The sequence below is a fragment of the Arthrobacter sp. P4_F11 genome (assembly GCF_056401395.1).
In genome coordinates this window covers 1-56,011 of record NZ_JBFUJK010000016.1, presented here as the reverse complement: position 1 = coordinate 56,011, position 56,011 = coordinate 1, and the positions used below count along the sequence as shown (strand labels likewise).

The window sequence follows — 56,011 nt, the reverse complement described above, 5'->3', positions numbered from 1 at the left end:
CAGTTGCCACGTGGTCCCTCCTGTACCCGTGCTCCCCGCCGCGGTCGTTCACAGCATGACAGGTCCGGTTCGCCTGGAGATTTCAGCCGCGGGCCACGCCGGCCACGTCTTCGCCTCGCGCGAAATGGCCGGCGGGTCCGCGCCCGCCGTCGTGCTCATCCACGGAATCGGCGCGTCACACCGCTACCTGCGCCGGCTGCACCGGCTCCTGGCCGGGTCGATGGAGACCTACTCCATCGATCTGCCGGGATTCGGTGCCACACCCAAGCCTGCGTACCAGCTGTCCATTGCCGACCACGCCCGTTACATCCTCGGCGCCATGGAGCAGCTTGGCGTCGCGCAAATAGTGCTGGTGGGGCACTCAATGGGAACACAGATGGCCCTGGAGGCGGCCCTTCAGCAGCCGGAACAGATCTCGAATGTGGTGCTGATGGGTCCCGTGGTGGACCCCAGGCACGGATCCGTGGCACAGATGGCCCTGGCGCTGGGCCGTGACTGCCTGTTCTACGAGAGCCCCTCCTCGAATGCCTTGGTCTTTACCGACTACCTGCGTTGCGGCCCTTCCTGGTACTTCAAGACCCTGCAGGTCATGATGGAGTACCCGATGGAACAGAAGATCGCCGGCGTCAGCGCACCGGTCCTCGTGGTGCGCGGCGCCAACGACCCCATCGCGGATGCAGGCTGGTGCCGCCGGCTGGCCGGGCTCGCCAGCCGCGGGCGGCTGCTGGAGGTGCAGGGAACCGGGCACGTCGTCCAGCACAACCGGGCCCTCGAGGTGCGGGACGGCATTCTGGCGTTCACGGGCCTTGGCGCGGCGGCGGGCGAGCCGCTGCCCGGAAGCCCGGCCTGACCGCACTGCCTGACCGGGGCAGGGTTAGACGTCGAAGTGGGTCCGGGTGGGGCCCTGCCCGAGTGAATCGACCACCCCGGCCGCGACGGCGTGGAGTTTGATGTTCCGGGCGCTGGAGGCCGACTTCAGGAGCTCGAACGCCTCGTCCTGACTGCAGCGGTTCTGCGCCATGATGATGCCGACGGCGACGTCGATCACGGTCCGCGTCTCCAGGGTGGCCTTGAGGTTGGCGGCTGTATCGCTGCTGTGCGCGAACCGGACGGCAAGGCGCAGGGCCATGGAGGTCTGGTGGACGAAGTCACGGGCCAGCTCCGTGGCGCGGTCATCGAACCGGCAAGGACGGTGCGAATAGAGGTTCAGGGCGGCCCGGGTCTCGCCTTCCAGGAGGAACGGCAGCGCCAGGATCGACCGGAAGCCGTGCCCCCGCACCGCCGCGGCGTACTGCGGCCAACGGCCATCGAGTTCAAGGTCCTCAACGTGGACGGTTTCCTGTTCCCGGGAAGCCGTCATGCAAGGGCCGTCACCGAAGGTGTACTGGATTTCGTCCATGGCCTGCGCGGCGGGGCTGCTGCTCGCGACGGTGGCCGCCTTCTTTTCCCGAAGGAGCGTGATGCCGCACAGGATCTCATCCCCGGGCTCGGACAGGCTGCGCGCGGATACACGGGCCAGCTCCCAGAGGAAGTCCTCGACGTCGGAGCTGCTGAGCACCAGTTCATGCAGCTGCTGGTTTATTGAATTTGCGGTTGACTCGCTGACCACTTGTCTGTTGTGCCGTTTCACTCAGGTCAAGACGACCCGGCTGTGCTTCCCACCGCGGCAAGGGGCGGATACGGCAGCGGCCGGATCGAAGAACAATCCAACGGCTCGCTGCAAAACCGTACCGGGAGAGTATATACATCCGGGAAACGCAGGTTCCACACCGGCTCCGGGCCCGACGGCTCCTGAACCGTTCGTCCCGGGCATAAGCTGTGCCTTAGGCGAAATGTCGCGAACGGATTCCCCATGCCAGACCTGGACGTCAAGGACTCACCCTCCGCCCCGCTGGCGATCGCCCGCGCCGCGGGCCGGCCCGTTGCCGCCGTGTTGGACGAGCTGGGCTCGGGCGGGAACGGACTGACGGGTGCCGAAGCGGGCAGGCGCCTGACGGAAATCGGGCCTAACGCCGTGCGGACCCACATGGCGAGCGGGTGGTCGGTGCTGGGCCGGCAGCTGGCCAGCCCCATCCTGCTCCTCCTGCTCATCACCGCCGGGCTTTCACTGTTTCTCGGGGACGCCACGAACGCGATCGTCATCGGCGTGATCCTGCTGGTCAGCGTCGGGCTGGGGTTCAGCAACGAATACCGGGCCGAACGCGCTGCGGAGGCCTTGCATTCCCGCGTCACGCACCGCGCCGTCGTCGTCCGCGACGGAAGTCCGGGCGAAATCGACGTCACCGCGCTGGTGCCTGGCGACGTCGTCCACCTGGGGATCGGCGCGATCATTCCGGCGGACATGCGGGTGCTGACGGCCAAGGACCTCCTGTGTGACGAAAGCATCCTGACCGGGGAATCGCTGCCGGTCGCCAAGGATCCTGCGCCAGTGCCGCAGGATGCCCCGCTGGCGGACCTGACCAGCTGCCTCTTCATGGGGACCGTGCTCCAGTCCGGCAGCTGCACGGCAGTGGTGGTCGCCACCGGGGGCCGGGCGGAATTCGGCCGGATTGCACTGGGCCTGGGCGAACGGCAGCCGCAGACCGAGTTCCAACTGGGCCTCAAACGGTTCTCCTTCCTGCTGCTGCAGGTGGCCATCGGACTGAGCTCGCTCATCTTCGTCGCAAACCTGATGCTGCACCGGCCCGTGATCGAATCCCTGCTGTTCTCCCTGGCGATCGCGGTCGGCATCACTCCGCAGCTGCTGCCCGCGGTGGTCAGCACCAGCCTGGCCACGGGCACCCGGCAGCTGGCCCGGCGCAAGGTCCTGGTGAAGCGCCTGGTCTGCATCGAGGACCTGGGCGACATGGACATCCTGGTCACGGACAAGACCGGGACGCTGACCGAGGGCCGGATCAGTTTCACCGCCGCGCTGCCCGTCGGCGCGGGCATCGAGCCCGCTGAGTTACTCACGCTCGGATTGTTGGCGACAGAGGCCGAATACGCCGAGGCGAGGCTCTCTACGGTCGGCCTGAACCCCTTGGATGCCGCCCTCTGGGAATCACCCGACGCGGCGGGCTTCCGGCCGGAGCTCTACGAACGCCTGGACGTCATAGACTTCGACCACCAGCGCCGCCGGACCAGCGTGCTGGTGCGCGAAGCGAACGGACCTGCCCGCATCATCACAAAAGGCTCGCCGGAAGATGTCCTGGCGCTCTGCGTGGGCACGCCGGCGGACGTGCAGGCGATGCTGGACAAGCAGTTCGACGCCGGGTCCCGGGTGGTGGCTGTCGGAACGCGACCTGCAGGCGGCCTGGAGGACCTGACGCCGCCCGAGGAGAAGGATCTGGTCCTTGCCGGGTTCCTCATCTTCCTCGACCGCCCCAAAGCCAATGCACGGGCCTCCCTTGACCAGCTCGAGGCGCTCGGCATTACGGTCAAGATCGCCACCGGCGACAACGCCAGGGTCGCCGAAAAGGTCTGTGACGAACTCGGCGTGCTCTCCGGCGGGACGCTCAGCGGCGCTGCCGTCGAGGCCATGTCCGATCCGGAGCTGGCCGCCGCCGCGCGGGAGGCGAGCATCTTCGCCCGCGTGTCGCCGGAGCAGAAGGCTCGGATCATCCGGCTGCTGCGGCTAAGTGGCGGCGCCGTCGGGTTCATGGGCGACGGCGTCAACGACGCCCTTGCACTGCATGCCGCGGACATCGGCATTTCGGTCGACAGCGCCACCGACGTCGCCAAGGACGCCGCCGACGTCGTGCTGCTCGACAAGGACCTGGGGGTGTTGGCCGAGGGTGTCATGGAAGGCCGGCGGATCTTCGCCAACACCATCAAATATGTTCTCATGGGCACGTCCAGTAACTTCGGCAACATGTTCAGCGCGGCAACGGCCTCCGTGGTGTTGAGTTTCCTGCCCATGCTGCCGGGCCAGATTCTGCTCAACAACCTGCTCTACGATGCCGGCCAGCTGGCCATTCCGGGCGACCGGGTGGACAAGGAACAGCTGGTGGCCCCATCGCACTGGGACATCGGCTTCATCCGGCGTTTCATGTTCCTGTTTGGCCCCATCAGCTCCATCTTCGACTTCGCGACTTTCGCCCTCATGCTTTTCGTCTTCGACGCGGTTCCGGGCGAATTCCGGGCCGGCTGGTTCATCGAGTCCATCGTGACGCAGACGCTGATCATCTTCGTCATCCGGACCCGGCGCGTGCCCTTCTTCCGGAGCAGGCCGTCGCTGGGCCTGGTCGGTGCCTCCCTGGGCGTGGTGGCCCTCGGGGTGTACCTGCCGTTCTCGCCCCTGGCCGGCGTGCTGGGCTTCGATCCGCTGCCCGTGCCGTTCTTCCTCGCCTTGCTCGGGATGGCAGTGGTGTATTTGGTGCTGGTGGAAGTGGCGAAAGTCTGGTTCTACGCCCGGGCCGCCCAGCAGCCTGTTTCACGCGGACCGGCGGTGCTCCGGCACCGCGGCGAGACCCACCGCATTGCCCGCCGGGCCGCCCGTTTCAGCATCCCGGCGGCCAGGCCGCTGCTCGTCCACCGGGGCCCGGGCTGGCGCCGTCGACGCAAACTCGGGCATAAAGGCCCTCACAGGGTTTCGGGCGCGGGCGGATAGTTGGAGGCAGCGGCCACCTGGTCCTGTTCGGGTTTGGGGAACCCGTAGGAGCGCACCAGTTTCAGCAGCACACGACTGATGGCCGATGGCCCACGCTTCGACTTGAAAGCCATAGCCCATGAGCATCTTTGAAGACAGGGTCGACGCCGGCAGGCAGCTCGGCAGGCGTCTGGCGGAATTGCGTGGCCAGGACATTGTGGTCTTGGGCCTGCCGCGAGGCGGCGTGCCCGTGGCCTTCGAAGTCGCCGCCGCCCTGGATGCTCCCCTGGATGTGATTGTGGTGCGGAAGCTTGGGCTTCCCTACCAGCCCGAGCTCGCTATGGGGGCAATCGGTGAAGGCGGCGCCAAAGTCCTGGACGAGGAGGTCCTGGCCCATGCGCGGGTCAGCGGTGCGGAACTCCAGTCTGTTGAAGAACGCGAACGCGGCGTGCTGGAAAACCGGGTGGTCCTGTTCCGGAAGGGCCGGACCCGGCACGACCTGACCGGACGCATCGCGGTGATCGTCGACGACGGGATCGCCACCGGCTCCACTGCCCGGGTGGCCTGCCGGGTCGCCCGTAAACAGGGTGCGGCCCGCGTGATCCTGGCGGTTCCGGTTGCCCCAGCCGAAACCCTCGCCGACCTGACGGAACCGGACGAAGTGGTCTGCCTGGCGACGCCGCGCCAGTTCACCGCCGTCGGATACCACTACCGGGACTTCTCGCCGACTGACGACGACGAGGTGCTGCGCCTGCTCGATCTTGCGGCCAAACGCGTCGAGGCCGCACCGCCGCCCTTCTGGACCTCGACCGCGATCCGCGCCGACACTGCCGCCGACGTCAACGAGGAAGTGGAAATCCCGTCCCGCGGGGTGCGGCTCCAGGCCCAGCTGCACCTTCCGGTGCCGGCCAGCGCCGTGGTGCTGTTCGCCCACGGCAGCGGCAGCGGCCGCCACAGCCCCCGGAACCGGTACGTGGCCGGTGTCCTGCAGCAGGCCGGTCTCGGCACGCTGCTGCTGGACCTGCTGACGCCGGCGGAGGAGCGCCACCGCGCCAACGTCTTTGACATCGAACTCCTGGCCCGCAGGCTGTCCTCGGCCACGGACTGGCTGTCCACCCGGGCGGACACGGCCTCCTGCGCTGTGGGGTACTTCGGTGCGAGCACGGGAGCCGGGGCTGCACTGTGGGCGGCGTCGGAGCCGTCGGCGCGGATCGCGGCTGTCGTGTCCCGTGGTGGCCGCCCCGACCTCGCCGGCCCGCGGTTGTCCGCTGTCAAGGCGCCCACGCTCCTGATTGTGGGGAGCCTGGACCACGAGGTCCTGGAACTGAACCGCCGGGCGAAGGCGATGATGCGCGGTCCCAGCCAGCTCGCCGTCGTGCAGGGGGCAACGCACTTGTTTGAAGAACCGGGCACGCTCGCGGCGGCGGCCATCCTGGCGCGGGACTGGTTTATCGACTACCTGCTGCCCCCGAACGGTGCCGGCGCGCGGGGCGCGGGCGTCTGAGGGGCCGCGGGCGTCTGAGGTGACCACAGCCGGGGAGGGCCGGGACCACGAATTCCGCGGACCCTAGCTCCGGCGGCCCTCTGCCCTGGACCGGATCCCCAGGAGCATCCGCCGTTCCATCAGGAACTGCACCGGTTCCAGCAGTGCACGCAGGGCCAGACCCTCCGCCAGGGGCGAAAAGTCGTACCGGGTGCGGGACAAAAGCCTGGTGGCCTGGGGCCCGGCAGGTCGCAACACGAACGTCCAGCCGATGTCCAGCCGGCGCCCGGTGGGACGGACCCCTGCCGGCGACATCCTCCCCGTGCGCAGATCGATGGTTCCGCCCAGCCCCAGCGCCGCCCCGGACCGGATGAGCCGGACCGGAATCCCGCCGTCGGGGGACAGCGGAACGACGTCGCCAACTTTCAGGCGCTGCAGCTCCGGGAGAATCCGGTCCGCACTCCGGATGCCCAGACCCGCGCCGCGTTCGAGCCAGTCGTAGGAGTAGAAGCCGCCGCGCCCGGCGCCCATCTGGACAAGCCACGGCCAGACCTCTGCCACCGGGGCCGCAATGGTGATCGCGCGGGTGCTTTGCATGCGCGGGGCGGGCACGATCTCGTCCCCGGCGAGCGGGCCGGCGGCCTCCTGGGTGGTGGCCCCCCAGCGCAGGAGCCGCGGCCGGACAGCCAGGACGTAGGCTGCGCCCGCCGATGCCGCAGCCAGCGCCGCGAGCGGTCCGCGCAACCGGCCGGGGACGTGCTGACCGCTCACGCGAGGGACCTCATGCGCTGGTCCGGCCCCTGGCGTCGTCCGATTCCGGCCCGACCACCACCACCGGGCAGTGGGAGTGGGCCGCGACGGCCGCGCTCACCGAGCCCATGACCTGATGGAGGAAGCCGCCCTTGCCGCGCCGGCCCACCACGAGCATTTCGGCGTGCTGGCTTTCCTCGACGAGGACCTTGGCGGGCGCCCCGAACTTGACCGAGCGGGTAAGTCCTTCCGGACGCGATTCGCCGAAGGCCCGCTCCAGTGACTGGTCCACGAGGCGTTCGGCGGTCTCCTCCAGCTCATCGAGGGTGGGCGTTCTGTCCTCGGGCAGGTGGGAGGCCAGGAAGAAATCGGAAGTTCCCAGGCACGTGATGACGTCCAACGGGATGTTCAGAGCGGTGGACATGCGCCCGGCGAGGCGGAGCGCCGTCGTCGAAAACTCCGAACCGTCCACACCCACGACAATGCGCTGATCACCGTTCATGGTCCCCAGCCTTGCCCCTGCCCCCGGGACTGCCTAGGGCCGAAAGTCACGCGGGGCTGGGCACCGCGGCCGCCTCCGCTTAGGGTGGAACGGTGATTGCCGGCACCGGAGCAGGTGCCGGCCCATTGGCCGGACCATGACGTCCAGCCGAGCCTGCCACCCGAGGAGTTCCTGATGAGAGTTGCTGTTACCGGAGGAAGCGGAAAGCTGGGCCGAAACGTCGTGCGGCGGCTCAGCGATGACGGGCACGAGGTGACCAACCTGGACCGCACCGGCGTGCGCGGCCCGGGGTTCACGGAGGTGGACCTGCGCAACTACGGCCAGGTGGTGGATGTGTTCCTCGGCCTGGAGGACCGCCATGCCGGCTTTGACGCTGTGGTGCACCTGGCCGCGATTCCTGCACCGGGCCACGCCCCTGATGCCGCCACCTTCGAGAACAACATGCAGTCCACGTACAACGTGTTCCAGGCTGCCCGCCGGGCCGGGATCAAGAAAATCGTCTACGCGTCCAGTGAGACGGTGCTGGGGCTGCCTTTCGACGTCGACCCTCCCTACATCCCGGTGGACGAGGAGTACCCTGCCCGGCCGGAAAGCACGTACTCCCTGGTCAAACACCTTGAGGAGCAGATGGCCATCCAGCTGACCCGCTGGGACCCGGACCTGAGCATCACCGGCCTGCGGTTCTCCAATGTGATGGACCCGGAGGACTATGAGGAATTCCCCTCCTTCGACCACGACGCGCGGGCGCGTAAATGGAATCTCTGGGGCTACATTGACGGCCGGGACGGCGCCCAGGCCGTGGCGCGAGCCCTGGAGCACGGCCAGCCCGGGTTCGAGGCGTTCATCATCGCCAACGAGGACACGGTGATGAGCCGCTCCAGCGCCAGCCTCGCCGCCGAGGTGTTCCCGAACGTCAAAGTGGTCAAGGACCTGGCCGAGCACGAGACCATGCTCTCGATCGACAAGGCCAGGCGGCTGCTGGGCTACGCGCCGGAGCACACCTGGCGGAACTACCACCCGCTGCGCACCACCCCCACGGAAGACTGACCCCAACTTGAGGAGCTCCATGCAATACCGCACCCTGGGCAACAGCGGCGCCGTCGTCTCCAACTATGCGCTGGGCACCATGACTTTTGGCGCCGAGGCCACCGAGGAGCAATCCCGCGCGATCCTGGATGACTACTTCGCGGCGGGCGGCAACTTCATCGACACCGCCGACGTCTACAGCTCGGGGGTGTCGGAGGAAATCATCGGCCGGTGGCTGGCGGACCGGGCCGAGGTCCGGGACCGGGCGGTGGTGGCCACGAAGGGCCGCTTCCCGATGGGCCAGGCCCCCAACGACGTCGGAACCTCCCGCCGGCACCTGGTCCGGGCACTCGATGACTCGCTGCGCCGGCTCGGCGTAGAACAGATTGATCTCTACCAGCTGCACGCGTGGGATCCTGTCACGCCCCTCGAGGAGACCCTCCGGTTCCTGCACGACGCCGTCACCAGCGGCAAAATCGCCTACTACGGCTTCTCCAACTTCCTGGGCTGGCAGTTGACCAAGGCCGTCCATGTGGCGAAGGCCCATGGCTGGAGTGCCCCGGTGACGCTGCAGCCGCAGTACAGCCTGCTGGTCCGTGAGATCGAGTCGGAAATTGTGCCGGCCGCACTCGACGCCGGGATCGGGCTGCTGCCATGGTCGCCGCTGGGCGGCGGGTGGCTGTCCGGCAAGTACAAGCGCGACCAGCCGCCGGCCGGGGCCACCCGTCTGGGCGAAAACCCGAAGCGGGGGATGGAAGCCTGGGAGGCCCGCAACGCCGATCCGCGCACCTGGGACGTGATTGCCGAGGTGGGGCAGACCGCCGGGCGCCACGGCGTGAGCCCTTCCCAAGTGGCGCTGGCCTGGCTGGCGGACCGGCCGGCGGTCACCTCGGTGATCCTGGGCGCCCGTACCACCGCGCAGCTGGCGGACAATCTCGCGGCCGCGGATCTGCGGCTCACCGCGGAGGAGACGGAGCGGCTGACCGAGGCCAGCCGGCCGCGCGTCGGCGTCTATCCGTACGGGCCGATGGCCCAGGAACAGCGCAGCCGGAAGCTCGAGGGCGGCCGCTAACCAGGCAACGGGCTGACAAGGCAACGCGGGGCCCCTTAGCGCCGGTCCGGGGGGTGGGGATGGGAAGTGTCCCCGCGTTGTCATTCGGGGAAGCGCTGCCCTTCGGGGGAGGCGGGGCCGCCGGCATGATAGCTGGACCAGATGTCGCCCATTTCCTCCGTGGACTGCTCCACGATCCTGCTCATGGCGGCGTGCGCGGCGTCCGCCTCGCCGCGCTGAATAGCGCTGGCCACATCGACGTGCAGCTGCAGGGCCTCGTGGTGTGGCAAGTGCGGCATGAGTCCGTGCTGGGTGCGCCCGGTCAGCACCTCGGTCACCAGGTTATGCAGCTGGGCGAACATGGCGTTGCCGGAGGCCCGGAGTACCGACGCGTGGAATTCGATGTCGAGGCGGAGGAACTCGTCCCGGTCTCCGCGCTGGCCGGATGCCCACAGCCGTGCGGCCAGCGAGACGAGGTCGCTGCCGGCATCCCAGGAAGCCCTCCCGGCAGCGAGCCGGGCGGCCGCCGGTTCGATTGCCCCGCGGAGCTCGTTCAGGGCCTGCAGCTGCTCCAGCCGCTTTGACGAGGCCAGCCGCCAGCGGATTACCTGCGGGTCGTACGCGTTCCACGATTCCTCCGGCTGCACCACCGTCCCCAGCCGCCGCCGCGACTCCAGCATCCCCTTGGAGGACAGCACGCGGGTGGCTTCCCGCACCACGGACCGGGAGACGTTGTGCCGGGCCTCGATCTCGTCCAGGCGCAGGATCGAGTGCGGTGCCAGCGTCCCTTCGGCGATGGCAAGCCCCAGGTTCTGGAGCAGCACGGCATGCAGGTCTGCTGTTGGCTCCGCCTTTGGAGTTTTCATAAATAAATCATACTGGCGGCCCACAAGGTCTTGTATAAATCTGCTTTATTTACCTAAGATCACTTCCAGAGCAGATGTAAAGATGCATTTGCAGCCGGCTGGACAGAGACGCCCAGCCCTGAAAACCAAAGGAAGTCGTAATGAAGCGACGTTCAATTGCGAAGTACGCGGCCGTCGCCGCCGTCCTGTCCCTGGGCCTGACCGCCTGCGGCGGGGCCAGCGGCAGCGCCGACGCCAAGACCTCCGGCACCGTCCGGGTCACCCTCGCCAACCACGTCTGGACCGAGGGCATCAAGGCAGCCATTCCGGAATTCGAGAAGTCCAGCGGACTCAAGGTCGAACTGACCCAGCTGGGCGAAGACCAGCTCTCGGACCAGTACAACGTCAAGCTCAACGCCGGCAGCGACGAGATCGACGTCATGATGTACCGCCCGCTCCAGGAAGGAAAGGCGTTCGCGAAGAACGGCTACCTTGCGGACCTGACGTCCAAGGTCTCCTCGGACGCCGCGTGGGACTGGAAGGACTACCAGGAGGGCCCGGTCAAGGCCACCACCGCTGACGGCAAGGTGGTCGGCGTGCCGATCATCACCGAACGCGAAGTCCTCTACTACCGCAAGGACCTGCTGAAGGCCGCCGGCCTGGAGGTTCCCAAGACCATGGACGAGCTCGAGGCCGCGGCCAAGGCCATCAAGGCTGCCTCCCCGGGCACGGCCGGCTTCGTGGCCCGCACCGGCAAGTCCGCCGCCGTCACCCAGTTCTCCAGCTTCCTGTACAGCTTCGGCGGCGACTTCACCGACGCCAGCGGCAAGTCCGCCGTCAACTCCGAGGCCGCGAAGAAGGCCTACGCGTTCTACGGCGGCCTGATCAAGAACTACGGCCCCGCCAACGTCAGCACCGACATGAGCTGGCCCGAGGCCATGGCGATCTTCACCCAGGGCAAGGCCGCCTTCTACACGGAGGCCGACTCGCTCTACAAGAACGCCACCGACCCGGCCAAGTCCAAGGTTGCCGACACCGTCGGTTTCGCCGCACTGCCCGCCGGCCCCGCCGGCTCCAAGCCGTACAACATCCCGTCCTGGGGCCTCGCCATCAACCAGGCATCCAGCAACCAGGACAACGCCTGGAAGTTCATCCAGTGGGCCACCAGCAAGGAACGCACCCTCGAGGCACAGAAGGCCGGAGTCCCCGGACCCCGCGCGTCGGTCTGGGCTGACCAGGCCGGCACCTCCACCTACCCGAAGGACCTCGCCGAGGCCATCTCCGCCAGCGCCAAGAACGGCGTCGGGCACGACCGTCCCCAGGTTGTCACCGTAGGCAAGGCCCGCGAAATCGTGGGCGGCCCGATCGTCGCCACCATCACCGGCTCTGACTCGTCCGCCGCAGCCGACACGGCGCACGACGCCTTCCAGAAGTTCCTGGACAGCGAAAAGAAGTAACGCCCCAGGCGCCCCTGCCAGGCTTCGCGCCTGAGCACTGCGCCTGAGCACCAAACAGCCCGGCGGGACGGCGGTCCGATGCCGTCCCGCCGCGGCCAGCTTTTCACTTCACCCCCAACTCCTTAGGTGAACCATGTCTGTATTGACCACTCCCCGCAGCGCCCAGACCCAGCCGCCGTCCGGCCGCAAGGGCGCCCGCACCCCCGGTGCACGCGAGAACTTCTCCGGCTGGGCCAACCGGCACCGCAAATGGCTCTTCGCCGCCCCCGCCATGATCTTCGTCGGCGTCCTGATCGTCTTCCCCCTCGGCTGGACCCTGTACCTGAGCCTGACCGATTCGCAGGGCTCCGTCCGGGCGGCCTCCGAGTTTGTCGGCGTGCAGAACTACCTCACGGTCCTCTCCGACGTCGAACGCTTCTGGCCCGCCGTCGGCCGCACGCTGAGCTTCACCGGCGTTGCCCTTGTCTGCGAAGTGGTCCTCGGCATGTGCATTGCGCTGCTGCTGTGGCGCCCGTTCCGCGGCGAAAAATGGGTCCGCGTGGCCATCCTGCTCCCGCTCGTCGCCACCCCCGTGGCCGTCGGCATGATGTGGCGGCTGATCTTCGATCCCAACATCGGCTTCGTCAACCAGCTGCTCGGCATGGTCGGGATTCCCGCCCAGCCCTGGCTCTCCGGCCAGGACACGGCGCTCGGCACCACCATCTTCATGGACGTGTGGCAGTGGACCCCCATGGTGGTCCTGATCCTCCTGGCCGGACTGACCTCGCTCTCCGAGGAACCCGACGAGGCGGCCCGGATGGACGGCGCCAACGCCTTCCAGCGGTTTTTCTTCATCACGCTGCCCCTCATGATGCCGACCGTGATCGTCGCCATCCTGCTCCGGGGCATCGACGCCCTGAAGACCTTCGACATCCTCTACGCCACCAAGGGCAAGGGCGGCGGGTCCTTCCACGAAGTGGAAACGCTCAACGTCTACGCCTACGGGCTGAGCTTCGACTACAACCAGTACGGGCTCTCCTCCGCGGTGCTGATCCTGTTCTTCATGATCATCATCGGCTCCATGTGGCTGCTGACCATGCGCAAGAAAGCGGTAAGCAAATGACCGTAGTGTCCGAAAACACCGAACCCCAAACGGTCGCCGCCGTGCCGGCCAAGATCGCGCCGCGCCCCCGGAAGCCGCTGGGCACCCGCGCGTACAAGGTGTTCCGCGTGGCGGCACTGGTGGCCGTGGTGCTGTTCCTGATCGCCCCGCTGTTCTGGATGCTGCTGGCATCCCTCAAGACCAACGTGGACATCTACGACACCGGCAAGTCGTTCCTGTTCACCCCCACGTTCGAGAACTACGCCAATGTGCTGCAGCGGAACAACTACTTCGTCTTCATCTTCAACAGCTTCTGGGTGGCCTTCGTCTCCACTGCCCTGTCGCTGGTCCTGGGCGTGCCCGCCGCCTACGCCATGAGCCGGTTCACGATGCACCGCTCGGCCCTTGTGGTCCTGATGGCCCGCGTCATCCCCGGCGTCTCCCTGCTGGTGCCCTGGTACTACGTCTTCTCCAACCTGAAGATGGTGGGCGGCTTCGAGGTGCTGATCCTCAGCCACATGTTCGTCGCGCTGCCGCTGATCGTGTACATCATGATGAGCTACTTCGATTCCCTGCCGCTGGAGCTGGAGGAGTCGGCCCAAGTGGACGGCCTCACCCCGATCGGCGCCTTCCGCCGCATCACCCTGCCGCTCTCCGTCGCCGGCATGGCCACCGCCGGCATCCTGTCCTTCATCTTCTCGTGGAACAACTTCATGTTCGCCCTGGTGCTCTCCGGCTCCAAGACCAAGACCCTGCCGGTCGCGATCTTCGACTTCGTCTCCTACGCGAGCATCGACTGGGGCGGACTCATGGCGGCCGCCACCGTGGTCACCATTCCGATCATGATCATTGCGCTCTTCACGCAGAAGTACATCGTCTCCGGCATGACCGCCGGCGCGACCAAGGGCTAGGCAACAGATGACACTCATCAGCAGGATTGAAACGTTCCTCGTCGCACCGCGCTGGCTCTTCGTCCGGGTCGAGACCGAGAGCGGGATCGTCGGCTGGGGCGAGGCGAGCTGCGAAGGCCGCAGCGAAACCGTACGCACCGCCGTCGACCAGCTCTCGGAGCTGCTCATCGGCAACGATGCGCTGCGGATCGAGGACCACTGGCAGGTCATGACGAAGGGGTCCTTCTACCGCGGCGGGCCGATCCTGGCCAGCGCCGTGTCCGGCCTGGACCAGGCGCTCTGGGACATCGCGGGCAAGCACTTCAACACGCCCGTGCACCAGCTTCTCGGCGGCCATGTCCGGGACCGGATCCGGATGTACGGCTGGGTGGGCGGGGATGAGCCCAATGAGGTGGCGGACCAGATCAGCGCGCAGCTGGAGGTCGGCCTGACGGCGGTCAAGATGAACGCCAGCGGCCGGATGAGCCCCATCGCCTCCGTGGCCGAGCTCGACGGCGTCGTCCGCCGCGTCGCCGCCGCCCGCGAGGTCCTCGGCGACCACCGCGACGTCGCCGTGGACTTCCACGGCCGCTTCAGCCTCGCCAACGCCCGCCGGGTGGCGCCGCTGCTGGAACCGTACCGGCCGTTCTTCCTCGAAGAGCCGGTGGTCCCGGAAAACACGCACCTGCTGCGCGAGTTCACGTCCTCCACGGCGACGCCGGTCTCCACCGGTGAGCGGCTCTACAGCCGGCAGGAATTCCTGCCCGCGCTGCAGGCCGGCATCGCCGTGGCCCAGCCGGACCTCTCCCACGCCGGCGGCATCACCGAGGTCCGCAAAATCGCCTCGCTCGCCGAAATCTACGAGGTCCAGCTCGCCCCGCACTGCCCGCTGGGCCCGCTGGCGCTCGCCGCCTGCCTGCAGGTGGGCTTCGCGACGCCCAACTTCCTGATCCAGGAGCAAAGCATCGGCATCCACTACAACCAGGGCGCCGAAGTCCTGGACTACGTCGTGGACAAGTCCCCGCTGAAGTTCGTGGACGGACACATCGAACGGCTCACCGGCCCGGGCCTGGGCATCGAGATCGACGAGGCCGTGGTCCGGGCCGCGGACAAGCGCGGGCATGCCTGGCGCGGTCCCGTCTGGCGGCACCCCGACGGCGCCTTCGCCGAGTGGTGAACGCCGGAACGCTGGGACCGGACCTGTTGCCCCGGCGTATTTGCCCCGACGTATTTGCCCCGACGTATTTGCCTCGAAGGAGAAGCCTGACATGGAGAACACCCTGACGCCCGAACTGCTGCTGGCCGGGATCCAGGAAAGCCGGCTGGTGGCCATTGTGCGCGGCACGGACGGCGCGGCCGCCGCGAAGGCAGCCCTCGCGGCGATGGAGGAGGGCTTCCGGTATGTCGAAATAGCGCTCACCACGCCCCGGGCCCTTGAAGCCATCCGGGAAGTCCGCGCGGCCGCCCCCGCGGGCTGCTTCGTCGGTGCCGGAACGGTGCTGACGGCCCAGGACGTTGCCCGCGTCGCCGAGGCGGGCGGCCAGTTCATGGTGACCCCGTCGCTGGCAGAGTCGATTGCCGAGTCGGCCCGGCTGGCACTGCCTGTGCTCGCCGGTGCGCTGACACCCAGCGAGGCCCACGAAGCCATGAACCGCGGCGCCACGGCTGTCAAGCTCTTCCCCGCTTCCATCGGCGGTCCGGGCTACCTCAAGGCGCTCCGCGACCCGTTCCCCGGGATCCCGTTCATCGCCGTCGGCGGCGTCGGGCTGGATGAAGCCGAGGGCTACTGGGAAGCCGGTGCCATTGCCGTGGGGCTCGGTGGACCGCTCTTCGGCGATGCCGGCTCCGGCGGCGACCTCGCCCCGATGCGGGAGCGGGCCCGCGGTTTCGTGACCCTGGCCGCCGGGTTCGGCAGCCCGCGCGCGGAGAGCCTCCGGTGATGGCCGCCGTCGGCCCGGCTTTGGCCGAAGAGAGAGTCGACCTGCTGACGTTTGGCGAGTCCATGGTCTCGCTGCGGTCCACCGGCCCGCTGTCCGCCGGCGGCAGCCTCGGCATGCACGTGGCCGGGGCCGAATCGAACGTGGCCGTCGGGGTCGCCCGGCTCGGGCACAGCGTTACCTGGGCCGGGGTTGTCGGCGCCGACCCGCACGGGGAGTACATTTTGCGGCAGCTGCGCGCCGAGGGGATCGGGCTGCGGCACCGGATTGACGCGGCAAGGAATACCGGGGTGATGTTCCTTGAACAGCGCACCGCGGATGTCACCCGGGCCTTCTACTACCGTGCCGGATCCGCCGGGTCCACCCTCGGCCGGGAGGACCTGGACCGTGCCCTGGCGGCCGGGGCACGGATCCTGCATCTGACCGGCATCACCGCCGCCCTCAGCCCCGACGCCCGCAAGGCCGTGGAGTATGCGGCCGAGCGCGCCGCCGCCGAGGGCATGGAGGTCTCTCTCGACGTCAATTACCGCAGCAAGCTCTGGACCCGGGAGGAGGCCAGCGCCGCGCTCACGCCGCTTGCCCGGCACGCCAGCATCGTGATCGCCTCCGACGATGAGCTCGGGCTGGTCGCGGCCCCGGTGGGTGCTGGCCCGGAGGGATCACCGCACCCCGGCGATGCCGATACAGATGCAGATGGCGCCGAAACAGCCATGGCCGCCGAACTGCTGGAGCGCGGCGTCCGTGAAGTCGTGGTCAAGCGCGGCGCCGCCGGCGCCGGTGTCCACACCGCCGACGGGCGATGGGAAGTGCCCGCCGTGCCTGTGACCAGCATCGATACCGTGGGCGCCGGGGATGCCTTCACCGCCGGCTACCTGTCCGCCCTGCTCGACGGCGCCGACGTCGCCGGCCGCCTGCAGCGCGGCGCCCTGGCGGGAGCCTTTGCCGTCAGCACCGCGGGGGACTGGGAAGGCCTGCCCGGCCGTGCGGAGCTGGCACTGCTCGGGACGCCGGGCGGAACCACCCAGCGCTAAGCCCCCGTTTTAAGCCCGCCGCCTCGCGGCGACGGTTCTTCGGCCGTCGTCCGGCCGTCCGGGACCGCCGACGGCGCCCCCACCGTTCCGGCCGGCGCCGGGCCGCTGGCGCCGGGCAACTAAGACACCCCCCGTTAGAGCAGAAAAGGACCTGTTGTGAAAATCATTGCCGCTGAAGTGTTCGTCACCAGCCCCTCCCGGAACTTCGTGACCCTGCGGATCACCACCGAGGACGGCGTGACCGGGATCGGGGACGCGACCCTGAACGGGCGCGAGCTCGCCGTGGCCGCCTATTTGAAGGAGCACGTCGCGCAGCTGCTGATCGGCAAGGACCCGCACCGGATCGAGGACACCTGGCAGTTCCTGTACCGGTCCTCGTACTGGCGCCGTGGCCCGGTCACGATGGCCGCGATCGCCGCCGTGGACATGGCGCTGTGGGACATCAAGGGCAAGCTCGCCGGAATGCCGGTCTACCAGCTCCTGGGCGGGGCGTCCCGGAACGGGCTGCGCGCCTACGGGCACGCCTCCGGCGCGGACCTGCCGTCCCTGTTCGATTCGGTCCGTGAGCACCTGGAGCTCGGCTACAAGTCGATCCGGATCCAGACCGCGGTGCCCGGGATCAAGGCCGTCTACGGCGTCGCGGCGCAGGCCCAGGCCTCCGGGGAGCGCTATGACTACGAACCGGCCGGGCGCGGCGCGTTCCCGCAGGAAGAGGACTGGGACACCCGCGCCTACCTCCGCCACCTGCCCACCGTGTTCGAGGCGGTGCGCAACGAGTTCGGCCCGGACCTCCCGCTGCTGCACGACGGGCACCACCGGATGACCCCGATCCAGGCCGCGAAGCTGGGCAAGGCGCTCGAACCCTACGACCTGTTCTGGCTCGAGGACTGCACCCCGGCCGAAAACCAGGAAGCCCTCCGCCTGGTCCGGGCGCACACCACCACCCCGCTGGCGATCGGGGAAATCTTCAACACCGTCTACGACTACCAGGCCCTGATCAAGGAACAGCTGATCGACTACGTGAGGGCAGCCTCCACCCACTTCGGCGGGATCAGCCCGCTGAAGAAGGTGATGGACTACGCCGCGCAGTACCAGATCAAGTCCGGCTTCCACGGCCCCACCGACATCTCCCCGGTCGGGTTCGCCGCGCAGCTGCACGTGGGCCTGGCGATCCACAACTACGGCATCCAGGAATACATGCAGCACTCGGACAAGACCAACGAGGTCTTCGAACAATCCATGACCTTCGTCGACGGCTACCTGCACCCGGGCGACAAGCCCGGCATCGGCGTCGAATTCAACGAGGAAGCCGCCGCCGCGTTCCCCTACCAGCAGGCCTACCTGCCCTACAACCGCCTCGTGGATGGAACCGTCCATGACTGGTAACCCGACCACGACCGGCAAACCGTCCACGACGGGTAACTGGCACTGACGGGTGGCAGTGCATTAAGCACCAAAAAGGTCCCGGGCGGCGAGTCGATGCTCAGCCGCCCGGGACCTGGCTCTTTTGAGTCCGGTTCTCAGCGTCCGGTGTGCTGGTTGCTTAGTGAACCTGTTCCCGGGTCATGCCGAAGGGAACCTGGTCGGAGAGGGCCGCGGTGTAGTGGCCCGGCTTGTGCCGCGTGAGCAAAATGCCGTGCGTCCCGGTTGTCATGGCGAGCTGCTGCAGCCCGCGGACGGCGTCGTTGAGTCGGTCGTCGAGCACGCGCCGGTTGTCGACCTGGATCTCAATGGGCTCGGTAATGGTGGTCATCGCTCTGTCTTTCTTGGAGTACTTCTAGTCGGCCCCAATGGATTCAGGAACAGTAACGTCATATTTATTGGCCCGTCAAATCACCACGCCGCGTGTGCGCGTGGCCCGTGCGGACGCCAAATGCCCGCACATTGCGGCCCGGGCGGCTGACCTGCAGATCCACCCAGGCCCGGGTGGTCCCAGTGAGTCTAATCACCCGGCATCACTGCGGGCAGGCCGAAAGATGCTCGTGGACGCAAACAATGCCGCCGTCGGGGGCGCGGGAGAAGATGATGGTCTCCCGTTCATCGCTCGTATCGCGGCCACCGTTGCGGTCAACCCGGACCGTCGTGGCCACGCGGTGTGAAAACACCGCGGTAGCCCCGAGGAGCTGGATATCCTGCTCCCTGCTCCGGCATTCGAGCACACGCCAACCACCGGCGAGCCAGCTGTCCCAAAGGGTGCGGTAGGCGCCGCGGGACCCAAGGCGCTGGGCTTCCGGATGGAAGATGAAGGTCGCCTGCGGGCTGAAGGCCGCAAAGTAGGCCTCGGTGTCCGTGGCGGCGAAGGCGGCGACCAGGCGGTCGGCTGCCTCCTGGACCTCTTCGCGGCTGAGGGCGCGGGGCGCTGCCGGCTGCAGCGCCGCCGGCAGCGGCCGGCCCACGGCCCGGATCGGAGCGCCGTCGGCCCCGGGGATATTGAGGGGAAAGAGGAAGAGCTCGACGTCGGATCCTGCGTCTGTGGCCCGCTGGACCTGTTCCAGCCCGGTGAGGTTTTCCACGATGATGCAGCCGTTTCCGGCCAGGATGGCGTGGGCGGGGAAACCGCCGCCGGCCGGGTCGCCGTCCTGGTTGCCCTGCTGGTCGCCGTGCGTGGCGCCGGGGGAGGTGGGATCCACGCTGAGGGCATCCAGGCCTACGGCGCGGTAGCCGCGGTCCACGATCAGTTGCGCCGCCGCAGCCTCCAGCCATGGGTGCTTGAGGTACTCCTCCGTTCCCCACGCCGCTGCGCAGCCGGTGTGCAGCAGGAGGATTTTCTCTGGACTGTCCCGATACCCGGGTTTCCCTGGCTCCCCGGCTGAGCCCGCCGGGGCGATTCCCGCCAAGTGCGCGGCGGTGATGGCGCCGCCGCGGGCCACGTCCCGGACGTCCACGATTTCGGCGACGCCGCCGAAAAGGGACAGCGGCAATTCGTCCAAACCTGCCCAGCCGTCGCCCACATGCAGGGGTGCGTCGGCGTGGGTACCCGAATGGGAGCCCAGTCCGAGCGAGAGCACGTTGGCGCCGTCGGCCTCCACGGTCAGTGCCGATGCGATCCGGACCTCCGGGTCGCCGGGATAGACAGGCATTCCGGTGCGCAGCGGGACGCTGAGATCGAACCACGTCACCGCTGGCCCACCAGTTCCGTGTCGAAGTCGCCGTGCAAGTCCGGCGCGGCTGCCTCCGGTGTTCCGTTAGCGACGGTGTTTCCAGCCGCATCGATGACCGGCGGCACCGGGGTGTCCTTCGAGGGGATCCAGCGCGGCCCGGCGGCCGGGAACACGCCGCGCGGCTCCGGGAAGATCCACAGCAGCCCGAGGTAGAGGACGGCTGCAAGCCCCAGCGATGCCGGCAGGCTGATGTCCACACCGCCGGCCAGGTTGCCCAGGGGCCCCTGGAACTGGCCGGGCATGTTCACCATGCTCAACCCGACGGCGGCGCTGACCAGCCAGGCCGTCATGCCGCGCAGGTTCCAGCCGTGGTTGAACCAGTACCGTCCGCCGGTCTGGCGCCGGTTGAACACCTGGAGGGCGTCGGCGTCGTACCAGCCGCGGCGGGTGATGAAACCGATGATCATCACCACCATCCAGGGCGCGGTGCAGGTCACGATCAGGGTGGCGAACGTGGAAATGCTCTGGACGAGGTTGAAGGCGAAGCGGCCGGCGAAGATGAAGGCGATCGCCAGGACCCCGATGAACAGGGTGGCCTGGACCCGGTTGAACCTCGGGAAGACGCTGCTGAAGTCAAGGCCGGTCCCGTACAGCGAGGACGCCCCGGTGGACATGCCGCCGATCAGGGCGATGGCGCAGAGCGGGATGAAGTACCAGGCGGGGGAGACTGCCAGCAGGCCGCCGACGTAGTTCGGCGCCGCCGGGTCCATGAATTCCGGCGCCTTGGTGGCGATGATGGACGCCGTGGCCAGGCCAAAGACGAACGGAATAAGGGTGGCCAGCTGGGCCAGCAGCGCCGCGCCCATGACCTTGCGCTTCGGGGTGCCGGTGGGGATGTAGCGCGCCCAGTCGCCCAGGAACGCGCCGAAGGAGATGGGGTTGGACATGACGATCAGGGCCGCGCCGATGAACGCCGGGATGAACCCTGCGACGCCGACGCCGTCGAATCCGGTTCCGAAGGCGCCCTCGAAGTTCAGGTTGAGGTCGCCCGCGAAGGCGATGAAGCCGACGACGAACAGCAGGGTGGCCGCGGTGACGGCAATCTTGTTCACGAGCAGCATGAACTTGAACCCGTAGACGCAGACCACCAGAACGAGTCCACCGAAGAGGCCGTAGGCGACGGCGAACGATCCCATGTCCTGCGGCAGGCCAACCAGCCGGTTCAGCCCGCCGACCAGGGCATCGCCGGAGCTCCAGACCGAGATGGAGAAAAATGCCAGCGCGGTCAGCAGTGACAGGAATGATCCGACCACCCGGCCGTGCACGCCCAGGTGGGCGGAGGAGGACACCGCGTTGTTGGTTCCGTTCGTGGGGCCGAAGACGGCCATGGGCGCCAGAAGGAGGGCGCCGACAACCAGGCCCGTCACCGTCGCGGCGAGCCCCTGCCAGAACGACAGGCCGAACAGGATCGGAAATGCGCCCAGGAAGGCGGTGGCAAAGGTGTTGGCCCCGCCGAACGAAACCCTGAACAAGTCAAAGGCGCTGGCATTGCGGTCCTTTTCGGGGATCCGCTCAATGCCGTAGGTCTCCACGTCGGTGACCTTGCCGCGGTTCCGCCCTGCGCCGGCGCCGTCAGGCTTTTCCTCGACCATATTGTTCTCCATCCCGCTCATCATTGATTCCTAAGAGTTGCTTTATAAGCATCACAAGTTGTGTTGGAGGCTACATTGTGAAGCGGCTCACAGCAAGGCCCCGCCCTGTCCGGCCGGCGGTTTACGCAACCGGCCGCCGGACCGGGACCCTGCCGCGGGAAGCCCGGGCGGCCGATGTGCCCGCCGCCCGGTGAATAACAGGGATAATCTTCAACGGGGACCATCCACAACACGGCGCAAAGGCGGCACAGCGACATGGCACAGGCTCAAGCAGGCAAACCCCAGGGGCGGTGGCGGACCTTCCACGAAAAGTTCGTCGTGGAGGAGCGCTTCATGAGCGTGACGGCGCGCCGGAATCTCTACCGGACCGCAGTCGTCCTGATGATCGCGGGCGCCGTGTTGTTCGTGGTAATCCTCGCCGGAGTCCTGCAGCACGGCGGCATCTCGGCGGCGGATGAGCCCGTGCGGACCTGGCTCCTGACCCTGCGGGCGGAACCCACCACCATCATCATGATCATCCTGGCGGTCATCTTCGGCCCCATCGGCCTGCCAATCATCGTCCTGATCGTGACGGTGGCCTGGGGCCTGCTCGCCAAGCATGCCTGGCGGCCGATGCTCCTGGCCGGCGCCATGCTGACCGGCGTCATTCTGGCACAGGTCATCGGCCACATCGTCGAACGCCACCGGCCTCCGATCGACCTCATGCTCTTCGGTGCCGACTCCACGTTCTCGTTTCCGTCCGGCCACGTCCTCGGCGCGTGTGACTTCCTGCTGGTCACCACCTACCTGGTCTTTTCGCGCCGGAAGAACCCCATGTCCGCTGTCATCGCCTTCATTGTGGCGGGGATCGGCATCTTCTTCGCCGCCGTCAGCCGCCTCTACCTCGGCTACCACTGGATGACCGATGCCTTGGGCGCCTTCTCGATCTCTCTCGTGATCCTGGGCGGCGTCATTGCGCTGGACACTTGGCGGACGGCGCGGATTCCGGGCGAACAGGTCACCGGGACGCTCTCTACCGCCGACACCAGCCAGGACTGAGCACCGTCAGCGGCTGCGCGCCCGCTTGAGTTCGGCCCGCAGCCGGGCGTTGGCGGCCTCGAGTTCCATCACCTTGGCCACGCCGGCCAGGTTGAGCCCCTCCGCCAGGAGTTGGCCGATCCGCCGCAGCACCACAAGGTCTGCGTCGCTGTATTGCCGGGTGCCACCCGCAGTGCGGTCCGGCGCGAGGAGCCCCCGGCGCTCGTAGAGCCGGATATTCTGTTGCCCCGTGCCCACCAGCTGCGCCACTACCGAGATGGCGTACAGGCCTGAATTCGCGCCCCGGTCCGCCATGGTCTTCCTCCCGTTCCGAAAATTCCCTTGCATCAGTGTTTCACCGGTGCTATAAAAAATCTATACCCGATACCACAGGAAAATTGTGGTGGGTTGTGGAAGGAATGCAGATCAAGGCTCGCTGAAGGAGTGGGAAATGATGTTGATTCGGACGGACCCGTTCCGTGACTTCGACCGGCTCGCGCAGCAGGTGTTTGGGACCGTGGCGCGCCCAGCGCCCATGCCCATGGACGCGTGGCAGGAAGACGGCGTCTTCGTCGTCGCGTTCGATCTTCCGGGGGTCAATGCCGACTCGATCGGGCTCGACATTGAGCGCAACGTCCTGACGGTCCGGGCGGAACGGCGCGACCCGGCGCGGCCCGACGTTGAACTGACGGTCTCGGAGCGTCCCCGTGGAGTGTTCAGCCGCCAGCTGATCCTCGGCGACACCCTGGACACGGAGAACGTCAAGGCGAACTACGCCGACGGCGTCCTGACGCTCCGCATCCCGGTGGCGGAGGCGGCCAAGCCGCGGAAGATTGAAGTCACCCGTTCGCAGGACAAGATGCAGGAGATCGGGAAGTAGCCCCGGGCCGGCGCGGCGCCCGCAGCGTCGCTCCGGCACCGGCTGCATGCAACGGAGGCCGATCATGCCCGGCAGGAACACTGATCCCCGAGGCTACTATGCGCTATTGCACGTCTCGCCGGAGGCGGGCCGGCAGGAGATTGGCCGCGCCTTCCGGGCGCTGATGCGCCGGCACCATCCCGACGTCGGCCAGGCAGGCCTCGACCCGGCCGATGTCAGCGCCATTCTGCACGCTTTCGCCGTGCTGCGGGACGCCAGGAGCCGGGCGGAGTACGACGCTGGCGGCTGGCGTCCCGCCGTCGAGGACGACACCTTCCAGCACCGGAACGACCATGAAGGCCAAGGCAGCCGCGACATCCCGGTGCGCATCATCCGGCGTCGGGATCCCCTTGTGCGCGTGCTCCCCGTCCGCTGGGAACCCGGGCCGTGACGGGGAAACACTCCTGGCCAGGCCGCTGACCCGGGCAGGAACCCACCCAGCAGTCCCACCCGGCAGTTATATCCACTGAGGAGGAGACCAGCCATGAGCGCATGGCGCCGTTACGATTCACACCTTATGCCGGTGTTCCACGAGCGCTTCGAAGCGCGCTGGGGCGGGGGAACGGCGCCGTTCCTGGACCCGGAGGCGCATGAGGCCCCGTTGCCCCGTGCGCAATGGATCAACATCGACACGGGTGCAGCGCTGGCGGTAGTCCCGATCTGGACAGATGAAGACAGCCAGCATCGATCCTTCGGCGTGTTCTACCTGCCGCCCGCAGGTGATATTTGGGTGCTGAGACCAGGCTTCACGGAGTATCTGGAACCCTCGATGGACGAGGCAGAGCAGCTCGTGACGCTGCGGAACGATGCCTTCCGCAAGGCCGTGGAGCACGCCAAGGTTTTCCTGTTCGGGCCGGAGACCTCGGTGTTCTGAGCGGCAAGGACCAGTGGATGCCAGGGATCAATTGCTGGCGGCGGCATAGGCGTTCAGGCTCAGCGAGAACACGATCCAGGAGAGGTACGGCAGCATGAGCAGGCCCGCCGCCCGGCTGATCAGGCCGAACCGGACCACCGTGACGGCGGCAGCCACCGCATGGACGGCGATGAGCAGCAGGGCCAGCCAGAGCGCGGCCCCGCCGGCCATGGGGTACATGCCGAAGAACAGGGGCGCCCAGGCGAGGTTGACGAGCAGCAGGATGGCGTAGACGGTCATGGCCCCCCGGCCGCGCCCGGAGCGAAGTCCTGTTCCCCGGCGCCAGACGAGCCACGCCGCCACTGCCATGGTCGTGTAGAGCGCCGTCCAGACCGCTCCGAAGGCCCAGCCCGGCGGAGTCCAAGGAGCTTTCTCTGCCGCCGCGTACCAGCCGTCGGCGTTGCCGATAATGACCAGCGACGCTACGAAGGACACCCCATGGGAGACCGCCAGGAAGCAAAGGAGGGCTGCCGCCTGCCGGCCGGGGCTGGGCGGCGCCGACGGCGGCCGGCGGTTGACGCCTTGTTCAATTTTCACGTGCACCGATCAACAGTGGCCGTTGGCATCGCGTCCGTCAAACGGCCAGGGTCGTGGCGCTCACCCCCGGGGGAGCCTAAGATCAGTCAACCAACCACCGAAACTACATAGAGGTCCCCGTCGATGAACGCTTCCGCCAAGGGTCTGGCTTCCCTTCTTCCTCCCGGCTTCACCCTGGGTGTGGCGACCTCTGCCTTCCAGATCGAGGGTGCACTCGATGAAGACGGCCGCGGCCCTTCCGGATGGGATGTCTTCGCCGCGAAGCCGGGGTCGATCGTGGAGGACCAGAGCCCGGCCGTTTCCTGCGACCACTACCACCGGATGCCCGAGGACGTGGCTCTGATGAAGGAGTTGGGGATCGACTCGTACCGGTTTTCGCTGTCCTGGTCCAGGATCCAGCCCGGCGGGAGCGGACCCGCGAACCCTGCCGGGCTGGACTTCTACGACCGGCTGATCGACCTGCTGCTCGCCAACGGCATTTCCCCCATGGCAACGCTCTACCACTGGGACACCCCATTGCCCCTGGACGAAGCGGGCGGCTGGATGAACCGTGACACGGCCTACCGGCTGGGGGACTTCGCCGCCATCGCCGCGGCTGCTTTCGGGGACCGCGTGAGGCGCTGGGTGACTGTCAACGAGCCCGCCACAGTCACCACCAACGGCTACGCCCTGGGCATGCACGCGCCCGGCGAGGCCCTCATGCTCAAGGCCCTCCCCAGCGTGCACCACCAACTGCTGGGCCACGGCCTGGCGCTCCAGGCGCTGCGTGCCGCCAAGGTGCCGGGCGACATCGGCATCACCAACGTTTACTCACCGATGGTCCCGGCCACCGCGAACCCGCTGGACAAGGTCAGTGCCGGACTCATGGATGTGGCGCAAAACCGGCTCTACGCCGATCCGGTGCTGCTCGGCAAATACCCGGATGTCATCCGGGCCGCCACCTTCTTTTCGTCGTCCTTCAGCCCGTCCAGCGAAGACATGGAGCTGATTTCCCAGCCCCTGGATTTCTATGGCCTGAACTACTACATGCCCACCCTTGTCGGGGCGGGTCCGGGTGAGGGGGCCGTGCCGCCCGGCATGGCGGAGGCCATGGGGGACGACCTCAGCGGGACACCCGGTGCGCCCTTCCACATCGCACCGTTCCCGGACACCGAGACCACGGCCTACGGCTGGCCGGTCAAGCCCGAATACATGTCCGTCGCCCTGGCCGAGATGGCTGAGCGCTACCCGGATCTGCCCCCGGTCTTCATCACCGAAGGCGGAGCCAGTTTCGAGGACGTCGTGGTCCAGCCTGCCGGGACGGACCGCCGGATAATCCCGGACGAACGGCGCCTGCGTTACCTCGCAGACCACATCGGCACGGCCCTGGAAGCGACACGTCCCGGCGGCGCCGCCGAGGCCATCGACCTTCGGGGCTACTATGTGTGGTCCTTCATGGACAACTTCGAGTGGTCCGCCGGCTACAAACAGCCGTTCGGTCTGGTGCACGTCGATTTCGATACCCAGGTCCGCACGCCGAAGGCCTCCTACTACTGGCTCCAGGAGGTCATTGCGGCCCGAAGCGCGGCGTCCGCCGGAGAGCCCGGCAGCGCCGCGCAGCCCGGCGGCGCCGGCGGGCAGGACGAAACCGACGACGTCGGAGAGCCACACCCGGCGGGCTGACGCCCCTCAAACCGGGACAACCTAGAGCAGATCCAGGTCCTGCAGGCCCTTGGCGAGCCCGGCGCCGTCGGGCGAATAGAACCACGGGACGGAGGACTCCGAGTGGTCCCCGGTGTCGGAGTGGCCGCCGGCGAAGACGGCCTCGCTGGCCGAGAGCTGCCGGATGCCGATCGCGGCCACCTGGTCCGGGTGCTTCTGCGCGAAGCCGGAGTAAATCTCTTCATCGTGCTGGCCGTTGTCGCCGAACAGCAGCCAGCGCATGTTCGGGAACTCCTGGGCCAGCAGCTCAAGGTTCCGCCGTTTGTGTTCCTGGCCGCTGCGGAACCAGCGGTCGTGCGTCAGCCCCCAGTCCGTGAGCAGCAGCGCGCCGGAGGGGTAGAGGTTCCGGGCAATGAAACGGGCCAGGGTGGGAGCTGCGTTCCACGGCCCCGTCGACAGGTAGATCACCGGCGCCTCCGGGTGCTCCACCTTGAGCCGATCCAGCAGGACGGCCATGCCGGGTGTCGCCATCCGGGCCCGTTCGTTCAGGACGAAGGTGTTCCACAGCGCCAGGAAGGGCCGGGGGAGGGCGGTGACCATGATGGTGTCGTCAATATCCGAGACGATGCCGAGCCTGGTGTCCGGCGAGATCACGAAAATCCTGGCCTCGACCGGTTCCGTTCCCTCGGCGCGCAGCACGGCCGTATGCCAGCCCGGGGTCAACGCCACGTGAACCAGGGTGTCCACCAGGCCGCCGCGGTCCGCATGCACGCGGGTGGTGACGCCGCCGATCTGGATCTCCACCTCGGTGAACTGGACCGGGACACTCGTGAACGCCCGCCAGCCGCGGAAGTTCTGGTTGCCGTTCAGGGCCAGCCGCTCCGCCTTGCCGCCGGGCACCGGCCGGCTGGTGAGGACCACGCGGCCCAGTACCCTGACCCACTCGGTCGAGCCGTAGCCCTGATAGGCGACTGTCTGCGGGCTGAACTTCCAGCGCCGGGCCGTCTTGAGCCGGAACCCGTTGACGGTGTCCGACACCCAGTGGGCGAGCCGGAAGGCCCTGTTGCCGGACACGGGCAGCTGCTGCGCTGGTTGCGAGGCCAATTCCATGCCTCCACTCTCCCACAGTGCCGGGCTCCGGCCGTGCCGGCGGGGTCCCCGGACCCGGGCCCCCCGCCACGCCGGATTACCAGCGTGGCGGCTCACCTAGCAGCCCGCGCAGTGTGGCGGCGTTGCGGACGGCGTTGCCGCCGCCGTCGTTGTTGAAATACGCGTAGACGTCTTTGCCGCCGGCCTGCCACTCGCGGATCCGGTCCGCCCACCAGCGCAGGTCGTCATCGGAATAGGACCCGCCGTACAGGACGTCGTGGTCGGGGCCGTGCAGCCGGATATAGACGAACGCCGCGGTGGCGCGCAGGACGCACGGGAGCCCGGCGCCGCTCATGATGCAGTAGGCCGCGCCGTGACGTTCCAGCAGGTCGTATACGGCGTCGTCGTCCCAGCTGGGGTGGCGGAACTCCACGCAGACGCGGATCCAGCCGGGCAGAGCCGACAGGAAGTAGTCCAGCCGGGCGTCGTCGCGCGCCAAACCCGGGGGCAGCTGGACGAGCAGCACGGCCCGCTTGTCGCCGAGTTCGTGCCAGCACCGGGTGATCCGGTCCGCCCAGACCTCGGGGGCGTAAAGCTTCTTGGCATGCGTCAGGCCGCGGGGCGCCTTGACGGAGAGGGCGAAACCGTCGGGCAGGCGGCGGCGCCAGCTGGCGAACGAGTCCTCTTTCGGCCAGCGGTAGAAGCTGGCGTTCAATTCCACGGTGTCGAAGCGGGCCGCGTAATATGCCAGCCTGTCCCGGGCCGGCAGGCCCGGCGGATAGAGGACTCCGTCCCAGTGGTCATAGCTCCAGCCGGATGTGCCGATCCGCACAGCGGCCACGTGCCCTGTCATGCCCCTTCCCCTTCCGCCCGACGATGAATCCTCGTCCTTCCGGCCGGCCCGGTGCGCCGACCCGGTGTGCCCTCCGCCGTGCGCCCTCCGCCGTGCCGGGGGCGGCGGTGTGGCACTGTAAGTGTCATGGTACGCATCGAGGATTATGCAATGGTCGGCGATCTGCACACCGCTGCCCTGATCAGCACCGAAGGCTCCATCGACTGGCTGTGCCTGCCGCGCTTCGACTCGCCGGCCTGTTTCAGCGCCCTCCTCGATTCCCCCGCGGCCGGCCGGTGGCTCCTGGCACCGGCGGGCGGCGGGGAATGCACGCGCCGCCGCTACCGGAAGGGCACGCTGATCCTGGAAACCGAGTGGGATTTGCCCGAGGGCAAGGTCAGGATCATTGACTTCATGCCGCCCCGCGACGAGGTGGCGGATATCGTGCGGATCGTGGTCGGTGTCCGCGGCACGGTGCGGATGCGCGGCGAACTGGCGCTCCGGTTCGACTACGGCCATATTGTGCCGTGGGTCCGCCACGACGAGCTCGGGATCCACGCCGTCGCCGGACCCGATGCCGCCTATCTGGTGACCGAGGCGCCGCTGCGCGGTGAGCGGATGCATACCGTCAGCGACTTCACGGTCAAGGCCGGGGAGCGTGTGCCCTTCGTGCTGACCTGGAGCCCCAGCCACCTCCGCCGGCCGCGGTCGGTGAACCCGGAAACGGTCCTGGCCTCCACCGAGGAGTTCTGGCTTCGCTGGTCGGCGAAGTGCACGGTCACCGGACGCTACCGCGACGCCGTCCAGCGCTCGCTGATCACGCTCAAGGCCCTGACGTTTGCCCCCACCGGCGGGATCGTGGCCGCCGTCACGACGTCGCTGCCGGAGGAGATCGGCGGCACCCGGAACTGGGACTACCGCTTCTGCTGGCTCCGCGACGCCACGCTCACGCTGCAGGCGCTGCTGGCCGCGGGCTACACGGAGGAGGCCGGCGCGTGGCGCGACTGGCTGCTCCGCGCCATCGCCGGGGACCCGGCGGATCTGCAGATCATGTACGGGCTCCACGGCGAACGCCGGATGCCGGAGCTCGAACTGCCGTGGCTGAAGGGCTACGAAAACTCCGCTCCGGTGCGGACCGGTAACGGTGCGGCCGGCCAGCTGCAGCTCGACGTCTGGGGCGAGGTCCTCGATTGCCTGTCCCTGACCCGGAACTCCCTGCTCAAACACACCGACGACGCCTGGGACGTCCAGGTGGCCCTCATGGAACACCTGGAGACGGCCTGGCGCCAGCCGGACAACGGGCTGTGGGAAATGCGCGGCCCGCAACGCCATTTCACGCACTCCAAGGTGATGGCCTGGGTGGCGGCGGACCGCATGGTCAAAGGCGTCCGCGACTTCGGCCTGACCGGCCCGGCGGACCGTTGGGAGGAGCTGCGTGACGCCATCCACGCCGAAGTCATGGCCAACGGGTTCGACGCCGACCGCAACACGTTCGTGCAGTCCTACGGGCGGCCGGAGCTGGATGCAAGCCTCCTGCTGCTGCCCCGGGTGGGGTTCCTCCCGCCGGATGATCCGCGCATCATCGGCACCATCGACGCGGTCCAGCGCGAGTTGACGCACGACGGCTTCCTGCGCCGCTACCTGCCGGCACAGAGCGATGACGGGCTGCCCGGCGAGGAGGGGGTGTTCCTGGCATGCTCCTTCTGGCTCGTCGAGGCCCTGATCGGGGCTGGCCGGCGCCACGAGGCCCGGGAGCTGTTCGAGCGCCTGCTGGCGCTGCGCAACGACGTCGGGCTCCTCAGCGAGGAGTGGGGCGTCGACACCGGCCGGCAGCTGGGCAACACGCCGCAGGCCTTCAGCCACTTCGCCCTCGTCATGAGCGCGCTGGAACTGCATGAAGACGGCGTCCGCCGCAGCGACACCCCGCTTCCGTGACCCGCGGCCCCGCCCCGCCCCGCCCCCGCGGCCCCGCCGCCGCGACCGCCGGCGGACGAAGGGCGGGACCTTCAGCACTTTCCCCGCACCGTAAAATAAGTACACTTACTAATATCCCGGCGGGGGATACGAGGGAACATAGGAGTGTTGCAAATGGCGGGATATTTTGAGCTCGTGGACGCGCCCGAAGGCGGCTACCGCATTCGCATGATGGACGGGGCAGGGCAACTGATGGCAGTCTCAGTGACGTTTCCCACCAAGAAAGCCGCCGTTGCCGGCGTCGCCCAGGCAAGGGAAATCGCCGGAACCGGCCTGATCAGGGACCGCAGCGCCGATGGCCGGGCCGCCGTGCCCGGATCGTCCGCCCGGGTGATCAGGGGGCGGCGCGGCGGTGCCGGGCGCTCAAACTCCACCCTGGGGGGCTCGCTGGCGGGCAAGAGGGCGCAGGCCCGTACCTGACCTGATCATCGAGTAGGCCGTTTCCCCAGCCGGTTCGCCGCGCCGAACGGTTACAGTATGGCCATGGAGCAGCGGGGGAATCGGAACTCCGGCCGTGCCCGGAAGAATCTGCTGGGCCGTGTGGCGGTGCCGCTCACTGCCGCGGCCATGCTGCTCGCCGGGCTGGCCCTTCTTGCCCGGCCGGTGACGCAGGAGGACTTTGGCTGGGTCGCGTATGCTCCGCTGGCCACGGGGCCCGTCGTGCTGCAGGGGCTCATGATCATGGGCCCGTGGATCTGGGCAGGGGTCGCGCTGATCAGCATCGGGTTGCTCCTGCTGGCGTTCTGGTCCGGCTACCGCACGGGCCGGCAGGCCCGGGGCCGCGGGGACGACTCCCGCTAGGCGGCCGCCGCTCGGCCGTCCGCCCCGCAGCCGGGCTGAAGCGCCTTCAGCCGCTCTCCCGCCGCCGCCGACAACACAGTTCGCGGCAGTCCGGGCGCGAAACACTGCCGTGAAGTGCCGTCTCGGCGGTACGCTGGCCGGGCAGCGCCTAACCTTCGAGGAGGACCTCATGAGCCAGCACCACACCCCCGGAAGGGTCGCCGTCGTCACCGGAGCCGGTTCCGGCATCGGCCGCGCAGTGGCCAGGCTCATGCTGGCCGAGGGATACCGGGTGGTCCTGGCGGGGCGGCGGGAAGAAACGCTCCGCGAGACCGCGGCCGGCCACCGCCAGGCACTCGCGGTCCCGTGCGATGTCACCGTCCCCGCCGACGTCGAACGGCTTTTCGCCGCCGCGCTGGGGCAGTGGGAACGCGTGGACGTGCTCTTCAACAACGCCGGCGTGTTTGGCCCCGCCGCCGCGGTGGACGAGATCACCGTGGAGGACTGGGACGCGACCCTCGCCGTGAACCTCACAGGGTCCCTCCTCTGCGCCGCTGCCGCCGTCCGGGCCATGAAGGCGCAGTCGCCCCAGGGCGGAAGAATTATCAACAACGGTTCGATCGCGGCGCATTCGCCCCGGCCGCGGACGGTGGCCTATACGGTGACTAAGCACGCGATCACGGGGCTGACCAAGAGCATTGACCTGGACGGTCGCGGGTTCGGCATCACCTGCGGACAAATCGACATCGGCAATGCGGCCACGGATCTCATGGAGGAGATCGGCGTCGGCTCCGGGGCAACTCAGGCGGACGGCAGCCTGCGGGCCGAGCCGACATTTGCGGTGCAGGACGCCGCCCGGGCCGTGCTGCTGATGGCCGGGATGCCGGCGTCGGCCAACGTGGGTTCCCTCGTGGTCACGGCCGCGGGCATGCCGTTCATCGGGCGCGGGTAGCCAGGCGCAGCCCGCTTAGAGCGGAAGCAATCCGGACAGGTCGGCGCGCAGCCCGGAGGCGGCTACCCGGCCGGCGGCGACGGCGTCCGCCCAGCTCAACTGCCCGCTGACCATCGCCAGCCACGTGGCGGCGTCGCACTCAATGACGTTCGGGGGAGTGCCGCGGGTATGGCGCGGGCCCTCCACACACTGCGTGACCCCGAACGGCGGGACGCGCACCTCCACAGAATTTCCGGGTGCCCGGGCGGTGACCTCCTCCAGAGAGTAGCGCACGGCCATCGCAACCGTGTTGCGGGGGACTGGAGTGCCGGCAGCTGTGCGGCTGGCGGGATGCGCGGCGTCCGGCATAGGAGCGTTGGCTGCCTGCCACGCGGTGAGGGCTGCGCGGCCCTCATCGAGGGCGATGCGACGTCGCGGAACCACCACTAACTTGCCTCCCAGCCGATCAAAACCGTCAGCGGCAAGCCCTTGTCCGGCCGCATCGGGATCCACCTTACTCCCAACCCTTTTCAGCGAGAGCTCGGCGGTCCCGGCGGCCGCCGCCCGCACCAGGGATACATCGAAAACCATGTAGCTTGAATATTAAGTAAAACGGATGTAGTTTTACTTTGCGGGTTCCCCCTCCAGGAACCCTTGCCGGTGGTCGTGACCGAGAAGGCAAACAGCCGCTTCAAGAAGTGGTGTGCTGCGCCGTCCCGATCGGGTAGCCGATTTCGTGGTGTGACGTGCCGCGGGCTCACGATCCTCGACAGTTAGGTCTCCTTCACGAGCCGGCGGGCGGTCACCAGGAGCAGCCGTCAAAATGACCAAAGGATGAGCCAGATGTTTTTTCCCCGGTTTCGTAGATGGTCCTTCGCCGTGCTTGCGTCCGCGGTAGTCGTTGCGCTTGCGGGCTGCATGGCGACCGCCCCCCGCGCCTCCGCGGCCCCCGGGTGCCCGGCCGGAACTGCAATGAACATCGTCGCCCACCAGGACGACGACCTGCTGTTCCAGAGCCTCGCGCTCATCTCCATGATCCGTGGAGGACTGTGCGTTCGTACCGTCTACGTCACCGCCGGCGATGCAAATCAAAACGCCGCCTATTGGACATCGCGAGAGAGTGGAGTAAAGGCTGCCTACGCCGAGCTCGCCGGCGTCGCCAACACCTGGACGACAACGGATGCCGGAATTGACGGCCACCCGATTCCGGTGGCGACGCTCGACGGTGCGACGAACATTTCGCTGGCATTCATGCGGTTGCCTGACGGATTCCCAACTGGGGCAGGCGCATCAAATAGCGGATACCAGAGCCTCCAGAAATTGTACGGCGGTGTAATCAGCACCATGACCACGGTGGACGCCTCCTCCTCTTACACTCTCTCGACGCTTCAAGGCACCTTGCTGGCGTTGATGAACAGTTACCAGCCGGACCAGATCGCCACGCTGGACTTCGCCGGCAGCTACGGAGACGGCGACCACAGCGACCACCACACCGTCGCCTACCTGGTGCTGGCCGCACAGCAGCAGTACAAACTGACTCACACGATCACCGGCTACCAGGGATACGGCATCACCCAACGTCCGTCCAACGTGTTCGAACCCGATCTGACGACCAAGACCAACGCCTTCCTGACCTACGCCCAATACGACTACAGGACGTGCAATACGGCCGAAGTTTGTTCTACCTGGGCGATGGGCGCCCGATTCTCCCGGTCATACACCGTTCCTGTGCCTACCTCACCGCCGGCGAGCGGCACCAACGCCGCCGCCACGGCCGTCACCGAGGCCGGCACCACCGTCACCGGCACCAACGTCGCGGCACCGGCGACGGTCACCGCCAGTTCCCAGAACGCCACCAGCGGCCAGACCGCCATGAAGGCCAACGACGGCGTCGCCGCCGGCTATCCCACGGCCCCAACCCGGGAATGGGCCACGGTCGGTGGCAGGGCTGGAAGCTATCTCCACTTCGCCTTCCCCTCCGCCGTGAACCTCAGCAAGGTCGTGCTCTACGACCGGCCCAACCCCGGTGACCAGATCACCGGCGGCACTCTGACCTTCTCCGACGGCACGACCGTCCCGGTGCCAGCCCTGGACAACGCGGGCAAGGCAACCGCCGTTAGCTTCCCCGCCCGCCCCACCACCAGCCTGCGGCTGACCGTTACCACCGTCAGCGGCACCACCAGAAATGTCGGACTCGCCGAACTCCAGGCCTACACCAGCACCAACGTCGCGGCCTCCGCCACAGTCACAGCCAGCACCCAGAACGCGACGTCGGGCCAGACCGCCCCGAAAGCCGTTGACGGCGTCACCGCCGGCTACCCCACGGCCCCGACCCGGGAATGGGCCACGGTCGGCGGTAGGGCTGGAAGCTATCTCCACCTCGCCTTCCGGACCGCCGTCACCCTGAACCGGGTCGTGCTCTACGACCGACCCAATCCCGGTGACCAGATCACCGGCGGCACCCTGACCTTCTCCGACGGCACCACCGTCCCGGTGCCAGCCCTGGACAACGCGGGCAAAGCGATCACCGTCTCCTTCCCGGCCCGCGCCACGACCAGCCTGCGCATGACAGTCACCACCGTCACCGGCACCACCAAAAACGTCGGACTCGCCGAACTCCAGGCCTACACGGAGTGACGACCTTCCCTCCCGGACGCGCGTTCGGAAGTTCAGACTGTCCCGCCGTGGGGCGCCCCGCTGGCGGGCGGTGCCGGTCAGTCGGGTCAGTCAAGTAGAGCCGCGACGGCCCGCCCGAGCCGGATCTTGCCCACCGGGCGTCCCCCGCCCAGTACCGGGTCCACCACTTTGTCCAGGACGCTGGACACTTCAGGGATTTCGACGGCGCCGGAGGCTGCGAGGAGCGTCAGCCCGACCAGCGTGGTGGCCCGGATGTTGCCGTCGAGCATCTTGATGGCAACCGAGACGCCCTGGCGGGTGGCCATGACCAGGACGCCCTCGGCGCCAATCTTGGCCAGGATGCCGAGTTCGTCCATGACGATCGTGTTGGCCTGCCCGCGCCCCTGGACGGCCCACGGGTAGTCCAGCATGGACGTGGCAATGGTGGCTGCCCGCGCGTTCGAGTTCTTGTCGCCCGGGGCCTTGGCCAGCTTCGAGTAGGCCCGGGCCAGGCCGATCAGGGAGACGGCGGCAACCGGCGCGCCGCAGCCGTCGATGCCCAGGTGGGTGATGCGTTCGCCGCAGTACTCCTCGATCACGGAGCGGATGCGCTGCTGCAGGGGGTGGTTGGGTTCGAGGTAGCTGTTCTTGTCCCAGCCGTTCTCCGTGCACGCCCAAAGGAACGCGGCGTGCTTGCCCGAACAGTTGAAGGCCAGCCGGGACTTGCCCCGTTCGGTCTGCACGAGCCAGTTCCGGGCGGTCTCATCCTGGGGCCAGTCGGCCGGGCACTGCAGCTGGTCTTCCTTGGCCCCGGCCGCCTTGAGCATGCCTTCGACCACGTCCATGTGGTCCAGGGATCCGACGTGGCTGCCGCACGCGATGGCCACCTGGGCGCCGCGCAGGGGCACGCCGGACTGCATCGAGGCCAGGGCCTGCAACGGTTTGAGCGTGGACCGGGCAAAGATCGGGGCGTTCACATCGCCGAGCTCGATCACTACCGTCCCGTCCGCGGCCAGCACCACGGCCGAGCCGATGTGGCGGGACTCCACGAAGCCGCTGCGTTCGATGACTGCCAGTTCGACGGCGGAGTCGACTGTGAAGGTTGCATGCGGGTTCAAAGCCATGCTGCAAGTCTATGGTGCCCGGTGCTGATACCCCGGTTATTCCACGGTCACCATCACCGACTGCCAGCCGGAGGCGCCGTCCGGGACCGGATCCGCCCGCTTGTCCGTCTGGACCTCGCCCTTGCCGTCCGTGGCGCGCACCTTGATGTAGTGCGGGCCCGGCGTGGCATCCCAGTCCAGGGACCACTGCCGCCACGTGATGAGGGAGGCCTCGTCGGAGAGTACCGCCTCGGTCCAGGGCTCGCTGTCGATCTGCACCTCGACCTTGGTGATCCCGCGGGTCTGGGCCCACGCGGTGCCGCCGATGGCGATCTTGCCGGCGGGGACCTTGGCGAAGGACTTGGGCACCTCGACCCGCGCCATGGTCTTGATCGGGCCGCGTTCGGACCAGCCGCGCTGGGTCCAGTACGCCTTGCTGTCCGCGAACCGGGTCACCTCCAGGTCCACCACCCACTTGGTCGCGGAGACGAAGCCGTACAGGCCGGGAACCACCATCCGCACCGGGTAGCCGTGCTCGAGCGGGAGCGCCTCGCCGTTCATGCCGATCGCCAGCATCGCGTCGCGGTCGTCCTGGAGGACCTCCAGGGGCGTGGAGGCGCTGAAGCCGTCAGCCGAGGTGGAGAGCACCATGTCCGCGCCCTGTGTGGGGCGGGCCAGCTTCAGGGCGTCGCGGATGGGCATGCCCAGCCATTTGGCGTTGCCGGCCAGGTTGCCGCCGACCGGGTTGGACACACAGGTCAGGGACACATGGGATTCGATGAGCTGGGCGTCGAGCAGATCCTGGAAAGTGAGCCGGACCTCTTGTTCCACAAGGCCGTGGATGCGCAGCTCCCAGTCCTGGACGTTGATCTCCGGCACACTCAGCGCCGTGTCGATCCGGTAGAAGTCCTTGTTCGGGGTCAGCCACGGCGTGACGCCGGGCGCCTTGGACTGGACCCCGGCCGGGACCGCGGCGGCGGCCTTGGCGGGCGCGGGCAGCTGCAGCGACTCGCGGGCCGCGGCCACGTTGCTGCGGGCCGCGCTCAGCAGGCGTCCGCCGGTGGCGGCAATGCCCGAGGCGGCGGCGGTGATGCCGGCGGCGGCAAAGAATGCGCGCCGGGTGGTTGCCGGACGGTCGGGTTCCTTCGCGGCGAGATCGGCCTCCTGGTCCGGCCATTCCTGCATCCGCCAGAGCCGGGTGATCAGGAGCCGCAGCACAACCAGCCCGGCGACGGTGCCGATCAGGGAGGGGATGGCATCGATCGGCTTGACGCTGGCCCGGGTCACCACGCTGCCGACGATCACGGCGCCCATCAGCACCACCCCGGCCACACCCAGGGCCCACTTCCGGTATGCCACGATGCCGAGCACGCACGCCAAAAGCAGGATCGTGACCGCCATGCCGACGAACAATGCGGCCTTGTCGTTGGTGCCGAACGTTTCAACGGCGAAGTTCTTCATCCACAGCGGCGTGAAGTCGATGAACGTCGATCCCAGCGCAATCAGGGGTGTCGCCCGTGTGGTGAAGAACGCCCCGATCAGTTCCGCGACGGACAGGACGACGGCGGCCGCAGCCACTCCGGCCACCGCGGCCAGGGCTGTGGCGCCGCGGGACCGCTTGCTGGGCTTCATGCTGGGTTTGTTCATACATGCCATTCGTAGCCGCCCGCTCCGCGGATTGTCCGGCGCCGGGCCTGGCTCCGGCGCGTGGGCATGCCCTCCTGCCGGACCCTGGCGTGGACATGCCCCGCGGTCCCCGGGACATGTCCAGTCTTGGGACCCGGGCGTGGGCCTGATTTTCGGCACCACGGGACATGTCCAGTCCTGGGACCCGGGCATGGGCATGATGGCATTGTGCCCACTGGCCGCGGCCGGGCGTGGGCATGTCCCGCGGGTTGGCCCCGGTCCCCGGCGCTGCTGAGCTCAGGATTGCCCGGTGCCCGGGCTGCCGGACTCAGGATTGCCGCCCTGCGCCGGGAGCGCTGAGCTGCGGATTGCCCGGCGCCCCGCGAGGCGCCGCGGCGAAAATTGAGCATGTCCAGCGGCCGACACAGCTTAGGAGCCTGCGGGGTGCACCACGTACCCTTGGAGACTGTGAAGGTACTTGTCATCGGCCCCGGCGGCCGCGAACACGCCATTGTCCGATCCTTGCTTGCAGACCCGAACGTTTCCGAGGTCCACGCGGCCCCGGGCAACGCCGGCATCAGCGCGCTGGTCCCCACATATGCGATCGACGCGAACGATCCCGACGCCGTCGCCGCGCTGGCCGTCAAGCTCACCGTTGACCTGGTGGTGGTCGGGCCGGAGGCGCCCCTCGCCGCCGGCGTGTCCGACGCCGTCCGCGCCGCCGGCGTCCCGGTCTTCGGCCCCAGCAAGGCCGCGGCCCAGCTGGAAGCGTCCAAGGCCTTCGCCAAGGAAGTCATGGCCGAGGCCGGCGTGCCCACCGCAATGGCCCGCGTAGCCTCCAACGCCGGGGAAGCCGCCGACGCCCTCGATACCTTCGGCGCCCCGTACGTCGTCAAGGACGACGGGCTCGCGGCCGGCAAGGGCGTCGTGGTCACCTCCAACCGCGACGAGGCCCTCGCGCATGCCCAGACCTGTTTCGACGCGGGCGGCACCGTGGTGATCGAGGAGTTCCTGGACGGACCCGAGGTCTCCGTGTTCGTCCTTTGCGACGGCACCAACACCGTGGCCCTGTCCCCGGCGCAGGACTTCAAACGCATCTTCGACAACGACGAGGGCCCCAACACCGGCGGCATGGGCGCGTACACACCGCTGGAATGGGCCCCCGAAGGCCTCGTGCAGGAAGTGATCGACCGCGTCGCCCAGCCCACGGTCAACCAGATGGCGCACCGCGGTACCTCGTTTGTCGGCGTCCTCTTCGTCGGCCTCGCCCTGACCTCGCGCGGCACGCGGGTCATCGAATTCAACGTCCGGTTCGGCGATCCCGAAACCCAGGCCGTCCTCGCCCGGCTTAAGACGCCCCTCGGCGGGCTGCTCATGGCAGCGGCCAAGGGAGAGCTGGACAAGGTGCAGCCGCTGCGCTGGTCCAAGGACACGGCCGTCGCCGTCGTCGTGGCCGCCGAAAATTACCCCGACACTCCGCGGACGGGCGACCGAATCCGGGGCCTGAAGAAGGTCGACGCCCTGGACGGCGTCCACGTGATCCATGCCGGTACCAAGCTCGATGGCGAAGGCAAGGTCGTCTCCGCCGGCGGCCGCGTCCTGGCTGTGGTGGCGCTGGGCACGGACCTCGTGGAGGCCCGGGAGCGGGCGTACGACGGCGTCGAGCTCGTCCAGCTGGACGGCAGCCAGTTCCGCACCGACATCGGCGGCAAGGCCGCCCGCGGCCAGATCCGGGTCGCCGCGCCGGGAACCGCGGCCGCGTCGAAAGCGAAGGCATAAACGTGACCGAATCCGCAGCGCCGACGCCCGGCACCCAGCCCGGCACCCAGCCCGAGACCATGCCTGAGACCCTGCCTGAGACCGTGCCTGAGACCGTGCCCAAGGGCGGGCTCGACACCGCCACGCAGGACCTGCCCGGCTGGCGGCACGTCTACTCCGGCAAGGTCCGCGACCTCTACGTCCCCGCGGATCCGGCCGTCGCGGAACGCTTCGGCCAGGACTGTGTCCTGGTGGTGGCCAGCGACCGGATCAGTGCGTTCGACCACGTCCTGGCCAGCGAGATCCCGGACAAGGGCCGCATCCTGACCCAGCTGAGCCTGTGGTGGTTCGACCAGCTCGACGTCGCGCACCACGTCCTCGCCTCCACGGCCGACGACGGTGTCCCCGCCGCCGTCGAGGGCCGGGCAATGATCTGCAAAAAGCTGGACATGTTCCCGGTCGAATGCATCGCCCGCGGCTACCTCACCGGCACCGGGCTCGCGGAGTACCGCGCGTCGGGCACAGTGTGCAGCATCCCGCTGCCCGCCGGCCTGGTTGACGGGTCACGGCTGCAGGAGGCGATCTTCACGCCGTCGGCCAAGGCCGAGGTGGGCGAGCACGACGAGAACATCACTTATGACGCCGTCGTGGGCCTCGTGGGTGCGGACGTCGCGGCGGACCTGAGCAGGCTGACCCTGATGATCTATACCAAGGCCGAGGAAATCGCACGCGGCCGCGGCATCATCCTGGCGGACACCAAAGTGGAGTTCGGCCTCGACACGGCGACCGGTGTCATCACCCTGGGCGACGAAGTGCTGACCCCGGATTCCTCACGGTTTTGGGATGCGGCCACGTACCAGCCCGGGCAGGCGCAGCCCTCCTATGACAAGCAGTATGTGCGCGACTGGCTGACCTCGCCGGAGTCGGGCTGGGACAAGGCCTCGGACACGCCTCCGCCCGTCCTTCCGGCCGACGTCGTAGCGCGCACCCGCAGCCGCTACGTGGAGGCCTACGAGAAGCTCACCGGCCGGACGTTCGCCTAGCCGGGCCGTTCGCCTAGCCGGGCCGTTCGCCTGGCAAGGCCGGGGCTAGGCTTCCGCGGAAGCGGCCTCGGCCCGGCGCTGGGCGAGCTTGATCTCGAGCACGGCGTCCAGCGCCTGCTGGACCCGGTCCGAGGCGCCCGCCGCGCTGAACTCCTTCTGGGCTTCCTCGAGGTACACCAGCGCCTCCGCGGCCTCCCCGGCAGCCTTGAGCGCCTTCCCCAGCAGCAGGGAGACCTCGCCGGCCGTGTGCCGGGCCAGAGCCTCCCGCTCGGCATGGATCTCGCGCAGCTTCTGGACGGCGGCCACGATGTCGCCCGTGAGGTAGAGCCAGCGCGCCCGGATGAAGGCGACCTCCAGCTGGTCGGTCTTGTTGCCGCCGACAATCGACAGGGCCAGTTCGGCGCGCTCGATCGATGAGAGCGTCTCGGGTTCGACGATTCCCGAGGACAGGCGGACGGCGGCGGAGGCCTTGTTGAACCGGGCCCACAGGTCGATGTCGTTGGCCGGGGAGAGCAGCCGGCCGGCCCGCTCGTGGTACTTGATCCCCTCGGGGTAGTCGTGGCGCATAAAGGCCACGTTGCCGATCACCCAGGCCACCTCGCCGGCGAGCTGGGACATCGAGTGGTCGTCCATCTGGTCGTTCATGGCCTGGCAGTACTCCCACGCCTCATCGAGCCGGCCGCTCTCGGCCAGGGCACCAATCAGGGCGCGGAGGGCTCCGATGATCATGGTGGAGCCCTTAGGCAGCTGTGCGCAGAGCCGCACCGCTTCCTGCGCATGCTCGACGGCGGCGGTCAGCTGCCCCTGGCCCTGCGAGGCTGCGGCGAGCATCTGCTGGGCCCGGACGCCGAGCCCGGCCGACTCCGCGGCCATCGGGTGCTCCAGGAGATTCTGGACCACGTCCTTGCACTCCTGCCAGAGTCCCTGCTTGATCAGGCACTCGGCCTGCATATAGGTCATGTTCCACCACGCGCTGGTGTTCTTGGCCTCCAGGGCGATCTTGGCGGCGGCGGCGGCGTGGGTGGCGGCCACGGGGTAGTCCCGGAGGTCCCAGGCCTGCCGGGCATAAAGTCCCGCGAGCACGTATTCGGCGTCGCTGACGGACACCGGCTGGCTCCAGGCCTCGAGCGCCTTGGGGGCCAGTTCAAGCCGGCGGGCAAGCTCCTCGATGACATCGGCGGTCGGCTCGCGGCGTCCGGTTTCCAGCAGAGAAATGTAGCTGGGGGAGTACAGGTCACGGCCCAACTCCGCCTGCGTCAGGCCCCGTTCGAGCCGTTCCGCGCGGAGCTTCTCCCCAAATCCGTTCCCCACGGATACCTCCTAATTCCGGACATTCTTTGTACTAAATGCTTGACAGTCTCTGTAGAAACCATTTTACAATGTGTGTCAACAAGGGTAGTGCTGACTTGGTTAAGGAACCCCAACCCATATTGAGGAAACTTATGTTGAAGAAGATTGCAGCCGGCGCCGTTTTGGCGGGCGCACTGGCATTCTCCGCCGCGGCTCCGGCCGTGCTGTCCGCTGCTTCACTTACCGATGTCTCAGACGTTGCCGCAGTCGGCAACTGGCCCGACCCCATGCGCACCGCCCAGGCGGTGGGCAACTGGCCCGACCCCATGACCCACTCGCTGAATGTCGGCAACTGGCCCGACCCGATGTAACAAGCCTGATGTGACAGGCCCGGCGCAGCAGCGGCCGGCTGCCTGTGGCACGGATATCCGGCACAGCCCCGGGAGATTTCCTCCCGGGGCTGCGTTGTGTCCGGAGGCGGAGGCGGGGCAGGGCGCTGGGCCGGGCCGATGGCCGGTGCCGGGGTCATGAAATCGCGCCGAACCTACAGTCGGACATACAAAAGAGGACCCTCCGTGTGGAGGGCCCTCTTTGTGTTTGGTCGGGATGACAGGATTTGAACCTGCGACCTCGTCGTCCCGAACGACGCGCGCTACCAAGCTGCGCCACATCCCGATCCGTTGCTTCAAAAGCAACTTCACAAGAGTATCCGATCATGGCCCCGGATGTGAAATCGGGCGTCGGCAGGGACGTGTCCCGCCGTCGTTCCGGCCCGGACGCCGCCCGGTCTCGGCAGGCGCTGTTCAGACCAGCGAGTCTTTCCAGGCGCCGTGGAGCCGGGCGAAGGCGCCGCCGTCGCCGATCAGCTGCTCCGGGGTGCCGTCCTCCACGACGCGGCCGTCGTGGACCACCAGCACCCGGTCTGCCGTCTCCACGGTGGAGAGCCGGTGGGCAATGATCAGCGCTGTCCGCCCGGCGCCGGGGACCGGGTCCGGGCCGGGGGCCGGGTCTGCAACGGGCTGTCGGCCGCCCGTCTGTCCACCGGACTGCCGCTGGCCGGCCTCCCGGGTGCCGCCCTCCCGCGTCCCGCGCAGAAGCCCCGCGAGGCCCTGCTGGACCATGCGCTCCGACGGGATGTCCAGCGAGGAAGTTGCCTCGTCCAGGATCAGCACGGCCGGGCGGGCCAGGAACGCGCGGGCGAAGCTGATTAGCTGGCGCTGCCCGGCGGAGACGCGGCCGCCGCGCTTGTTGACGTCGGTGTCGTAGCCGTCCGGCAGTTCCATGATGAAGGCGTGCGCCCCCACTGCCCGGGCCGCGTCTTCGATCTCCGCTCGCGAGGCTTCGGGCCGGCCCAGAGCGATGTTGTCCGCCACGGAGCCGCTGAACAGGAAGGCCTCCTGGGTGACCATGACGACGTTCCGGCGCAGGTCCTCGGTGCTGAGCTGGCGCAGGTCCACGCCGTCGAGGGTCAGGGACCCGGCGGAGACGTCGTAGAAGCGGGCAATCAGCTTCGCGAGGGTGGATTTGCCGGCGCCGGTCTGCCCGACCAGCGCGACCGTCTGCCCGGCGGGGATGTGCAGGTCCAGCTGCGGGATGACCACCGGGCCGTCGCCGTAGCGGAATTCGACGCCGTTGAAATCGATGCTGCCCCGCGCGCCGTGCAGGGCCGCGGGTGTTTTCGGCGGCCGCACGGTGGGGACCTCCTCGAGCAGGCCCGAGACCTTTTCCAGGGCGGCCTGGGCGCTTTGGAAGGAGTTGTAGAACATGGCCATCTGGTCCACCGGCTGGAAGAAGCGCTTGGCGGACAGGATCAGGGCCAGGAGCACGCCGACCTCCAGGTCGCCGCTGAGGACCCGGAAGCCGCCGGTGAGCAGCACGAGGGCCACGCACACATTCCCGATCAGCACCAGCCCCGGCTGGAAGATGCCGTTGAGGTTGATGGAGCGGACGGTCGCGCGCCGGTAGTCCTCCGACAGTTCGGAGTAGCCCGCGGCATTCTCGCGTTCCTTCCGGAAGGCCTTCACGGCGCGGATTCCGGTCATGGTCTCCACGAAGTGCACGATCAGCCGGGCCGAGACCACCCGGGATTCGCGGAAGGCGATCTGGGAGTGCTTCTGGTACCAGCGGGCCAGGAAATACATCGGCACGCCGGCGGCCAGCACCAGCACGCCGCTGCGCCAGTCCAGGGCGAACACCGTCACGGCGGTAAACGCCATGAACAGCATTCCCGAGGCCAGCGAGCTCACGCCGGAATCCAGGAGTTCGCGCAGGGCCTCCAGGTCCGAGGTTTGTCGGGCGATGATGCGCCCCGAGGTGTATTTCTCGTGGAATTCCAGGCTCAGCCGCTGCGTGTGCCGGAAAACCCGGACGCGGAGGTCCAGCAGCATCGCCTGGCTGAGCCGCGCCGTGGAGGTCACGTACAGGGCGGTCAGGCCGGCCGCCACGGCGGCCGCGGCAAGGTAGGCGGCCCCGGTCAGCACGAGGGCAAGGTTGTCGCCGGCGCGCACGGCGGGCAGGGCGTGGTCGATGCCGAAGGCGATCAGCGCCGGTCCGGCCACGCGGGCGGCCTGGGACAGGACGACGGCGCCGATCGTCAGCCAGAACCGGGCCCGGACGGGGCGGATCAGGGAGCCCAGGAGGGTCAGGGAGCGCCGCCGGACGGCCTTGCTTTCGTTCCTGCTGAGGTGCGCGTTGTCCTCATTGGCGGTGCCGAACGTTGCGCTGCTCATCGGGAAATCTCCTCGGACTGGTCCTCGAGGGCGGACAATTCTGAATCCAGGTCCCGCGGTTCCGGGTCCAGGCTGGCGATCACGTAGCGGTAATGGCTGTTCCTGGCGAGCAGTTCCGCATGGGTTCCGACGGCGGCGATCCGGCCGTCCTCGAGCAGGGCCACCCGGTCGGCCAGCGCCACCGTGGAAGGCCGGTGGGCCACGATCAGCGTTGTGGTGTCCGCGAGGACCTTGCGCAGCCGGGCCTCGACGAGGACCTCGGTGTTCACATCCAGCGCCGAGAGCGGGTCGTCCAGGACCAGCACGGCCGGTTTCGCGGCGATGGCCCGGGCCAGGGCGATGCGCTGGCGCTGGCCGCCGGAAAGGCTGAGGCCCTCCTCGCCGATCAGGGTATCCACCCCGTCCGGCAGGGAATAGGCGAAGTGGGCCTGGGCGACGTCGAGGGCTTCCTCCAGGGCCGCGTCGCGGCCCTCCGCCGATCCGGCGTCGGGCGCGCCGAGCAGGACGTTGTCCCGGACGGAGCTGGAGAACAGCGTGGTGTCCTCAAACGCCACGGAAACCACGGTGCGCAGGTCCTCCACCGCGAACTCGCGCAGGTCCACCCCGTCGATGGTGATGGCACCGCCGGTGACGTCATAGAGGCGGGGAACCAGCTGGAGCAGGGCGCTCTTGCCGCCGCCCGTGATGCCCACGAGGGCCATGGTTTCGCCGGGGCGGATGTCCAGGGTGATGTCCTTGAGGATCGGCTTGTCCGGGGCGTCCTCGAACGCGAACGAGGCATTGCGGAAGCTGAGGGCACCCTTGAGGCCGGCCGGGCGGCGGGGCTGGTCCGGGCTGGTGATCGTGTTCTGCGCGTCCATGACCTCGAAGTGCCGGTCCACCGTGGACTTCGCGGTCAGAGCCATCGCCAGCAGCATGCCGCAGAACTCGACCGGCGCGGCAACCACGGCGGCGGTGGCGAAGAAGGCCACGAGGGACCCGATGGAGAGCTGGTCCGTGGAGGCCAGCAGGATGCCGACGACGAGGCCGGCCCCGAGCGCGAGTTCGGGCAGGAGCGTCACCACCAGGCTGAACGTGGCCAAGTGCTTGGCCTTGGCGATCTCGGTCTGCCGGAGTTCCTCGGCCTGTTCGTTGAAGTTCTCCAGCGCCTCCCGGCTGCGGCCGAAGGCCTTCAGGACGCGGATGCCGTGCACGGATTCCTCGACCGTGGTGGCGAGGTCCCCGGCCTGGTCCTGGCTGCGCCGGGCCACCTTGCTGAACCGGGTGCGGAAGCGGAATCCGTAGATCATGATCGGCACGGCGGCGGCCAGGAAGATCAGGGCCAGCTGCCAGCTCATGGCAAACATCACCGCGACGCCGATCACCACGGTGAGCGTCGTGACCACCAGCATGATGGCGCCGAAGGCCATCCAGCGGCGCAGGAAGTTCAGGTCCGTCATGGCCCGGGACAGCAGCTGACCGGAGCCCCAGCGGTCATGGAAGGAAACCGTGAGGTCCTGCAGATGCCCGTAGAGCGAGACCCGCATCCGGGTCTCGACGGTGGTGGCGGGATTGATGACGAACTGCCGGCGCAGGGCCACGAGGCCCGCCTCGGCGATGCCCAGGACCAGGATGAGGAGCGAGGCGGTCCAGACGGCCTCGGCGCTGCCGCCGGGGGTCAGGGACTCGTTGACCAGCACTCGCAGCACCTGCGGGATGGCCAGTGCCATGACGCTGGCCAGCAGTGCGCAGAGCAGGCCCATGACCAGCCGGGGCAGGATTGGCCTGACGTGCGGGTAGAGACGGCTGATGGAGGTGAAGAATGAGCTCTGCTTGGCCATGCCTGCTTCTTAAGACGCCCGTGCATAGATCGCACCGTTGAATGTAGTTTCCTGTAGCAACTACCCTAGGCCATCGGGTGACGGGATTCACACGTTGTTCAGCGCTCCCAGCATCTCGCCCAGTCATTGCGATCCGCAATAGGTGCGGGCGGCGGGTGGCCGCGGGACATGTCCAGTGGTGGTGCCGGGCCCGGTGGGACATGTCCAGTGTTGGTGCCGGGCCCGGTGGTACATGTCCAGTGTTGGTGCCGGGCCCGGTGGGACATGTCCAGTGGTGGCCGCGGCGGGTGGGCATTGTGGGCCTATGCCCAGTGCCCGCGACCAGGGGAGGGCATGTCCCGTGGGCTCGGGCGCGAGGGGAGGGCATGTCCACCGGTCAGGCCGGAGGGCGGGCAGGACTGGCCGCGGCCAGGCCTAGGCGCGGGAGGTCAGCGTCAGCAGAACGGCTTCGGGCCGGCAGGCAATGCGGACGGGGGCGAAGCGGGAAGTGCCGATGCCGCCCGAGACGTTCACCGGCGTCGTCCTCCCGTTGCTCTCCCAGGTGTGCAGCCCCCGGGCCCGCCAGGTGGGCAGGTCGCAGTTGGTGACCAGGGCCCCGTAGCCCGGGACGCAGATCTGGCCGCCGTGGGTATGGCCGGCCAGGAGGAGGTGGGCGCCGGCTTCGGTGAAGTGGTCGAGGACGCGCTGGTAGGGTGCGTGCGCGACGGCGATGCGCAGGTGCGGGTCGGCGTCCCTGCCCTTGGTCCCGCGTGGCCAGCCAGCGTACCGTTCGAGGCGCAGGTGCGGATCGTCGACGCCGGAGAAGTCGAAGCGCATGCCCTTGAGCACGAGCGACTGGCAGCGGTTGGTCAGGTCCACCCAGCCGGACATGCCGAACTCGGAACGCAGCCGCGGCCAGTCGAGCCTTTCCGGGTGCTTGCGCTCGCCCGAGGGCCCGAGCAAATATGACGCCGGGTTCTTCAGGCTCGGGCCGAAGTAGTCGTTCGAGCCGGGGACGAACACGCCGGGAAATTCCAGCAGGGGTCGCAGGGCCGCTACGAGGGGGTCCACGCCCTTGGCATGGCTGAGGTTGTCGCCCGTGTTCACCACGAGGTCCGGCTGCAACTGCGCCAGGGAGGACAGCCACTGCGCCTTCCGGTGCTGGCCCGGAACGAAGTGGATATCGGACAGGTGCAGTATCCGGAACGGGCCGAACCCGGCCGGCAGGATGGGGAGGGTTTCCTCCCTGATCACAAACTGGTTCTTCTCCCATAGCCCGTAGCCGGTCGCGGCCGCCCCCGCCGCCGTCCCGATCGCGGCGGTCACGGCAAAGCCGCGTCCGATGCTTCGAACGCGGCTCGCCAGATCATTGCCCAGAGTCATCGGCTACTTCTTGCCGGAAGACTTCGTCGGTGCCGGCGCCGGTGTCGGGTCGGCGGACGGTTGCGTGGCCGGCTCGGTGCTTTTGCCGGTCGGAATGAAGGTCCGCGGCACTGTTACCGGGTCCGGGACCGGGGCCGGGGAGTACAGCATGTCCGACGGCGGGGCCGGGAACGGATCGGTGCCGTAGGCCGGTGCCACCTGGGCCATGTAGTTCGAGAACTGCGGCCCGGCGATCATGTAACCGTCGATGCCCTTGTAGAAGTTGCCGTTGATCGTGACATTCTGCCCGGCACGCTTCTGGTCGCCCAGGGGATCGCCAAACCACGTGGCCGTCGCGAGGCCGCTGGTGTAGCCCGCCACCCAGGTAGAGCTGTTGTTGTCGTTGGTGCCCGTCTTCGCCGCAATGGGGAAAGTGGTCCGGGTCGAAATCCGGGGCACAATGAGCGAGCCCGAGCCGCGGTTGAGCACTTCCTGCATAGCGTACGCGACGCCGTGGGCCACCTCAGGCTTGATCGCGTCCCTGCAGTTCGGTGATTGGGCCGGCAGCTGGGCGCCGGTCGCGTCTGTTACCGACTCGATGGCCATTGGTTCACAATACTTGCCGTTGTTGGCGAAGGTGGCGAATGCGCTGGCCATGGTCAGCGGCGCCGTCTGGGTGGACCCGATGAGGTTGCCGAGGGTGGTCATCGGCACCGGGGGGTTGGGGTTGTCCCCGCTCGGCAGCCCGCCGTGGATGCCCACTGCGTCCACGACCTTCTGGATCCCGCAGAGGTCGACCTGCGCGGCGGAAGCGAACGTGATGGTGTTGATGGAGTTCGCCAGGCCGTCAAGGACGGACATGTACTTGTAGTGGGTCTCGTCGGCGTTCTGTAGGTCGTAGCTCCCGTTGGACGCGTCATACCAGCCGGTGGTCGGTGCCGGGCAGGTGTTCTTCCAAGGGAAATTCTGTGGATATCGCCGCACGGCGCCGTTGAGCTGGGTGCTCATCGACTTGCCCTCATTGAGCCACTCCGCGAAGGTGAACGGCTTCATTGTGGAGCCGGGCTGGAAGCCGCCGAGACCGTTGAGGTCATTGCCCTTGGCGTCCTGCACGTCCACGTTGAAGTTCTGTTCCGCGTCGAACTTGCCGTCGGCCGGGAACCAGACGGTGTTCTGGGCCATGGAGACGATCTTGCCCGAGCCCGGCTGCACGGACACCAGCGAGGCCCCCCACTTGTCCGGGTTCGCGCCGGCCGACCCGTCCACCTGGGCCTGGGCCACGGCCTGGGCCTTCGGATCCAGCGTGGTCTTGATGGTCAGGCCGCCGCGGAAGATCTTCCGCTCACGCTCGGCAGCGTCGGCCCCGTACGCCGGATTGTTCAGGAGCAGGTGGAGCACGTAGTCGCAGAAGTACGGCGCCGTCTGCGAATACGCACAGCCCTGGCGGGGCTGGGTGACCTTGGTCTGCACCGGCGTCGCCACCGCGGCATCGTAGTCGGCCTGCTTGATCTTGCCCTGCGTCAGCATCGCGTGGAGCACGAGGTCGCGACGGACCTTGGCGTTCTCCGGATTGGTGATCGGGTCGTAGTAGGAGGGGCTGTTCACGACGCCGGCCAGCAGGGCCGCCTGGGGCAGGGTCAGGTCCTTGGCCGTGCTGCTGAAGAAGAACTTGGACGCGGCTTCGATGCCGTAGGCGTCGCGGTTGAAGAACACGATGTTCAGGTAGCCCTCGAGGATCTGCTCCTTGGTGAACTTCTTCTCCAGCGCGATGGCCAGCTTCATTTCACGGAGCTTGTCCCCGACGCCCTTGTTGACGCCGTTGAGCAGGACCTCGTCGCCCTTGCCTTCGGCCTCCAGCGAGGAGTTGATGACGTTGTTCACGTACTGCTGCGTGATCGTGGACGCGCCCTGCTTGTTGCCGCGGGCGGTGCTCACGAGCGCGCGCAGGATGCCGGTGGTGTCCACCCCGCCGTGCTCATAGAAGCGGCTGTCCTCGATGGCGATGATCGCGTCCTTGATGTGCGGTGACATCTGGTCCAGCGAAACACGGGTGCGGTTTTCCGCGTAGAGGTTCGCGATCGGGCTGCCGTCGGACGCCAGGATCGTGGTCGACTGGCTCGGCGGATCGACCTTCAGCTCAGCGGGGAGCGTGTCAAAAAACTGGATCGAACCGCTCGCCGCGCTGCCCGAGACGGCTGCCGCGGGGACCAGGAGGCCCGCCACCAGGACGCCGCAAATAGCGCTCACGCCCAGGAAAAGAAAGATCTTTCCGAGGGTGGTGGCCGTGTCGAATAAAGGGTTCTTGCCAGTCGCCATGTTTTCCACTTTACCGGCAACGACTAGGCTTTATGTCATGACCAAATGGGAGTACGCCACGATTCCGCTCATTATTCACGCCACAAAGCAGATCCTGGACCAGTGGGGTGACGACGGCTGGGAGCTCGTCCAGGTTGTTCCGGGACCCGATGGAAACGGCCTGGTTGCCTACCTGAAGCGGGAGAAGCAGTAGCCATGAGCACCCCCTCAGAAGCCGTTCCGGCCACGCCGGCGGGCGCGGAAAACATCTCCGAAAACACGGCCGGGGCAGCGAGCCCCACGGCCGGCGCGGGCGCGTCGTCCGCCGTCGAACAGCGCCTCGCGGAGCTGGGCCTGACGCTCCCCGACGTCGCGGCTCCGGTCGCGGCGTATGTTCCGGCCGTGATTTCCGGCAACCACGTCTACACCTCCGGGCAACTGCCGTTCATCAACGGCAAGCTCGAGGCCACCGGAAAGGTTTCCACCGGTTCGGCGGGCGCCTCCGACGAGTCCACGGTGTCCCCGGAGGACGCGAAGGCCTACGCTGCCGTCTGCGCCGTCAACGCCCTGGCCGCCGTCAAGAGTGTGATCGGCGACCTCGACCGCATCACGCGGATCGTCAAGGTTGTCGGATTTGTATCCTCCGACCCTTCCTTCACCGGCCAGCCCGGTGTCATCAACGGCGCCTCGGAGCTGCTGGGCCAGGTCCTCGGCGACGCCGGCCAGCACGCACGTTCCGCCGTCGGCGTATCCGTTCTGCCGCTCGACTCGCCTGTCGAAGTCGAACTGATCGCTGAATTCGCCTAGTAGACCGGTTACTTCGTTGCCTCAGTTAGAACGCCGACTGTTCGTCCTGCCCCCGGATCTTGAGGGAGCAGCCCGCAGCTGGATTGAACACGGTGAGCGGACGCCCCGCGCGCCCCGTTTGGCCTCCTCGGTGATCCTCTTGCGGGATTCGCCCACGGGCCTGGAGACCTGGCTCGGCTACCGGACGGGGTCCTCCCCGCTCGGTGTCCTCGCCTTTCCCGGCGGATCGCTGGAAGCCACCGACGACGACGCCGTCGGCTGGCTGGGCCCCTCACCCCAGCACTGGGCCGAGCAGATGGGGACGTCCGACGTCGGGCTGGCGCGCCGACACGTTGTCGGTGCCATCCGTGAACTGTTTGAGGAGACCGGCATCCTGCTGGCCGGCCCCGACCTGTCCACCACGGTGGAACTGACCTCCAGAGCCGACTGGATGCGCGCCCGCGAAGCCGTGGCCGAGCAGGAGAAATCCTTCACAGACCTGCTTGCCAAGCGCGGGCTCTCGCTGCGCACTGACCTGCTCAAACCCTTGGTGAACTGGCTGAGCCCCGACTTCGCGCACCGCCGGTTCAACACCCGGTATTTCGCCGCGACGGTGCCCGTGAACCAGCAGCCCTCGCTGCTGGCCAGCAAGGGCGTCTGGGGCCGCTGGGTGTGCGTCCGGAAAGTCGTGAGCGAGCGGGACAGCACCGTGCTGGGTGACGAGGTGGGGCAGGAGAACACCGTCGGCCGGACCTTGGGCGAACTCCTGGTTCCTGGCTCGGAGATCATGCTTGAGAAGATGGCCAAGGCCAACGGCTGCATCGCCTACCTCAGCTACAAGCGCAAGGCCCACGTCTACCAGCCGAAGCTGGTCGAGGAAGAGGGCCGTCTCATGCTCGAAGTCGAAGCAGCCAAAACGATCGCCGGCGAACCGCAGCGCGAACGCTAGGCCCGGAGAGCGCCGACGCCACCTGACTTCCTGCGGGCGGCCTGTTAGGGCTTGGCTTGGGCGGGGAGCCCGGGCGGTTCCCCGGACATGCCCCGCACTGCTCCTGAGGACTGGACATGTCCCTTCGTGCTGCCTGCCGGCCCGGGGCATGTCCCGCACTGCTCCTGAGCGCTGGACATGTTCCTTCGTGTTGCGTGCCGGCCCGGGACATGTCCTCCGGTCGGCCTGTCCGGTGGACATAGTGGCGTTATGTCCAGTCCTCGCAGCCGGGGCTGGACATGTCCCTTGATGCCCGGTGCGAGCCCGGGGACATGCCCCGCCCTGCTCCTGAGCACTGGACATGTCCCTTCGTGCTGCGAGCCGGCCCGGGACATGTCCGGCGGACAACCAGCCGGGGACCTCCTCCGAGAATTAGCGGCAGAAGTTTAACGGCGGAAGGCCGGTCCCGTTTCCGGGGCCGGCCTTCGTGTTTGCTGCGGGGGTCCCTAGCGGGAACGCTGGCGCAGGCGCTGCATGTCAAGGATGACGACGGCGCGCGCTTCCAGGCGCAGCCAGCCGCGCTGCACGAATTCCGCGAGGGCCTTGTTGACCGTTTCACGGGAGGCGCCGACCAGCTGGGCGAGCTCCTCCTGCGTCAGTTCGTGGGCGACCAGGACGCCGTCGGTTGCCGGGCGGCCGAAGCGGTCGGCCAAATCCAGCAGCGCCTTGGCCACACGGCCCGGCACGTCGGAGAAGACGAGGTCGGAAAGGGAATCGTTGGTGCGGCGCAGGCGGCGTGCCAAGGCCTGCAGCAGCTGGGCCGAGACCTCGGGGCGGGTGCGCAGCAGCGCGTTGAGGCTCTCGTTCTTCAGGCCGGCGAGACGCGTCTCGGAAACGGCAGTTGCCGTGGCCGTGCGCGGGCTGGGGTCGAACAGCGCCATTTCGCCGAAAAGCTCGCCCGGGCCGAGGATGGCCAGCAGTGATTCGCGACCGTCCGGCGACGTGCGGCCGAGCTTCACCTTGCCGGAGACGATGAAGTAAAGCTGGTCACCCTGGTCGCCTTCCCGGAATACCGAGGCACCGCGTGAAAGGTCCACCTCGGTAAGTTCGTCCGTCAGCAGACGGAACGCCTCGTCGTCGAGCGTGGCGAAAAGGGGTGCGCGGCGCAATACCTCGATATCCATGAAATCTCCTGATTAGCTGTGTCGGCTGGGGCGCTTCAGCCATTCTTTCAGAATTTTGGAGCTTCTGTGACGTAGTTGGCACGGAAACGCCCGAAGGGGCCGAAAGCGCACGGCTCGGGAAGTCCGCGCAGATCCCTGTGCAGGCTGGCGGCCGGTCGGCAAACGTTCAGCTTACACCGGTAGAATCGTCGCTGAACTGTCTGTGAGGAGCCCCGGTGTTTGGCTTGACCATTTTGGACCTGGTGTTGGTTGTGGCGCTCTTGTCCTACCTGATCCACGGTCTTCGCAACGGCTTCCTTGTGACGCTCGGAGGCATCGCGGGATTCGCGGCAGGCGCCGTCGCTGCCTTCGTCTCCGTGCCCATCGTCAGCGGCCTAGTGGAGGACAGCGGCTGGCGCCTGACGGCGATCGTTGCCACGGCGGTCCTTCTGATGATCGTAGGCAACGGCCTCGGCACCATGATCGGGCGGCGAATCCGCAGCGTGGTCCCGTTCAGCCCCCTGCGGGCGGCGGACCGCCTCGTGGGCGGAGGCGTGAACGTGGTGGTGTCCGCCCTCGTGATGTCGATGCTGGCGTTCAGCATCGGGGCCCTCGGTGTGCCGTTGGTGTCCCAGCAGCTCGCGGAATCCAAAGTCATCAGGTTCATCGACGGCGTGACGCCGATGCCGGTCAAGGCATCAATGGCGCAGCTGCGTTCCGCCGTGATCGGCGAGGGAATCCCCACCCTGCTGGACGGCTTCGGCCAGAGCCAGCCCGTTGCCGTTCCGGACACCAGCACGGACACGCCGGCGCTGAACAAGGCCGCCGCGTCCGTGCTCAAGATCGCCGGAACCGCCTACCAGTGCGGCCAAAACCAGACCGGAACAGGCTTCGTGGTCGCCCCCGGGCGCGTGGTGACCAACGCCCATGTGGTCGCCGGGGTCGACGAACCGGTGGTGGAAACGCCCGGTGGCCGCGCACTGCCTGGGCGCGTCGTGTACTTTGACTCCCAGCACGACCTCGCCGTCGTGGCCGTTGACGGTCTGCGCTCGGAACCCTTGGCGCTGGCTGCCGACCTGCCGTCCGGCAGCGCCGCGGCCTTTGCCGGCTATCCGCACGGCGGGCCTTTCCAGTCCAAACCAGCCACGGTGCAGGACATCGCCACCGTGCTGGTCCCGGACATCTATGGCAAGAATGCGTCGCCCGAGGACGTCTACCGGCTGGCCGGCGACGTGCAGCCGGGCAACTCCGGGGGTCCGCTCCTGACCATGGACGGGCAGGTGGCGGGGGTGGTCTTTGCCAAGGCCACAACCGAGTCCTCGCTCGGATTTGCGATCACCATGAATGACCTGAGCCCCGTGGCGGCTCAGGCGCCGGGTCTGGGCAGTGCCGTTTCGTCCGGACAGTGCATCAAGAAATGACCGGACTGCCACGCAGGCCCTAGCCACAGTCAGGCTCGAGCCGCACGCAGGCTAGAGCCACTCCAGGCTCTGCCCGTGCGGGCCCGTGATGGCTGCCGGCTGGCCGTCCTGCAGCAGCAGGAACCGGCCGCGGAGCCGGGCGTCATCCATTTCCGGGACCACACTGGACCCGTCTGCCTGCACTACCACCATGTGGCCTTCGTTCGAGAGCCAGTGGCAGCCCCGCTCCGCGGCAAGGTCCGCCATGGTGCGCCGGAACCGGGAGCGGCCGCCGGCATCCAGGTACGCCATGACGGCGCTGTGGAATACCACCAGGGCGGCGTCGGCCGGGGCTCGGCCGGCGAGTTCCACAAGTTGTTCGTTGACGTCGCCGGCCTCCAGCAGCGGCGGCCGTTCCCTGCCAATGGCGATCGCCTGGCGCAGCCGTTCAAGCCGGAACTCCTGCTCCGGCCAGACGAGGGCTTCGAGCCAGGCGACGTCGGCCGGGTCGCGCACGTCCAGGGGGTTGAGGTCGATCCCGGCACGCCATGCCACCCGGGGAATTTCCGCCGGCAGCGGCACCGGGCCCGCGGTGAGGCAGCGCAGGACCGGAAACGTGCCAGGCTGGGCGCCATCCGGAACCAGCCGCGTCGTCCTTGCTTCCGCCGCCGGGTCCGCCGCCGACTCATCCGGTGCCCCCGCCCCGGTGTCGACAAACTCGTAACCGTAGCGGTCAGGGAACAGTGCCAGCCCCGCCGAGGCACCCACCTCGATGAGGGCCAGCGGCCGGCCCTCTGCCGCGGATATCTGCGCGAGTGAGGGCAGCAGGGTGGCGCAGCGTCCGGCCTCGTTCGTCTGCGTGGACCGGGACAGCACGATTTCCGCGACCGCGTCCCAGTGATGGTCCAGGAACCTCCGGAAATCACGGTAAGGGCTGATCTGCGCGCCGAGGAACCGGGCCGCGGCGAGTATCAGCAGCGGCTGGCGCTTGTTGTGCGGCCACTGATCCATCCGCCGAATCACCTCGGCGTCCCCGGCGATCCCCACGGACCACGCGGCATAGCAGGGGGAGGAACCGGGGGCGTCGACCGTGCCGAAGTGCCGGTACCACTGCGCTGTGTCTGTAGCCGTAGCCGCGCCCGGTGCTGTGTCCGAAGCAGTGCCCGTGGCCGGGTCCGAGGCAGTGCCCGTGGCCGGGTCCGGAACTGCGGACGGTTCCCCGGATGCTTCCGCCGCCGCGGGTTCCGCGGGGGACATGCTCAGTCCCCGGCCGCGTGCAGCCCGGCGAGGTATTCCACCGCGAAGCGGTAGCCCAGAATCCCGGCGCCGGCGATCACGGCCTTGCTGATGTCCGAAAGGTAGGAATGGTGCCGGAAAGGCTCGCGGGCGTGAACATTGGTGATGTGCACCTCGACCGTCGGCAGGGCAACAGCGGAAATGGCGTCCCGGATGGCCACGGACGTGTGCGTGTAGGCGCCGGCGTTGAGCACGATTCCCACCGCCTTCCCGCGGGCGGCGTGGATCGCGTCCACGAGGGCCCCTTCATGGTTGGACTGGAAGCACTCGACGTCCAGACCGTGCGCGGCTCCGGCGTCTTTGGCGAGCTGTTCGACGTCGGCCAGCGTCGCCGTCCCGTATTTCTCGGGCTCGCGGGTGCCAAGCAGGTTCAAATTGGGTCCGTTGAGAACCAGGATGGTGCCGCGGCCGGCAGCGGTGGCGGAGGTGGCTTCAGTCATGTCTGCAAATCTATCGCGCCGCGGCCCGCCCGCGCCGTTCGTTACTGCCAATCGGTTCGTTACCGCCGCATTCCTCGCTTCTGCGGATGTTCCCGCCTCGGCTGCGTCGACAGACAGGACCAACGACGACGGCGGCGCGGCCCACCACGGTGGGCGGCGCCGCCGCCGGACAAACAGGCCAGTCAAACACTGCCGACGAACCCCTATCGGAACGAGCCGGCTATTTCTTCAGTGACTGGGCGATCTGGGCCATGACCGTGTTGTCTGCCAGGGTGGTCGCGTCGCCAACTTCGCGGCCTTCGGCGACGTCCTTGAGCAGGCGGCGCATGATTTTGCCGGACCGGGTTTTGGGCAGTTCCGGGACCACGAGG

At 68.1% G+C, this 56,011-nt stretch carries 51 protein-coding genes and 1 tRNA gene; 29 read left to right on the top strand and 23 right to left on the bottom strand.

Annotated elements, in window-relative coordinates; genetic code table 11:
- Window positions 1-55 precede the first annotated feature (55 nt).
- Window positions 56-850 (top strand): alpha/beta fold hydrolase, encoded by a 795-nt coding sequence (locus AC1DRO_RS17000; RefSeq protein ID WP_476951729.1) that lies wholly within the window; start codon window positions 56-58, stop codon window positions 848-850.
- 24 nt (window positions 851-874) lie between these two features.
- Here AC1DRO_RS17000 and AC1DRO_RS16995 read toward each other — a convergent pair whose 3' ends face one another.
- Complete coding sequence (locus AC1DRO_RS16995) at window positions 875-1,609, bottom strand: GAF and ANTAR domain-containing protein (RefSeq protein ID WP_476951728.1); 735 nt, start codon at window positions 1,607-1,609, stop codon at window positions 875-877.
- Window positions 1,610-1,852: 243 nt separating this feature from the next.
- On the opposite strand from AC1DRO_RS16995, the gene mgtA reads away from it, so the two are divergent.
- Together mgtA and AC1DRO_RS16985 are read left to right on the top strand one after the other, a co-directional pair.
- Window positions 1,853-4,588: a magnesium-translocating P-type ATPase gene (mgtA, locus tag AC1DRO_RS16990; protein ID WP_476951727.1), complete on the top strand. Its 2,736-nt coding sequence runs from the start codon at window positions 1,853-1,855 to the stop codon at window positions 4,586-4,588.
- Between the two features lie 118 nt (window positions 4,589-4,706).
- Window positions 4,707-6,071: a phosphoribosyltransferase family protein gene (locus tag AC1DRO_RS16985; protein WP_476951726.1), complete on the top strand. Its 1,365-nt coding sequence runs from the start codon at window positions 4,707-4,709 to the stop codon at window positions 6,069-6,071.
- A 63-nt stretch (window positions 6,072-6,134) separates the two neighbouring features.
- On the opposite strand, the gene AC1DRO_RS16980 is transcribed toward AC1DRO_RS16985, so the two are convergent.
- Both AC1DRO_RS16980 and AC1DRO_RS16975 read right to left on the bottom strand, forming a co-directional pair.
- Window positions 6,135-6,821, bottom strand: coding sequence for an SRPBCC family protein (locus AC1DRO_RS16980; protein WP_476951725.1), 687 nt, complete (start codon window positions 6,819-6,821; stop codon window positions 6,135-6,137).
- A 10-nt stretch (window positions 6,822-6,831) separates the two neighbouring features.
- The gene (locus tag AC1DRO_RS16975; protein WP_476951724.1) at window positions 6,832-7,302 is read right to left on the bottom strand and encodes a universal stress protein; all 471 of its coding nucleotides are present in this window, start codon (window positions 7,300-7,302) and stop codon (window positions 6,832-6,834) included.
- A 174-nt stretch (window positions 7,303-7,476) separates the two neighbouring features.
- Between AC1DRO_RS16975 and AC1DRO_RS16970 the strand changes: the two genes are divergently transcribed.
- A complete protein-coding gene (locus AC1DRO_RS16970; RefSeq protein WP_476951723.1) occupies window positions 7,477-8,349 on the top strand; it encodes an NAD-dependent epimerase/dehydratase family protein in 873 nt (290 codons plus the stop codon).
- A gap of 19 nt (window positions 8,350-8,368) precedes the next feature.
- Window positions 8,369-9,400: an aldo/keto reductase gene (locus AC1DRO_RS16965; protein ID WP_476951722.1), complete on the top strand. Its 1,032-nt coding sequence runs from the start codon at window positions 8,369-8,371 to the stop codon at window positions 9,398-9,400.
- Between the two features lie 80 nt (window positions 9,401-9,480).
- Here the strand turns inward: AC1DRO_RS16965 and AC1DRO_RS16960 are convergent, their stop codons facing one another.
- Entirely contained in the window at window positions 9,481-10,245 is a 765-nt protein-coding gene (locus AC1DRO_RS16960) for a FadR/GntR family transcriptional regulator (protein ID WP_243181705.1), read from the bottom strand.
- Between the two features lie 140 nt (window positions 10,246-10,385).
- Here AC1DRO_RS16960 and AC1DRO_RS16955 point away from each other — a divergent pair, with 140 nt between their 5' ends.
- From AC1DRO_RS16955 to manD, 7 genes are all read left to right on the top strand, one after another.
- Window positions 10,386-11,681, top strand: coding sequence for an ABC transporter substrate-binding protein (locus tag AC1DRO_RS16955; protein ID WP_476951721.1), 1,296 nt, complete (start codon window positions 10,386-10,388; stop codon window positions 11,679-11,681).
- Between the two features lie 133 nt (window positions 11,682-11,814).
- Window positions 11,815-12,783, top strand: coding sequence for a carbohydrate ABC transporter permease (locus AC1DRO_RS16950; RefSeq protein ID WP_459385587.1), 969 nt, complete (start codon window positions 11,815-11,817; stop codon window positions 12,781-12,783).
- Complete coding sequence (locus AC1DRO_RS16945; RefSeq protein WP_243181708.1) at window positions 12,780-13,673, top strand: carbohydrate ABC transporter permease; 894 nt, start codon at window positions 12,780-12,782, stop codon at window positions 13,671-13,673. The genes AC1DRO_RS16950 and AC1DRO_RS16945 overlap by 4 nt, the downstream gene beginning before the upstream one ends.
- A 7-nt stretch (window positions 13,674-13,680) precedes the next feature.
- Window positions 13,681-14,829, top strand: coding sequence for a galactonate dehydratase (gene dgoD, locus AC1DRO_RS16940; protein ID WP_476951720.1), 1,149 nt, complete (start codon window positions 13,681-13,683; stop codon window positions 14,827-14,829).
- A 91-nt stretch (window positions 14,830-14,920) separates the two neighbouring features.
- The gene (locus AC1DRO_RS16935) at window positions 14,921-15,592 is read left to right on the top strand and encodes a bifunctional 4-hydroxy-2-oxoglutarate aldolase/2-dehydro-3-deoxy-phosphogluconate aldolase (RefSeq protein WP_476951719.1); all 672 of its coding nucleotides are present in this window, start codon (window positions 14,921-14,923) and stop codon (window positions 15,590-15,592) included.
- Window positions 15,592-16,620 carry a sugar kinase gene (locus tag AC1DRO_RS16930; protein WP_476951718.1) on the top strand — a complete coding sequence of 343 codons (1,029 nt, stop codon included), beginning with the start codon at window positions 15,592-15,594 and terminating at the stop codon, window positions 16,618-16,620. Before AC1DRO_RS16935 ends, AC1DRO_RS16930 begins: the two co-directional genes overlap by 1 nt.
- Window positions 16,621-16,776: 156 nt before the next feature.
- Window positions 16,777-18,006, top strand: a complete 1,230-nt coding sequence (manD, locus tag AC1DRO_RS16925) for a D-mannonate dehydratase ManD (protein WP_028276128.1) — start codon at window positions 16,777-16,779, stop codon at window positions 18,004-18,006.
- 157 nt (window positions 18,007-18,163) lie between these two features.
- On the opposite strand, the gene AC1DRO_RS16920 is transcribed toward manD, so the two are convergent.
- The 3 genes from AC1DRO_RS16920 to AC1DRO_RS16910 form a co-directional block, all read right to left on the bottom strand.
- Window positions 18,164-18,373, bottom strand: a complete 210-nt coding sequence (locus AC1DRO_RS16920; protein ID WP_028276129.1) for a hypothetical protein — start codon at window positions 18,371-18,373, stop codon at window positions 18,164-18,166.
- 202 nt (window positions 18,374-18,575) lie between these two features.
- Complete coding sequence (locus AC1DRO_RS16915) at window positions 18,576-19,739, bottom strand: cyclase family protein (RefSeq protein WP_476951717.1); 1,164 nt, start codon at window positions 19,737-19,739, stop codon at window positions 18,576-18,578.
- Window positions 19,736-21,385 carry a purine-cytosine permease family protein gene (locus AC1DRO_RS16910; protein ID WP_476951716.1) on the bottom strand — a complete coding sequence of 550 codons (1,650 nt, stop codon included), beginning with the start codon at window positions 21,383-21,385 and terminating at the stop codon, window positions 19,736-19,738. The genes AC1DRO_RS16915 and AC1DRO_RS16910 overlap by 4 nt, the downstream gene beginning before the upstream one ends.
- A gap of 243 nt (window positions 21,386-21,628) precedes the next feature.
- Between AC1DRO_RS16910 and AC1DRO_RS16905 the strand changes: the two genes are divergently transcribed.
- On the top strand, window positions 21,629-22,411 hold the full coding sequence (locus AC1DRO_RS16905) for a phosphatase PAP2 family protein (RefSeq protein ID WP_476951715.1): 783 nt from the start codon (window positions 21,629-21,631) through the stop codon (window positions 22,409-22,411).
- A gap of 6 nt (window positions 22,412-22,417) precedes the next feature.
- Here AC1DRO_RS16905 and AC1DRO_RS16900 read toward each other — a convergent pair whose 3' ends face one another.
- Window positions 22,418-22,705 carry a MerR family transcriptional regulator gene (locus AC1DRO_RS16900; RefSeq protein ID WP_028276131.1) on the bottom strand — a complete coding sequence of 96 codons (288 nt, stop codon included), beginning with the start codon at window positions 22,703-22,705 and terminating at the stop codon, window positions 22,418-22,420.
- Between the two features lie 136 nt (window positions 22,706-22,841).
- Here AC1DRO_RS16900 and AC1DRO_RS16895 point away from each other — a divergent pair, with 136 nt between their 5' ends.
- The 3 genes from AC1DRO_RS16895 (at window position 22,842) to AC1DRO_RS16885 (ending at window position 24,183) form a co-directional block, all read left to right on the top strand.
- Window positions 22,842-23,270 (top strand): Hsp20/alpha crystallin family protein, encoded by a 429-nt coding sequence (locus AC1DRO_RS16895; protein WP_476951714.1) that lies wholly within the window; start codon window positions 22,842-22,844, stop codon window positions 23,268-23,270.
- Window positions 23,271-23,376: 106 nt separating this feature from the next.
- Window positions 23,377-23,700 (top strand): J domain-containing protein, encoded by a 324-nt coding sequence (locus AC1DRO_RS16890; protein WP_476951713.1) that lies wholly within the window; start codon window positions 23,377-23,379, stop codon window positions 23,698-23,700.
- A gap of 93 nt (window positions 23,701-23,793) precedes the next feature.
- Entirely contained in the window at window positions 23,794-24,183 is a 390-nt protein-coding gene (locus tag AC1DRO_RS16885; RefSeq protein WP_476951712.1) for a hypothetical protein, read from the top strand.
- A 27-nt stretch (window positions 24,184-24,210) separates the two neighbouring features.
- On the opposite strand, the gene AC1DRO_RS16880 is transcribed toward AC1DRO_RS16885, so the two are convergent.
- Window positions 24,211-24,759 (bottom strand): TspO/MBR family protein, encoded by a 549-nt coding sequence (locus tag AC1DRO_RS16880; protein ID WP_476951711.1) that lies wholly within the window; start codon window positions 24,757-24,759, stop codon window positions 24,211-24,213.
- Window positions 24,760-24,882: 123 nt separating this feature from the next.
- On the opposite strand from AC1DRO_RS16880, the gene AC1DRO_RS16875 reads away from it, so the two are divergent.
- Window positions 24,883-26,421 (top strand): GH1 family beta-glucosidase, encoded by a 1,539-nt coding sequence (locus AC1DRO_RS16875; protein WP_476951710.1) that lies wholly within the window; start codon window positions 24,883-24,885, stop codon window positions 26,419-26,421.
- Between the two features lie 21 nt (window positions 26,422-26,442).
- On the opposite strand, the gene AC1DRO_RS16870 is transcribed toward AC1DRO_RS16875, so the two are convergent.
- Window positions 26,443-27,510 carry an App1 family protein gene (locus tag AC1DRO_RS16870; RefSeq protein WP_230010202.1) on the bottom strand — a complete coding sequence of 356 codons (1,068 nt, stop codon included), beginning with the start codon at window positions 27,508-27,510 and terminating at the stop codon, window positions 26,443-26,445.
- A 76-nt stretch (window positions 27,511-27,586) separates the two neighbouring features.
- Window positions 27,587-28,342: a DUF72 domain-containing protein gene (locus tag AC1DRO_RS16865; RefSeq protein WP_476951709.1), complete on the bottom strand. Its 756-nt coding sequence runs from the start codon at window positions 28,340-28,342 to the stop codon at window positions 27,587-27,589.
- A gap of 126 nt (window positions 28,343-28,468) precedes the next feature.
- Here AC1DRO_RS16865 and AC1DRO_RS16860 point away from each other — a divergent pair, with 126 nt between their 5' ends.
- The 4 genes from AC1DRO_RS16860 to AC1DRO_RS16845 all read left to right on the top strand — a co-directional run bounded on the left by AC1DRO_RS16860 (window position 28,469) and on the right by AC1DRO_RS16845 (window position 32,027).
- Window positions 28,469-30,256: a glycoside hydrolase family 15 protein gene (locus tag AC1DRO_RS16860; RefSeq protein ID WP_476951708.1), complete on the top strand. Its 1,788-nt coding sequence runs from the start codon at window positions 28,469-28,471 to the stop codon at window positions 30,254-30,256.
- Window positions 30,257-30,409: 153 nt separating this feature from the next.
- Window positions 30,410-30,715, top strand: coding sequence for a hypothetical protein (locus AC1DRO_RS16855; protein WP_223913587.1), 306 nt, complete (start codon window positions 30,410-30,412; stop codon window positions 30,713-30,715).
- Between the two features lie 63 nt (window positions 30,716-30,778).
- Window positions 30,779-31,096 (top strand): hypothetical protein, encoded by a 318-nt coding sequence (locus tag AC1DRO_RS16850; protein ID WP_476951707.1) that lies wholly within the window; start codon window positions 30,779-30,781, stop codon window positions 31,094-31,096.
- 169 nt (window positions 31,097-31,265) lie between these two features.
- On the top strand, window positions 31,266-32,027 hold the full coding sequence (locus AC1DRO_RS16845; protein ID WP_476951706.1) for an SDR family oxidoreductase: 762 nt from the start codon (window positions 31,266-31,268) through the stop codon (window positions 32,025-32,027).
- Between the two features lie 15 nt (window positions 32,028-32,042).
- Here the strand turns inward: AC1DRO_RS16845 and AC1DRO_RS16840 are convergent, their stop codons facing one another.
- On the bottom strand, window positions 32,043-32,453 hold the full coding sequence (locus AC1DRO_RS16840; RefSeq protein ID WP_476951789.1) for a sterol carrier family protein: 411 nt from the start codon (window positions 32,451-32,453) through the stop codon (window positions 32,043-32,045).
- Window positions 32,454-32,978: 525 nt separating this feature from the next.
- Here AC1DRO_RS16840 and AC1DRO_RS16835 point away from each other — a divergent pair.
- Entirely contained in the window at window positions 32,979-34,643 is a 1,665-nt protein-coding gene (locus AC1DRO_RS16835) for a PIG-L family deacetylase (RefSeq protein WP_476951705.1), read from the top strand.
- An 86-nt stretch (window positions 34,644-34,729) separates the two neighbouring features.
- On the opposite strand, the gene AC1DRO_RS16830 is transcribed toward AC1DRO_RS16835, so the two are convergent.
- Window positions 34,730-35,746, bottom strand: a complete 1,017-nt coding sequence (locus tag AC1DRO_RS16830; RefSeq protein WP_079555582.1) for an asparaginase — start codon at window positions 35,744-35,746, stop codon at window positions 34,730-34,732.
- A gap of 36 nt (window positions 35,747-35,782) precedes the next feature.
- On the bottom strand, window positions 35,783-37,357 hold the full coding sequence (locus tag AC1DRO_RS16825) for a molybdopterin-dependent oxidoreductase (protein ID WP_476951704.1): 1,575 nt from the start codon (window positions 37,355-37,357) through the stop codon (window positions 35,783-35,785).
- A 462-nt stretch (window positions 37,358-37,819) separates the two neighbouring features.
- Between AC1DRO_RS16825 and purD the strand changes: the two genes are divergently transcribed.
- Window positions 37,820-39,130: a phosphoribosylamine--glycine ligase gene (gene purD, locus AC1DRO_RS16820; RefSeq protein WP_476951703.1), complete on the top strand. Its 1,311-nt coding sequence runs from the start codon at window positions 37,820-37,822 to the stop codon at window positions 39,128-39,130.
- Window positions 39,131-39,189: 59 nt separating this feature from the next.
- Window positions 39,190-40,152: a phosphoribosylaminoimidazolesuccinocarboxamide synthase gene (locus AC1DRO_RS16815; protein ID WP_476951788.1), complete on the top strand. Its 963-nt coding sequence runs from the start codon at window positions 39,190-39,192 to the stop codon at window positions 40,150-40,152.
- 45 nt (window positions 40,153-40,197) lie between these two features.
- On the opposite strand, the gene AC1DRO_RS16810 is transcribed toward AC1DRO_RS16815, so the two are convergent.
- On the bottom strand, window positions 40,198-41,463 hold the full coding sequence (locus AC1DRO_RS16810) for a helix-turn-helix domain-containing protein (protein ID WP_459385576.1): 1,266 nt from the start codon (window positions 41,461-41,463) through the stop codon (window positions 40,198-40,200).
- Window positions 41,464-41,594: 131 nt separating this feature from the next.
- On the opposite strand from AC1DRO_RS16810, the gene AC1DRO_RS16805 reads away from it, so the two are divergent.
- Entirely contained in the window at window positions 41,595-41,813 is a 219-nt protein-coding gene (locus tag AC1DRO_RS16805; RefSeq protein WP_018776166.1) for a hypothetical protein, read from the top strand.
- A 227-nt stretch (window positions 41,814-42,040) separates the two neighbouring features.
- Here AC1DRO_RS16805 and AC1DRO_RS16800 read toward each other — a convergent pair.
- The 5 genes from AC1DRO_RS16800 to AC1DRO_RS16780 all read right to left on the bottom strand — a co-directional run bounded on the left by AC1DRO_RS16800 (window position 42,041) and on the right by AC1DRO_RS16780 (window position 49,648).
- Window positions 42,041-42,117, bottom strand: a tRNA-Pro gene (locus AC1DRO_RS16800).
- Between the two features lie 128 nt (window positions 42,118-42,245).
- Entirely contained in the window at window positions 42,246-44,171 is a 1,926-nt protein-coding gene (locus tag AC1DRO_RS16795) for an ABC transporter ATP-binding protein (protein ID WP_476951702.1), read from the bottom strand.
- Complete coding sequence (locus tag AC1DRO_RS16790) at window positions 44,168-45,991, bottom strand: ABC transporter ATP-binding protein (protein ID WP_476951701.1); 1,824 nt, start codon at window positions 45,989-45,991, stop codon at window positions 44,168-44,170. Before AC1DRO_RS16790 ends, AC1DRO_RS16795 begins: the two co-directional genes overlap by 4 nt.
- A gap of 414 nt (window positions 45,992-46,405) precedes the next feature.
- The gene (locus AC1DRO_RS16785) at window positions 46,406-47,353 is read right to left on the bottom strand and encodes a metallophosphoesterase (RefSeq protein ID WP_476951700.1); all 948 of its coding nucleotides are present in this window, start codon (window positions 47,351-47,353) and stop codon (window positions 46,406-46,408) included.
- Window positions 47,354-47,356: 3 nt separating this feature from the next.
- The gene (locus tag AC1DRO_RS16780; protein ID WP_476951699.1) at window positions 47,357-49,648 is read right to left on the bottom strand and encodes a transglycosylase domain-containing protein; all 2,292 of its coding nucleotides are present in this window, start codon (window positions 49,646-49,648) and stop codon (window positions 47,357-47,359) included.
- A gap of 37 nt (window positions 49,649-49,685) precedes the next feature.
- Between AC1DRO_RS16780 and AC1DRO_RS16775 the strand changes: the two genes are divergently transcribed.
- The 3 genes from AC1DRO_RS16775 to AC1DRO_RS16765 are packed head-to-tail and all read left to right on the top strand — an operon-like array spanning window position 49,686 to window position 51,362.
- Complete coding sequence (locus tag AC1DRO_RS16775; protein ID WP_003797879.1) at window positions 49,686-49,841, top strand: DUF4177 domain-containing protein; 156 nt, start codon at window positions 49,686-49,688, stop codon at window positions 49,839-49,841.
- A gap of 2 nt (window positions 49,842-49,843) precedes the next feature.
- The gene (locus AC1DRO_RS16770) at window positions 49,844-50,434 is read left to right on the top strand and encodes a RidA family protein (RefSeq protein ID WP_243181726.1); all 591 of its coding nucleotides are present in this window, start codon (window positions 49,844-49,846) and stop codon (window positions 50,432-50,434) included.
- 16 nt (window positions 50,435-50,450) lie between these two features.
- Complete coding sequence (locus AC1DRO_RS16765) at window positions 50,451-51,362, top strand: NUDIX hydrolase (protein ID WP_476951698.1); 912 nt, start codon at window positions 50,451-50,453, stop codon at window positions 51,360-51,362.
- A 485-nt stretch (window positions 51,363-51,847) separates the two neighbouring features.
- Here the strand turns inward: AC1DRO_RS16765 and AC1DRO_RS16760 are convergent, their stop codons facing one another.
- Window positions 51,848-52,525: a Crp/Fnr family transcriptional regulator gene (locus AC1DRO_RS16760; protein WP_011693220.1), complete on the bottom strand. Its 678-nt coding sequence runs from the start codon at window positions 52,523-52,525 to the stop codon at window positions 51,848-51,850.
- A 215-nt stretch (window positions 52,526-52,740) separates the two neighbouring features.
- On the opposite strand from AC1DRO_RS16760, the gene AC1DRO_RS16755 reads away from it, so the two are divergent.
- Window positions 52,741-53,925 carry a MarP family serine protease gene (locus tag AC1DRO_RS16755; RefSeq protein ID WP_243181728.1) on the top strand — a complete coding sequence of 395 codons (1,185 nt, stop codon included), beginning with the start codon at window positions 52,741-52,743 and terminating at the stop codon, window positions 53,923-53,925.
- Between the two features lie 51 nt (window positions 53,926-53,976).
- Here AC1DRO_RS16755 and AC1DRO_RS16750 read toward each other — a convergent pair whose 3' ends face one another.
- Together AC1DRO_RS16750 and aroQ are read right to left on the bottom strand one after the other, a co-directional pair.
- Entirely contained in the window at window positions 53,977-55,161 is a 1,185-nt protein-coding gene (locus AC1DRO_RS16750) for a DUF2332 domain-containing protein (protein ID WP_476951697.1), read from the bottom strand.
- 2 nt (window positions 55,162-55,163) lie between these two features.
- Window positions 55,164-55,640: a type II 3-dehydroquinate dehydratase gene (aroQ, locus tag AC1DRO_RS16745; RefSeq protein ID WP_028277671.1), complete on the bottom strand. Its 477-nt coding sequence runs from the start codon at window positions 55,638-55,640 to the stop codon at window positions 55,164-55,166.
- Window positions 55,641-56,011 lie beyond the last annotated feature (371 nt).

Bases quoted from the DNA above. Each gene is read 5' to 3' on its own strand.
- AC1DRO_RS17000 (WP_476951729.1), top strand. From the start codon at position 56: ATGACAGGTCCGGTTCGCCTGGAGATTTCAGCCGCGGGCCACGCCGGC.
- mgtA (WP_476951727.1), top strand. From the start codon at position 1,853: ATGCCAGACCTGGACGTCAAGGACTCACCCTCCGCCCCGCTGGCGATC.
- AC1DRO_RS16985 (WP_476951726.1), top strand. From the start codon at position 4,707: ATGAGCATCTTTGAAGACAGGGTCGACGCCGGCAGGCAGCTCGGCAGG.
- AC1DRO_RS16975 (WP_476951724.1), bottom strand. From the start codon at position 7,302: ATGAACGGTGATCAGCGCATTGTCGTGGGTGTGGACGGTTCGGAGTTT.
- AC1DRO_RS16970 (WP_476951723.1), top strand. From the start codon at position 7,477: ATGAGAGTTGCTGTTACCGGAGGAAGCGGAAAGCTGGGCCGAAACGTC.
- AC1DRO_RS16965 (WP_476951722.1), top strand. From the start codon at position 8,369: ATGCAATACCGCACCCTGGGCAACAGCGGCGCCGTCGTCTCCAACTAT.
- AC1DRO_RS16960 (WP_243181705.1), bottom strand. From the start codon at position 10,245: ATGAAAACTCCAAAGGCGGAGCCAACAGCAGACCTGCATGCCGTGCTG.
- AC1DRO_RS16955 (WP_476951721.1), top strand. From the start codon at position 10,386: ATGAAGCGACGTTCAATTGCGAAGTACGCGGCCGTCGCCGCCGTCCTG.
- AC1DRO_RS16950 (WP_459385587.1), top strand. From the start codon at position 11,815: ATGTCTGTATTGACCACTCCCCGCAGCGCCCAGACCCAGCCGCCGTCC.
- AC1DRO_RS16945 (WP_243181708.1), top strand. From the start codon at position 12,780: ATGACCGTAGTGTCCGAAAACACCGAACCCCAAACGGTCGCCGCCGTG.
- dgoD (WP_476951720.1), top strand. From the start codon at position 13,681: ATGACACTCATCAGCAGGATTGAAACGTTCCTCGTCGCACCGCGCTGG.
- AC1DRO_RS16935 (WP_476951719.1), top strand. From the start codon at position 14,921: ATGGAGAACACCCTGACGCCCGAACTGCTGCTGGCCGGGATCCAGGAA.
- AC1DRO_RS16930 (WP_476951718.1), top strand. From the start codon at position 15,592: ATGGCCGCCGTCGGCCCGGCTTTGGCCGAAGAGAGAGTCGACCTGCTG.
- AC1DRO_RS16920 (WP_028276129.1), bottom strand. From the start codon at position 18,373: ATGACCACCATTACCGAGCCCATTGAGATCCAGGTCGACAACCGGCGC.
- AC1DRO_RS16910 (WP_476951716.1), bottom strand. From the start codon at position 21,385: ATGGAGAACAATATGGTCGAGGAAAAGCCTGACGGCGCCGGCGCAGGG.
- AC1DRO_RS16905 (WP_476951715.1), top strand. From the start codon at position 21,629: ATGGCACAGGCTCAAGCAGGCAAACCCCAGGGGCGGTGGCGGACCTTC.
- AC1DRO_RS16900 (WP_028276131.1), bottom strand. From the start codon at position 22,705: ATGGCGGACCGGGGCGCGAATTCAGGCCTGTACGCCATCTCGGTAGTG.
- AC1DRO_RS16895 (WP_476951714.1), top strand. From the start codon at position 22,842: ATGATGTTGATTCGGACGGACCCGTTCCGTGACTTCGACCGGCTCGCG.
- AC1DRO_RS16885 (WP_476951712.1), top strand. From the start codon at position 23,794: ATGAGCGCATGGCGCCGTTACGATTCACACCTTATGCCGGTGTTCCAC.
- AC1DRO_RS16875 (WP_476951710.1), top strand. From the start codon at position 24,883: ATGAACGCTTCCGCCAAGGGTCTGGCTTCCCTTCTTCCTCCCGGCTTC.
- AC1DRO_RS16870 (WP_230010202.1), bottom strand. From the start codon at position 27,510: ATGGAATTGGCCTCGCAACCAGCGCAGCAGCTGCCCGTGTCCGGCAAC.
- AC1DRO_RS16865 (WP_476951709.1), bottom strand. From the start codon at position 28,342: ATGACAGGGCACGTGGCCGCTGTGCGGATCGGCACATCCGGCTGGAGC.
- AC1DRO_RS16860 (WP_476951708.1), top strand. From the start codon at position 28,469: ATGGTACGCATCGAGGATTATGCAATGGTCGGCGATCTGCACACCGCT.
- AC1DRO_RS16855 (WP_223913587.1), top strand. From the start codon at position 30,410: ATGGCGGGATATTTTGAGCTCGTGGACGCGCCCGAAGGCGGCTACCGC.
- AC1DRO_RS16850 (WP_476951707.1), top strand. From the start codon at position 30,779: ATGGAGCAGCGGGGGAATCGGAACTCCGGCCGTGCCCGGAAGAATCTG.
- AC1DRO_RS16845 (WP_476951706.1), top strand. From the start codon at position 31,266: ATGAGCCAGCACCACACCCCCGGAAGGGTCGCCGTCGTCACCGGAGCC.
- AC1DRO_RS16835 (WP_476951705.1), top strand. From the start codon at position 32,979: ATGAACATCGTCGCCCACCAGGACGACGACCTGCTGTTCCAGAGCCTC.
- AC1DRO_RS16830 (WP_079555582.1), bottom strand. From the start codon at position 35,746: ATGGCTTTGAACCCGCATGCAACCTTCACAGTCGACTCCGCCGTCGAA.
- AC1DRO_RS16825 (WP_476951704.1), bottom strand. From the start codon at position 37,357: ATGAAGCCCAGCAAGCGGTCCCGCGGCGCCACAGCCCTGGCCGCGGTG.
- AC1DRO_RS16815 (WP_476951788.1), top strand. From the start codon at position 39,190: ATGCCTGAGACCCTGCCTGAGACCGTGCCTGAGACCGTGCCCAAGGGC.
- AC1DRO_RS16805 (WP_018776166.1), top strand. From the start codon at position 41,595: ATGTTGAAGAAGATTGCAGCCGGCGCCGTTTTGGCGGGCGCACTGGCA.
- AC1DRO_RS16795 (WP_476951702.1), bottom strand. From the start codon at position 44,171: ATGAGCAGCGCAACGTTCGGCACCGCCAATGAGGACAACGCGCACCTC.
- AC1DRO_RS16790 (WP_476951701.1), bottom strand. From the start codon at position 45,991: ATGGCCAAGCAGAGCTCATTCTTCACCTCCATCAGCCGTCTCTACCCG.
- AC1DRO_RS16785 (WP_476951700.1), bottom strand. From the start codon at position 47,353: ATGACTCTGGGCAATGATCTGGCGAGCCGCGTTCGAAGCATCGGACGC.
- AC1DRO_RS16780 (WP_476951699.1), bottom strand. From the start codon at position 49,648: ATGGCGACTGGCAAGAACCCTTTATTCGACACGGCCACCACCCTCGGA.
- AC1DRO_RS16775 (WP_003797879.1), top strand. From the start codon at position 49,686: ATGACCAAATGGGAGTACGCCACGATTCCGCTCATTATTCACGCCACA.
- AC1DRO_RS16770 (WP_243181726.1), top strand. From the start codon at position 49,844: ATGAGCACCCCCTCAGAAGCCGTTCCGGCCACGCCGGCGGGCGCGGAA.
- AC1DRO_RS16760 (WP_011693220.1), bottom strand. From the start codon at position 52,525: ATGGATATCGAGGTATTGCGCCGCGCACCCCTTTTCGCCACGCTCGAC.
- AC1DRO_RS16750 (WP_476951697.1), bottom strand. From the start codon at position 55,161: ATGTCCCCCGCGGAACCCGCGGCGGCGGAAGCATCCGGGGAACCGTCC.
- aroQ (WP_028277671.1), bottom strand. From the start codon at position 55,640: ATGACTGAAGCCACCTCCGCCACCGCTGCCGGCCGCGGCACCATCCTG.